The following is a 55180-nucleotide window of genomic DNA, read 5'->3' on the forward strand; positions in this document are numbered from 1 at the left end:
ACTCCTGGGGGTAGGGAGCGGGCATGGTACACATCCTTCCAGGCCGCCCTACGGGCAAGCCAGATCAGATGTCACCCATCCTTGCGGCAGTCCCGCTGTCCCGCTGGGGTGCCGCACCGGCTCGATGAGGCCGTGAGCGGGCAGGCTCTCGAGTCCCTGCAAGGAATCAGTTTTTCACCTGGGCCGATCCAACTGGCCTGTGGGAAAGTGCTCGCATGATGACAGAGGCCAGCGCTGCCGACCATCCGCTCGACCAGTGCCGTGAGCCCTTCCAGGCAGAGCTCGTCCGGAACCTGGCGGCCGAGGTGGCCGCCAATTTCGGGGGCGATCTCTCACGGATGCGGCGCGCGAATGGCTACTCGAACGCGACGTGGGTCGGCGACGGAATCGCCGTGCGGATCGCGCATACTCCTGTCGACATGAGTCGTGAGGCAGCTCTGGTGCGCAGGCTTCCCCAAGCTGTCGGTCACCCCGAAGTTCTGGGTGATGGCCGCTTGCGGGGGCATGGATGGATCGTCACCTCCGAGGTCCCGGGCGACAACCTGCAGGAGGTCTGGTCAGAGCTGACAGCAGACAAGCAGAAAGAGGCCATTGCAGGACTGTGGGATCGGGCCCGGGCTGTCCACCAGGCGACGCCGTCACTTCGGGAGCTCGTGGCGACCCACGGCGGGTTCATGCCGGCCTCGCTCGAAGCGGCTGGATCTTTGGCCGGGCGCGTGGCGCGGGAGGTGCCACTGTCTGGCATCGAAGAGGCGCGATTGAGGGACATCCTCGAAGAGTTCTTCCACGCGGCTCCCCAGGTTCCGCCGGTGGTCAACCACGGCGACCTCGCGTTGATGAATGCTCTCTGGGACGACGGAGTTGTGTCGCTTCTGGACTTCGAGTTCTCTGTACTGGGTCCGGTCGAGATCGACCTGTCTCGGCTCGTGTATGAAGCACGATGGTCGGAGCAGGACGGAATGAAGGACTCCGATGCGAGCGCGGCGGCGCTCGAGATAGCGCTGAGGGAGATGGACCCCACTCACGGGCGCTCGCTGATTCTCGGCGCTGCGGTTCTCGACCAGCTTCGCGATGTCGGAATCTGGCTGACCCGTGACTCGACCGACGACGCCGTCGAGGGGTGGCGACCGGACCGCCTGCTCACCGATCTGCTCTCGACAGAGGGCGGCTACCTCTCACCCGTTCTCTAAGACGAGCGCCGCACGCCCCCGCCCCCGAGGCTCTCGCGATGTGCCACGACGGGGAGGGATCATCACCCGTCTGATGCTGCGCTCCATCTGGGTCCACGGCCAGCGGCCTTTCGCAGAACGTGTCAGGCGTCCGCGTCGTCTCGAGGCCCGTCGTCCTGGGCGAGACGGTACGCCTGCGCGAGCACGCCGATCTGTGCGGGGTTGTAGAGGTCGGGCAGCGATTGGTAGAGCGCGTGCATCGCCTCGCGTTTGCGAGCAGTCGTCGGCCGAGGCGGATTCCGTGTGTCGGGGTAGCTTTCGTGGATCCTGCGCAGCACCGACGCCAGCCGTAGGGCGACGGCGCGGATGGCTTCGGCGCTGGCATCGGCCGGCAGGTCGTTGAAGGCGATATCGGTGTCCTGATGGTGTTCGGCGATCTCATGCAGGTCCCGCATGCCCTGTTCGTCGTAGAGCAGCGCGCTGATCGAGATCACCGCCCTGTCCGCCCCGGTGAGGCCGTCGGCGATGGATTCGAAGCCGACGGGGACGTCCGGTCCGGTGCGGTGGGCGAGCAGCTCGGCGAGGTCGGCTCGGATCTTCTGCTCACGCTCGATGGAGGCGGCGAGTCGAGCATCGAGCGCGCGCACGGTGTCGAAGAACATGTCCTCCGAGTCGCCTGCTGCTCGGATCTCCGCCGTCGACATCCCCAGGTCCCGGAGCTGTGTGATCTGCAGCAGGCGCACCAGGTGGGCTGTGCCGTACTGCTTGTATCCGTTGGCCGCGCGTACGGGCTCTTCGAGCACATCGGTCGCGTGGTAGTGCCGGATCGCTTTCACCGTGGTGCCGGCGAGGTCCGCGAGCTGGCGCGTGCTCCAGGTCATCGACGGACACCAGGGAGAGCAGACATGCCTCCATCCTCGTGGATGGGGAAGGGAATCGGAAGCACGGTCTTGACCGTGCCCCCAGGGCACGGTTTCCGATGATGGTGCACGTGCTCGACTTCGCCAGGAGCCCTCCCATGACCAGCACCGGACAGCAAGCACTCCGATCAGCACGGCGTCGAGGAGCGCTCCTGCGGCCCCGTGCTCGCGCGCGCCCCACTATCTGGCCCGGCCGTTGAATGCCGCCTACGGCGATGTCGTCAGGATCTGTGCCGGGTCCGAGGACGTGCCGGCCAGCGGAGGCCCCACCGGCTTCGGCTTGTTCGAGTGCCTGGAGGTCATGCCCACCGCGGGCTCGTGGCCCGCGATCGGAGGCGACGCCTGGATCTCCCTGATCCGGTGCGGCTCCCAGCATCGCACCGCGGCCGGTGCGCTGCTGCCATGGCCTGCCTACGAAACCGGTGCCCCCGAGCACCGCACCCAGGCACCGCACCTCGCCGAGGAGGCGCTCATCCCTCATGCGCCTCTGTGCTCTCCGCACGCACGCGCTCACCGTTCCGTGCCGCCACGCAGTCTCAGCACGACGGATGACTCTGCCGGACCGAGTCCGTTCGAGGCCCCGAACCAACGGGACGAGACGGGGAACCACGATGGATGACTCACTCCTCTACGAGGGTGCGATGCAGGTCGTCCCGCTCCTGCTCATCGCGCTCTTCCTCGACAACCGCGCGAGCACTCCCGAACCACGCAACCGACTCGGCAGGGCGCTGATGCGGTTCCAGGATCGGGCGATCGCCGTGCTGTGCCTCATCGCGTTCTTCGCCTCGATGTTCGTGCTCGTCGGCACGGTGCCCATCACCGCCCTCACCGACGCGATAGTCATCGCGGCTCTGAGCGGCTCGATCGGGCTGCTGTTCGGCACCATCTGGCGTCGCTTCGCCATCACCCCGGACGGCGGCTCCGTCTCGTCCAGCTCACACCACTCCCCGGAGGACCACCATGACCACGATGCCTGATCCGATCCTCAACGAACCCTCGAGCGCCTCCTCCGTCGGTGGAGAACGTCCTTTCGGCGCGCACCTGTCGATGCGATGGTGGGTCCCCTTGGTGCTGACGATCGTCGTCGTCGCAGCGATCTACGGCCTCCAGCTGATATTGGGAGGCATCGCCGCCCTCGTCGAGTTCGGCCTGCTGGGCAAAGATCCCGACGACGCCTCGCTGACCCCTCTGACCTTCCTGGCGATCAATCTCGCGACCATCCTCGTCGCCCCGCTGGCACTCCTCGTTCTCGCGAAGGCAGGGCGGGTGCCGTGGCGATCCGCGCTGAGCGCGGGACGGGCTTTCCAGTGGCGTCGGCTGGGGATGTACGTCGGCCTGTTCGCGGTGCTCATGGTCCTCGCCAATGCCGCGGTCCAGCTGATCAACCCGTCACCGCTGTCCTTGTTCTCCGTCTCCGGCACGACCATCGGGCTGCTGGTGGTGCTGGCGCTGACCACGCCGTTGCAGGCCGCGGCGGAGGAGGTCGCTTTCCGAGGTGTCCTCACCGCCTCCTACGCGTCCTGGATCCGTGCTTCGCGCCCCGCGCTGATCGTGGGCATCTTCGGATCCAGCGTGCTCTTCGCCGTCGTCCACACCAGCTTGGATCCGTGGATGATCCTGAACTACCTGGGCCTCGGGGCGAGCACCGCGGTCATGGCGCTGCTGAGCCGGGGTCTGGAAGCGTCGATCGCCTTCCACGTCATGAACAACGTCTTCGCCTACGGCATCGGTGCCCTGTTCGCCGAGGGCGGCGGCATCGGCCAGGACCGCAGCGCCGGTGCGGGAGGGCCCTACATGCTGGTCTTTCTCCTCGCGGAGGTCATCGCCATCGTCACCGTCTGGCAGGTCGAGAGGCGCCGGCGTCGGCATCAGCACTGAAGGCCCCACACGCCGCAGGTCTCCGCGGAACGACACAGCGGAACGGTCAGGCAATGGCGTGACATCGCGGCCTGATACGAGAACCGGTGGTCACCTATCGGGCGATAGTCTCAGCGCACCATCACCGCCTCCCTCTAGACCCCCACCCGCTCCAGGTCCGTGCCGCGCGCGGCGAAGTAGGCGTCGGCCCGCTCGCGGTCCCAGCCGTGGGACTGGCGCAGGCCCTCGGCGAGCATGTCGAGGTAGGCGGGGGCGGGCTGGGTCGCGGGCACGTCGCCGATCCCGTCGGGCGCGGTGAAGGTGAGCATGGGGATGCCCCCGCGCTCGCCGAGCACCACCAGGGTCTCGTAGCGTCCGGGGCCGACGGCCACGCGCGTGCCCGCGCTCGCCGTCCCGCCGGCGGCTGTGCCGCCGATGCCCAAGTCCTCGCGCACGAGGCGCTCGACGGGGTCGTCCTCCTGGACGGGGCGGTGCATCTCCTGGGCGGCGACGTCCGCGAACTGGGGGATCGTCAGCAGGAAGGCGCGGGCCGGCGTCGGCCCCTCGGCGTCGTGGTCGTAGAAGCCCATGCCGCCGCTCCACACGCGGGACTCGCCCGCGAAGTGCAGGCGGCCCGGGAGCATCACGCCCGCCGCCTCGCGCGGGGGAGTGCGGTCGCGGGCCCCGGTGTAGCCGATCAGCGCGCCTGGCGGCCTGCCGCCCTGGATGTAGCAGGCGAGGCGCTCGGCGTTCATGTTCGAGCCGTAGCTGACGTACCAGACGAGATCGCGATCCATGGTGCGTCCATCGTGCGCACGGGTCGCCCGCCGATGCCAGGGTGCCGCGCCGGTTCCGAGACGGCCTTCACGCGCCGACCCCTCGCCCGGGACCTGGGCGCCTCGATGCGGGACCTTCGCGCCTCAGCTGCTGCGACGCAGGCTCCGATTCCCCGTCGAGGGCGCCAGGAAGATCGCGACGGCGACCACCGCGGCGGGCAGCAGCAGGGCGCCGCGCAGCCCCACGTGCTCGCCCACGAAGCCCAGCACCGGCGGGCCGACGAGGAACGCCATGTATCCGACGATCGAGGCCAGCGCGACGCGCTGGGCGGGCTGCGGGCCGGAGTCGCCCGCCGCCGAGAGCGCGACCGGGAAGCCGAGGGAGGCTCCGAGGCCCCAGAGGATCACCGCGATGCCAGCCACGATCTGGTTGTCTACGAGGGAGACGAGGACCAGTCCCGCGGTCGCGCAGGCGGCGCTCGCCGCGAGCACGGGCGCGCGGCCCACGCGATCGATGATCGGTCCGCCCGCGAAGCGGCCGAGCGTCATCGACGCCGCGAAGACCGCGTAGACGGCGCTGCCGAGCGCCGCGTCGAAGCCGTGGCCGTCGACCATGACCAGCGGCAGCCAGTCGTTCGCGGTGCCCTCGGCCAGCGCCATCGCCAGCACGATCGCCCCGATCAGCAGCAGGCGGCCGTCCTTCCAGACCGGCGGGCCGGTGAGGTGCCCGCGGGCGGCGCGCTCCTCGGCGGTGACCTGGCCCGTGGCGGCGGGCAGCAGGCGGATCGCCCAGGCCAGCAGCACGGCGCCGATCACGCCGATCGCGAGCAGGTGGGGGACCACGGGGAGGTGCACGGCGTTCGCGAGGATGCCGGCGCCCGCCCCCACCACCGTGCCCAGGCTGAAGCAGCCGTGCAGGGTGGGCAGGAAGGTGCGGCCGGATTCGCGCTCGACCTCGGCGCCCTCGATGTTCATCGCGACCTCGCCGCCGCCGGTGCCGGCGCCGAACAGGGCGAGGCCCAGGGTGACCACGAGCGCCTGCTGCGTGGCCGCGCCCGCGGCGATCGTGGGCATCGCGAGCACCAGAAGCGCGGAGGCGACGAGCACGACCCGTCGGGCGCCCAGGCGCATCACCGCCGGCCCCGAGGTGAGGATCCCGAGCATCGAGCCGATGGACAGGCCGAACAGCACGAGGCCCATCTGGGCCGTCGAGGCGCCCAGCAGGTCGCGGATCGCGGGGGTGCGCGTCACCCAGGAGGAGATGCTGATCCCGGGCAGGAAGAACAGGGCGCAGAGCGCGAGGCGGCGCAGGGCGAGGGAAGCGGGTGCGCCGGGCACGGGCGTCTCCAGATCACGTAGGCGTACGGTCGTACACAAGTGTAGGGGCGGCGCAGGGGCAGGCGCACGCGTGATCCGCGCACCGGAACGCCCCCGCAGCCGGCGCAGCGCTGAGCGGTGCGCGGGCGGCGGGGGCGTTCCCGTCGGCCGACGGATCGGCGGTGGGGTGGGAGGTCAGTCGAGGCCCGCGATGTCGCGCGGCTCCTCGGCACCCTCCTCGTTCTCGCTGACGACCATGCGGATCGGCTCGAGCTTCGCCCAGAGGGCGAAGAGCAGGCCGACGACGACCATGACCAGGCCGGCCCACAGGTTGGCGTTGACGCCGCCGGTCTTGGCCGACTCGACGTCGCTGAAGTCGAACAGCCCCACCAGCACCAGGATCACGCCGAACAGTCCGACCAGCAGACCGATGAAGTTGCGGATGTCGAAGGCACCGGCGGTCTCGACCTTGGCGCCTGCGGAATCGGGGACTGCGACGGGGCCGCCCTCGAGGTTCTCGTTGTCGTTCATGACTTCTCTCCTCCGTCCCGGCTCACGCGAAGACGATGTTCAGGATGATGACCAGCGCCAGGCCGATCCCGGCCATCGGGACCGGACGACGGAAGAAGGGCAGGCCCTTCTCGTCGGGGTCCACGAGATCGGTCTTGGGGGTCTCGGAGTAGACGAGGCCCTTGAGTTCGTGCACGGGCTTGGGGCGCGTGAACTGGGTGACGACGACCGAGACGATGATGTCCACGACGAACGCGGTGGCGGCGCTCAGGAACGCGAGCCCCTGGCCCGGCAGGACGAACACCTCGCCGAAGGTCGACAGGCTCCACAGGATGACGGCGGCGACCGTGCCCGAGGCCAGGCCCGACCAGCCGGCGGCAGGCGTCATCCGCTTCCAGAACATGCCCAGGATGAACGTCGCGAACAGCGGCGCGTTGAAGAACCCGAACAGAGTCTGCAGGTAATCCATGAGGTTCGAGAACTGCCCGGCGATGAGCGCCGTGAAGATCGCGATCACGCAGGCCACGGCCGTGGCGATGCGGCCCACGAAGATGTAGTGCTTGTCCGGGGCGTCCTTCTTGACGTACTGCTGGTAGAGGTCGTAGCTGACCACCGTGTTGAAGGCCGAGATGTTCGCGGCCATGCCGGCCATGAACGCGGCCAGCAGGCCCGCGATCGCCACGCCCAGCAGGCCGTTGGGCATCACGTCGCGCATGAGCAGCAGCAGGGCGTCGTTGTAGGAGACGCCCGTGGCGGCCGCCCCTGCGGCATCGCCCCCGAAGTCCATCTTCTTGAACTCGGTCATGTCCGAGACCAGCACGCCGGCGATCATGCCGGGGATGATCACGATGAAGGGGATGAACATCTTGGGGAAGGCGCCGATGATCGGCGTCATCCGGGCGGCGGTGATGGACTTGCTGGCCATCGCGCGCTGCACCTCGACGAAGTTCGTCGTCCAGTAGCCGAAGGAGAGCACGAAGCCCAGGCCGAACACGATGCCGACCACCGAGAGGATCGGGCTGTTGAAGCCCGAGAGCTGCTCGCCCGGCCAGGAGTGGAGCTGCTCGGCGCCGAGCATGCCGTCGCCGGCGACCTTCTCCTTGAGGCCGCTCCAACCGCCCACGCGGTGCAGGCCGATGAGCGTCAGGGGCAGCAGCGCCGCGACGATCACGAAGAACTGCAGCACCTCGTTGTAGATGGCCGCGGAGAGCCCGCCCACCGAGATGTAGAACAGCACGAAGGCGGCGGCGACGATGAGGCCCACCCACTGGGGCCAGCCCAGCAGTCGGTTCACGATCGTGGCCAGCAGGTACAGGTTCACGCCCGCGATCAGCAGCTGCGCGGCGGCGAAGCTGATGGAGTTCACGAGGTGCGCGGCCGTGCCGAAGCGCATACGCATGAACTCGGGGACGCTGCGCACCTTCGAGCCGTAGTAGAAGGGCATCATCACGACGCCCAGGAACAGCATCGCGGGGATCGCGCCCACCCAGAAGTAGTGCATCGTGGGCATGCCGTACTGGGCGCCCGTGGCGGACATGCCCATGATCTCGACGGCGCCGAGGTTCGCGGAGATGAACGCGAGGCCGGTCACCCAGGCGGGCAGGGAGCGGCCGGAGAGGAAGAACTCGATGGAGTTGGAGACGCCGCGTTTGGCGAACCAGCCCACACCGAGCACGAAGACGAAGTAGAGCGCGATGATCGCGTAATCGATCCACTGCGCATCCAACCGGATGTCGACCATGACAGGGCCTCGGAGTCCAGGGGAAGGGGCGCCGTCGCGAGCACGCTCATGGCACTCGGAGGAGCAGCGGGGGATTGGCCGCCGGGCGGTCACGCTACCACCGCGCACGGGGCCCTCGGCGGCGACATCCTGCAATCGCCGGACGACCAGCGGGTCCGCGTGGTATGTGAGTCGCGCGCCACATCTCTCGGCGCATCTCCCGCCGCATCGTGGGCACGCGCTGCGGGGAGCGGCGACGGTGCGGCGGGGCCGGCGGCGGTAGCCTGTCGTCGGCCGTTCTCCCCGGCGGCCGGTCGACGACGACCCAGGAGGTCTTCCCCATGTCCCCCTCGTCCCCTGAACCCTCCTCGGGCACGGCCGCTGCGACGGCCGTTGCCCCTCCCGCAGCCCTTCCCGAGCAGACCGTGCGCGCCGAGCAGCGCTGGACTCCCGCGAAGATCGTGCTGTGGGTCGCCATCTCGCTCGTGGGCGCGCTCGGCTGGGTGATGCTCGCCCTCGCGCGCGGCGAGACCATCAACGCGATCTGGTTCGTGTTCGCCGCCGTCGCGACCTACCTCGTCGCCTACCGCTTCTACGCGAAGTTCATCCAGAACCGCCTGGTGAAGCCCGACGACACCCGCGCCACCCCGGCGGAGGCCGAGTACGACGGCAAGGACTACGTCCCCACCGACCGGCGCATCCTCTTCGGCCACCACTTCGCCGCGATCGCCGGCGCCGGCCCGCTCGTCGGCCCCGTCCTCGCCGCACAGATGGGCTACCTGCCCGGCACCATCTGGATCATCGTGGGCGTGGTGCTCGCGGGCGCCGTCCAGGACTTCCTGGTGCTCGTGATCTCGACCCGTCGCCACGGCCGCTCGCTCGGCCAGATGGCCCGCGACGAGCTCGGCGTCGTCGGCGGCGTGGCCGCGTTCATCGCGACCCTGACCATCATGCTGATCATCGTCGCGATCCTCGCGATGGTCGTCGTGAACTCCCTCGGGGAGAGCGCCTGGGGCGTCTACAGCGTGGGCCTGACCATCCCGATCGCGATCTTCATGGGCCTCTACCTGCGCTTCCTGCGCCCCGGCAAGGTCTTCGAGGTCTCCGTGATCGGCGTGGCCCTGCTGCTGTTCGCGATCATCTCCGGGCGCTGGGTCGCCGAGACCGGCTGGGGCGACGCCCTGTTCCATCTGGACCGTCCCGTCCTCGCGGGGCTGATCATCGCCTACGGCTTCATCGCCGCCGTGCTGCCCGTGTGGGTGCTGCTCGCCCCGCGCGACTACCTCTCGACCTTCATGAAGATCGGCACGATCGTCATGCTCGCCGCCGCGATCATCGTGGTGCGCCCCAGCATCTCGACCCCCGCGGTCTCCGAGTTCGCCTCCCGCACCGACGGGCCCGTGTTCACCGGCGGCCTGTTCCCGTTCCTCTTCGTCACCATCGCCTGCGGCGCCCTCTCCGGGTTCCACGCGATGATCTCCTCGGGCACCACTCCGAAGCTCGTGGAGAAGGAGCGCCAGATGCGCATGATCGGCTACGGCGGCATGCTCATGGAGTCCTTCGTGGCGATCATGGCGCTGGTCGCGGCCGTCTCCATCGACCGCGGCATCTACTTCGCGATGAACTCCTCGGCCGCTGCGACCGGCGGCACGATCGAGGGCGCCGCGCAGTTCGTGAACTCGCTCGGCCTCACCGGCGTGAACCTCGATCCCGCGACCCTCGCGCAGACCGCGAAGGACGTCGGCGAGGAGTCGATCGTCTCGCGCACCGGCGGCGCGCCCACGCTCGCCGTGGGACTCGCCGGGATCATGCACAAGCTCGTGGGCGGGCCCGCGATGATGGCGTTCTGGTACCACTTCGCCATCATGTTCGAGGCGCTGTTCATCCTCACCAGCGTCGACGCCGGCACCCGCGTCGCCCGCTTCATGCTGGCCGACGCCCTGGGCGGCTGGAAGCCCCGCTTCCGCGACCACTCGTGGCGCGTCGGCGCCTGGATCACCACCGCGGTGATGGTCGCCGGCTGGGGATCGATCCTCATGATGGGCGTGCTCGACCCGCTGGGCGGCATCAACACCCTGTTCCCGCTCTTCGGCATCGCGAACCAGCTGCTCGCCGCGGTCGCCCTCGCGATCTGCCTGGTGGTGTTCGCCCGCAAGGGCCGCACCTGGTCGCTGCTGATCATCTTCGTGCCGCTCGCCTTCACCGCGGTCGTCACCATCACCGGCTCGTTCCAGAAGATCTTCTCCTCCGACCCCGGGGTGGGCTACTGGGCGAACCACATCGCCTACCGCGACGCGCTCGCTGCGGGGAAGACGGAGCTGGGCCTCGCGAAGACCCCCGAGGACATGCACGCGGTCGTCTTCAACACCGCCGTGCAGGGATCCCTCTCGATCCTCTTCGTGGTCTGCACGATCATCGTCATCGTGGTCTCGCTCTGGCGCACCTGGCAGGCGCTCCACGGGAGGAACATCCTGGACACCGAGGCCCCGCGCGTGGAGTCCGCGTACTTCGCGCCCGCGGGCATGGTGCCGACGCCCGCCGAGAGGGAGCTCGAGGGTCGCTGGAAGGACCACCTGCGCGAGCACCCCGAGAAGGACCTCGCCGGGACGGTCGGGCACTGATGAGCACGCGCGTGGCTCCGGCGGGACGGCCGACGGGCGGAACCGGGCCGGTTCCCGGCCGTCTCGTCGGCGCCCTGCGCGGGGTGCGACGCTTCGCGCGCGGAGTGCTGGGATCCGACGCCTACGACCGCTACCTGCACCACCACCGGATCACCGGCTGCGCTCATGCGCCGCTGAGCGAGAAGGAGTTCTGGCGGCGGAAGTACGCCGAGCAGGGCGAGAACCCCTCCGCCGGCTGCTGCTGAGCGGGGCGGTCGGGTCGCGCGGTCCCGCCCGTCCCGGCCGACGATCCTCGGTGACCCATTTACCGGCGGCGCTCCGTGGTGCCATGCTCTCCCTACGTCTCGCGCCGCACGGCGCGAACCGAGGGCGGGAGGGTCCCCGTGACTGCGACACCTGGCACCCCGAACGAGACAGCGCGCACCGCAGCGGGCGCCCTGCCGGAGCCGCCGATCCCGCCCACGATGTCGGCCGTCCGGCTCGTCGGCCACGGCGGCCTCGAGCAGCTCGTCCACGCGGATGACGTGCCCACGCCGAGCCCCGCCGCGGGCGAGGTGCTGATCGACGTCCACGCCTGCGGGATGAACAACACCGACGTGTGGGTGCGCGAGGGCGCCTACGGCAGCGACACCGACCCCGGCGAGGTCTCCACGTGGCGGCGCGGGCGCTCCACCCTCGAGTTCCCGCGGATCCAGGGCGCGGACATCGTCGGCCGGATCGTGGCGGTCGGGGAGGGCGTCGAGCCGGGCCGCGTGGGCGAGCGGGTGATGGTGGACTTCAGCATCTACAACCGCGCGGAGGGCGACGACTCGCTCGCCGACATCGACTACATCGGCCACGGCCGTGACGGCGGCTACGCCGAGTACGTCGCCGTGCCCGCGGAGAACGCCTACGAGATCACCGCCGACATCCCCGACGCGGGCCTCGCGACCTTCTGCTGCGCCTACCTCACGGCCGAGCAGATGCTCGTGCGCGCCCGCCTCGGCGAGGGCGAGAGGGTGCTGGTCACCGGCGCATCCGGCGGGGTGGGGTCGGCGATCCTGCAGCTCGCGCGGGTGCGCGGGGCGATCCCCTACGCGGTCTCGAGTCCCGGCAAGGAGGACGCGCTGCGCACGATCGGCGCCGAGGACGTGATCCTGCGCGGCTCGGGAGACCTCGTCGAGGAGGTCGCGAGGGCGGCCGACGGGCCGATCGACGTGGTCGCCGACCTCGTCGCGGGGCCGATGTTCAACGACCTGCTGCGGATCCTGCGCCCGGAGGGCCGCTACACGACCGCGGGCGCGATCGGCGGGCCGGTCGTGGATCTGGACCTGCGCACCATGTACCTCAAGCAGCTCGAGCTGCACGGCTCCTCCCAGGGGACCCGTACCGCGTTCCGCCGGCTCGTCGAGTACATCCAGGACGGGCGGATCCGCCCGCTGCTGGACCGCACCTTCCGCCTCTCGGACTTCCACGAGGCGCAGCGGACCTTCATGGGCAAGACCTACATCGGCAAGCTCGTCGTGGTGCCCGACCGGCACTGGGACGAGGTCGGCGCGCCGTTCGCCGGAGCTGAGGCCAGTTCCGCGGCGTCCGGTGGGGCCGCTCCGCCCGACGCCACCGCCCCGCACGGCACCTCCGGGGCGGGCGATCCCGATGCGCCGTGAACGCAGCGTCGAACTGATCGACACCCAGTCCGGCGGGGACGTCAGCCGGATCGTCACCGCCGGCATCGAACCGATCCCGGGCACCACCGCCCTGGAGAAGGCGCGCTACCTGCAGCGCGAGGGGGACGGTCTGCGGCGCCTGCTGCTCTCGGAGCCCTACGGCGACCCGGCGATGTCCGTCGACCTGATCGTCGAGCCCGGTCACCCGGAGGCGCAGGCCGGCTACATCATCATGGAGGCGATGGGGTACCCGATGTACTCGGGCTCCAACACGATCTGCACCGCGACCGCGCTGCTGGAGAGCGGGATGATCCCGATGACCGGCGGCACCCAGCAGGTCGTCCTCGAGTCCCCGGCGGGCCTCGCCCGGGTCACGGCCGAGTGCGCGGACGGCCGGGTCGAGTCGATCACCACCAAGGGCGAGCCGGCCTTCGTCGCCGACCGCGACCTGCGGATCGACGTTCCCGAGTACGGACCGGTGCGCTTCGACCTGGTGTGGAGCGGCGCCTACTACGCGCTGGTCCGGGCCGACGAGCACGACTTCGCCATCACGGCCGAGGAGCAGATCGCCCTGACGGCCTTCGGTGATGCGTTCGTGCGCGCCGCTCGGCCGGGCCTGCGTCAGGAGCACCCCTCCCTCGGCGACGTCGGCCCGCTGCCGTTCGTGCACTTCGCGGGACCGATCCGCCGTGGGCTCGACGGGGTCGACGAGTCACCTTCGGCGACCTACGTCCACCCCGGCGTGATCTGCCGCAGCCCCACTGGCACCGGCACCTCGGCGCGGCTGGCGCTGATGGCCGAGGACGGCGAGCTCGCACCCGGTGACGCCCTGCGCACGATCTCCCCGCGCGGCAGCAGCTTCGTGGGCACCCTGCTGGGGCCGACGCAGGTGGAGGGGCTGTCCGCCTGGGACTCGACGACCACCGGGGCGGCGCGGCTGATGGCGCACTCGCGGATCACCGTGGACCTCGACGACCCGCTCGTGGACGCCTCGGACCTGGAGCCGCTGCTGCGGCAGTGACACGGGAGGCGGGGAGCGGCGTCAGGCGGTGTCGGCAGAGCGCCCCGTGCCGTCCCGGCGCGCGGCGCGGACGGCGAGGACGTTGTCCACCAGGCGCTCGGCGTCGGCCTCGCCCAGAGGGTGCTCCTCGGTGGCCGGGTCGCCGGAGAGCAGCGCCCTCAGATACAGAGGGGAGAGGACGAGCTCGAAGAGGTCCATCGGCGTGAGCTCCTCGGCGTCGTCCCCTTCGAGCAGGTCCGCGAACTGATCGAGCCGCGGGGCGACGAACTCCAGCACGCTCTGCATCCCGCCCGCCGTGGCCGCGGCCGCCATCGCTCGGAACAGGCCGAGCCTCTCGGGGGAGGTCAGGCTCCGGGCGAGACGGCGGGCGTAGACGGTCAGGTCGGCGCGCAGATCGCCCGTGACCGGGACCGGCTGCTCCGTGGCGAGCTGCTCGGCGGCGACGTCGAGCAGCAGCGCCTCGGGCGTGCGCCAGCGGCGGTAGAGCGTCGCCGGATGCACACCGGAGCGCTCGGCGACGGCCGGGAACGTCACGGCCGCGGTGCCGCCCTCGGCCAACAGCGTCCGCACGGCGTCATGGGCTCGGGTTCGGGTGCGCTCGGTGCGGCCACCCGGGCGCACCGTTCCGGAGGACTGTGTCATGCCGCCACCCTAATGCGAAGACTCTTGCATTCGCGAGACGGACGGCCTACGTTAACGCGAAAGCAATCGCATTAAGCGGAGCATCGAGGGAAGCAGGGGTCATGGCACGAGTGCTCGTCGTCGGAGCAGGGATCGCAGGGGACACGGTGGCACTCCTGCTCGACCGACAGGGGTGGGACGTCACGGTCGTCGAGATCGCGCCCGACCTGCGCAGCGGAGGGCAGACCGTGGACCTGCGCGCAGGGTCGCGCGAGGTGCTCGCCCGCATGGGACTGCTCGACGCGGTGCTGGCTGATCTCGTCGACCAGCGCGGGATCGCCTGGGTGGACGCGCACGGAGGAGAGTGCGCGGCGATGCCGGTGGAGGCCTTCGACGGCCGTGGATTCGTCTCCCGCGAGGAGGTGCTGCGCACGGACCTCGCCCGCACCCTGCACGAGGCCTGCAGCGACCGGATCGACCACCGCTTCTCCGAGACCGTGGAGGCGATCGACGAACGGGCCGACGCGGTGCGGGTGCGCTTCCGCTCGGGAAGGGTCGAGGAGTTCGACCTCGTCGTCGGCGCCGACGGCATGCACTCGCGGGTGCGGAGCCTGCTCTGGGGTCCGGAGGAGAGGTTCCGTCGTCCTCTCGGCCTGGCCCACGCGTGGTGCACGATCGAGGAGACCGTGGCGACGCCGACGCTGGACGGGTGGTTCCTCGTGCACAACGCCCCTGGTGGTCGCCTGGTGGAGGCGCGCCCCGGGCACCCGGGCACCCAGGAGGTGGGCTTCTCGTTCCGCACCACCGGTCCGCTGCCCTCCCGACGCGATCGCGGCGCGCAGATCGCCCTGCTGGAACGCACCTTCGGACACGTCGGGTGGCGGGCACAGGAGCTCCTCGCCCGCGCGGCCGACGCGCCGGACTTCGCCCTCGAGACGATCGAGCAGATCGGGGTGCCCCGCTGGCACACGGGCCGGGTGGTGCTGCTCGGCGACAGCGCCTGGTGCACCAGCCCGCTCTCGGGCCTGGGCACGGCGCTCGCCCTGCTCGGCGCGGAGGCGCTCGCGAACGAGCTCGGCGACGGGGCGGTGCCCCTCGCGACGGCCCTCGCCTCCTTCGAGGAGCGGATGCGCCCGCGCGCGCAGGCGGCGCGCAAGCTCCTCCCCGGCAGGGTCGCGTCCCATCTGCCCAGGACCCGGGTCGGCATCCGAGCCTCCGCTCTCGCCATGCGCGCGGTCCAGTGGCCGGTCGTCAGCCGGACGCTCGCCGCGGTGACGGGCGATCGGGGGCACGGCGAGGACGGCTGAGCGGGCGCCCGCTCACCGGGGCCCGCTCACCGGGCGCCGGCTCACTCCCCGCGCACGAACTCCCCGAGGTGCTCACCGAGGGCCACGCGGCTGGGCTCGTGGATGTACATCATGTGGCCGGCCTCGTAGTACTCGATGCGGATCCGCTCGCGGTAGTCGTCGGTGGGGATCGGCAGGTGCGCGAGCACGTGCTCGCTGGCGTGGAACGGGGTCGCCGCGTCGTGGTAGCCGTGGGCGACGAACACCCTGGTGGACGGCACCTTCCGCAAGACCCTTGCGAGGTCGGAGGCGACCTCCACGCTGCGGTTCTCGAACTCCTTATAGCTCCAGGGATGCACCTTGGGGGAGAAGATCTCGTAGACCACGTCGGAGGTGAAGCCGAGCTCGGCGGTCAGGTACTGGTTGATGGCCGCGGTGTACGAGGGGCCCAGCTGGTCCGTCGAGGGGTCGGTCTCCATGGTCGCGGCGTTGAGGTTGCCGGCGGGGGCGCTGAAGCGCCCGTCGATGCGGCCGACGATCCGACCCTCCTCCCGCAACACCTCCGCCAGATAGGCCATGTGCTCCACGCGCAGATCCGCCCGCTCCACCCAGTCGGGGCCGACGCCGATGAGCGCCGCGATCTGCTCGGCAGCCTCGCGCTTCTCCTCGGGGTCCAGACGGTGGCCCTGGGCGAGGAGCTGCGGATACTCGGTCTCGGCGAAGGCCTCCGCCTCGTCCACGACCTCGAGCAGCGAGCGCCCGGGGTGCTTGCCGTGCGCGTGTGCGATCGCCGCATAGGTGGGGAGGTAGTGCAGGTACGGGGCATCGTTCCCAGCGGGGAAGTCCTCGGCGAACACGATCGTGGAGAAGTCCAGGACCGGGGAGAGCAGCGCGATGCCCGCGGGGGCGACGTTGAAGCGGTCCACGAGGCGGCCCGCGACGGCGCTCGCCCGGGTGGTGCCGTAGGACTCGCCGACGAGGTGCACCGGGGAGAGCCAGCGCTCGTTGCGGGTCAGCCAGTCCATGATGAAGTCCGCCACGAGGTCGCGGTCGGCCGTGATCCCGTGGTGGCGGTCGGGCTTCGCACCGGGCGCGGGCCGCGAGTAGCCGGTCGACATCGCGTCGACGACCACCAGATCCGCGTCCTTCAGGATCGTCTCGTGGTTGTCGAGGAGGCCGAACGGGGGAGGGGTGAGGGCGCCGGCGTCACCGGAGTCGACGCGCCGCGGGCCCAGCAGGCCCAGGTGCAGCCACACGGTCGAGGATCCGGGGCCGCCGTTGAAGGCGAACACCACGGGGCGCCGGGAGCCGCGGTCGGTCGCGACGTAGCTGACGGCGAACAGCTCCGCGTAGGCGGTGCCGCGCGCATAGGCCTCGCCCTCGGGCTCCTCGGTGAGCACGTGCGTGCCGGCGGTCGCCGTGTAGGTGAGGGAGGAGCCGTCGGGCAGCTCGAGCAGATGGGCGGTGGTCTCCAGGCGGTCCTCGGGCTTCGGGCGCGTCTCCCCGCCCTCGCCGAGCGCGCCGGCCGCGGCCCCCGCGGCAGCGGCCTCGGTCGCGGTGGTGTTCGAGGGGCTGTGGGACTCGGTCATGGAGATCCTCCGCTGCGTCGTGGGTGGCCTCCTCCGATCGTACGGAGGGTCGCGGCCGCTGTGCACGGCCGGTTCCCGCGCTGAGTCACCCGGAGGTGGGCGGAGGGCTGCGGTGATGACCGGAGGCCGGGGCGCCGTCCGGGCTCGTCGTTCCGCGCGTTCAGCGTCCGTAGCGTCCGGCGAAGCGCTCGATCGCCTCTGTGGTGACGGGGCTGAAGACGCCCACGAGGTTCTGGTCGGGGTCGCGGAGGAAGAACACTCTGTTGCCCCACGGCATCAGTGCCGGCGCGGCGACGAACTCCGTGCCCAGTGCGGCCAGACGGGTGTACTCGGCGTCGACGTCGTCGACGAGGAACTCGAGGATCGTCGACCTGTTGGCGCCCGCCTCGGCAGATCCTGGTGCGAAGAGCGGCACCGTGGCGGTGCTGCCGAGCGCGAGAGCGGCGGTCGGGGTGAGGATCTCTGCGAAGGCCGGCGCGGGGCGCACGGCGGGCGTGCCGGTGAGCTGCTCGTAGAAGTCGACCATCGCGTCGAGGTCGTCCGTGATGATGCGGGTCGATACGAAGGCGGTGGCGTGGGAAGTCGTCATGGACGTGACCGTAGAACCGATGCAGGTCAGAACCTGTCCGTTGATCGTCGGTGCGTCAGCTCGTCCGGACCGACGGCTCGTCGTCGGATGGGTGGGGCCCGAGCGGGTCGCAGGAGCGGTGGGTTGGCGGGCCTGTCGCTCGACTCTCCGCTCAGAGCGCGCCGAGCGCGCGGGCCACGGGCACGGCGCTCGCCGCCGCCCACGCCTGCGGACGGCACGAGGCCGGATAGGGGAGGGGCGCGGAGACCTCGTCGGCGCTCTGCCCGCCGAACAGCTCGGGAAGCCGCTGGTCGAAGGCGTCCGCCGCCCGCAGCAGACCGCGCGCGAGCACGCGCGCCTCGTCCTCGAAACCGGCGCGGAGCATGCCGCGCAGGATGTACCCGGTGTCGTGCGTCCACACGCTGCCGCCGTGGTACCGCAGCGGCCCGAACCCGCCGTTGTCGGTCGAGAGGGTGCGGATGCCGAAGCCCGAGAACAGGGGCCGGTCCATGAGGCGGCCGACGACGATCCGCTCCTGGTCCGGATCCAGCAGGCCGGTCGCCAGCAGATGGCCCATGCTCGAGGCGACGCCGTCGACCGGGCGCTCGGCGCCGTCGAGGGCGAGCGCGGGGTAGGGGCCGCGTTCGTCCTCGCACCAGAAGCGCGCGTGGAAGGCCGCGCGCAGGCGGGAGGCGAAGTCGCGCAGACGGGTGGGGAGTTCATCGGCTGACGGGCGGGTGCTGCGTTCGAGCAGGTCGGCGGCGTGCAGAGCGGCGGCATAGGCGTAGCCCTGGACCTCGGCGAGGGCGATCGCGCCGGTGGCCAGCGACCCGTCGGCGCAGCGGATCGAGTCGCCGGAGTCCTTCCAGCCCTGGTTCGCCAGGCCGTGGCCGCTCTCGTCGATGTACTCGAGCAGACCGTCGCCGTCGGCGTCCGTATGCTCGAGGAGCCAGCGGGCGGCGGCCTCGAGCTGCGGATGCAGCTCGGTGAGCACGGCCGGGTCGAGGCCGGCCTCGAGCGCGTCGTGCAGGAGCTCGATCCACAGGGGCGTCGCGTCGATCGTGCCGAAGTAGACGGGCGGCAGATGGCCCTCGGCCATCTCCATGCCCTGGGCGCGGACCTCGTGGAGGATCTTGCCGGGCTGCTCGGCGGTGTCTGTCACGGTGCGGGTGCCCTGCATGCTCGCGAGCGTGCGCAGGGTGCCCTCCGCGAGCGCGACGTCCACGGGCAGGGCCAGCGAGGCGGCGATCAGCGAGTCGCGGCCGAACAGCGTGAAGAACCACGGGGCGCCGGCCGCGGCGAAGCTGCACGCCGGATCCCCCGGCACCTGCAGGCGCAGCGCGTCGAGGTCCGCGAGGGAGCGGACCAGCAGGTCGCGGACGGCCCGACGCTCGGGGTCCGCATCCGGCCCGACGGCGAGCGGGAGGCGCCGGGGCTCGGCGGCCTCGAACGGGACGTCCGGGTCGGTGAGCGCGAGCTCCCAGTCCGCCTCGGCCGTTCCGCGCGCCGGTGCTTCGAGGACGCAGCGCCAGGTGATGACGGGCCCGTCGGCCTCCGGGACAGTCGTGCCGGTGCCGGTGCCGGTGCCGGTGCCGATGCTCGCGCGGAGCACCGTTTCGCCCCGCTCACCGATCGGCCACCGTGCAGCGCCGTCCCGGATGCGGGCCGCGGGGCGGTCGGGGGCCTGCGCGAGCATCAGACGCGGGTCCTTGACCTGCGACATCGTCGCGCCGTCGGTGACGAGCCCGAGGCGCAGGGACAGGGTGCGCGGGCGGTCGTCGTCGTTGCGCAGGCGCAGCGTCTCGCGGATGCCGCAGCCGGACGCTGTGCGCGTGCGCTCGAGGACGACGAGCGGGTCGCCCGGCAGGTCGGGCGCGGTGACGACCCCGCGGAACACGGTCTCCCGAGCATTGCGCGTCTCGGCGCGAAGGGGCGAGAGAGCAGGGTGCTCCTCGTCCTCGTCCGCGGCCTCGGCAGCGTCCTCGACCTCGCAGACCAGGTCGGAGACGACACGGGTGTCGCCGAGATAGATGCCCTGCGCGCCGACGCCCGTGATCGTGCCGTCGGGCGCAGACCAGGCCTGCAGCGGAGCGCGCAGCACCACGGCGAGGTCGTGGAGGAACGGCTGGTGGCCCTCGACCTGCCGCGCCGCGGACTGCGGACGCGCGGTGGAACGGCGCGGCTCGGACGGGCTCGGGGAGGACGGAGGCGTGCTCACCGCCTCATGCTTGCACGCACGGTCCCCTTGCGCCCGGTGAATGCGCGCCCGCGATCAGTCCAGCGCCTGCTGCCAGAACGCCGCCTCCATGCGAGTAGCCGTGCGGAAGATCCTCTCGAGCCGCGCCCGGCGGCGGGCGGGAAGGTCGCCGCCGGCGAGGTCGTCGAGCCGCGCGGCGGCCACGGCGGCGCTCGCCTGGAACTCCTGCCCCGCGTACTCGGCGATCCACTCGCCGTAAGGATGCTCGACGCCGTCGGCGAGGCGCGGCGCGAGCGCGGTCCCGATCTCCGCATAGCCGATCGCGCAGGGCGCGAGGGCGACCTGCAGGTCCAGGGCGTCCCCGGCCATGCCGGTGTCCAGGACGAAGCGCGTGTAGGCGACGGTGCCGGGCTTCTCGTCGGCCGTCTCGAGGACTTCCTGGTCGATCCCCCAGGAGGCGGTGAGCCGCACGTGCAGAGCGGTCTCGGTGACGATCGCGGTCAGGGAGTCCGCGGCCGAGCGAATGCCCTGGAGGCTGTCGGCCTTGTACGCGGCCAGGGCGTTGGCCCGCGCGAACTGGAAGAGGAACAGGTAGTCCTGGACCAGGTAGTCCTGGAAGGCGGCCAGGGGGAGCGTGCCCTCGCCCAGCCGCGTGACGAAGGGATGGTGGACGTAGGCGTCCCAGTCCTCGGCGGCGGAGGCCTTGAGCCGGTCGAACAGGGAAGGTGCGCTCATGCCGACGCCCCCTCGGGGGCCGTCTCGTAGGCCGCGTCGAAGAAGTCGTTCTCGAGCCGGACGGTGCGCGTGAAGAAGCTGCGCACGCGCTCGGGGTCCTCGATCTCGGCGGCGTCGAGCTCTGCGCGCAGGAAGTCCACGAGATCGCGGAAGCCGGGACCGTCGTGCAGGGAGATCCACTCGGCGTGGACGAAGCTCTCGGGCAGGGGCGAGGTCGCCCGGCTCGCCCAGTCCAGGTAGAGCCATTCGGTGACCAGCAGGACCGCGAGGATCGCGGCGTGGTCGCGGGTCTCCGCGGCCTCGCGGAACACGTGGAGGAAGCCGTCGGTGGGTGCGGTGTTCGGGATCTGTGCGCGCTGCTCCTCGCTCACCCCGAGCGCGTCGAGGGCCCGCAAGAAGTACGTGTTCTCGTCGCCGGCGACCTCCCCGGCGAAGCGCGCGAAGCGCAGCCGGGCGGCGGGGGTGCGGGCGGTGGCCAGCGCGGCGCCGATCAGCTGCAGGAAGGCGTCGAGGAAGCGATGGTCCTGCACCAAGTAGCGCGCCATCACCTCGTCCGAGATGGAGCCCGCGTGCAGCTCGCGCACGAAACGGTGGCCGACGGCGCGCTCCCACGCCTGGGCGTGCTGGTGGCGCAGGGACGCCGTGAAGGCGGCGTCCTCGGTGAACGGACGTGGGGCAGGTGTCATGGCGGCAATCCCTCCGCGAGTACGAGCTCGATCAGGTTCAGCGGGTGTGTTCTCAGCCCTGGTCAGGGCACCCCGTGCACGTGCGAGGCTATCGCCGCCGCGCCCATCGGACACAGTCGTCCCGCGGCGTGAGAGGGAGCGGGACCCTCGGGAGGGCGCCGCGGTCTACGCTTCGCAGCATGCTCGGACTCCTGCGCAGGCGCTCCGGTGCGCTCGCGATCGGGGCGCTCGCCCTCGCCGCCGTGCTGTGCATCCTCAGCGGCGGGCTCCCTTCGCAGGATCTCGCAGCGCTGATGGCGCGGGTCGCGCCCGTGCTCGGATTCGTCCTCGCGATCGCAGTGCTCGCCGAGCTCGCCCGCGAGGCAGGACTCCTGGACGTGATCGCCCACGGCCTCACCGTCCTCGCACGCGGACGCACCGCGGTGCTGTGGTGCGCCGTGTGCGCGCTCGCCGTGGTGTGCACGGCCTTCTTCTCCCTGGACACGACGGCGCTGATCATGACTCCTGTGGTCGTGCTCACGGCCCGGCGCGTCGACGTGCCCGCGGTGCCCTTCGCCCTGGCCACGGTGTGGCTCGCGAACACGGCGTCCCTGCTGCTGCCGGTCTCGAACCTCACGAACCTGCTGGCCAGGGACGTCCTGGGCGGGGGCACGGCGGCCTTCCTGTCCCGCAGCGCGGCGCCGACCCTGGTCGCGATCGTGCTGCCGGTGGCCCTCCTGGCCGTCGTCCATCGCCGCGACCTGCAGGGTCGCTTCCGGGCGTCGCCCGCCCCGCAGATCCGCGACCGCGCGCTGCTGCGGATCAGCGGATGCGTGGTCGTCGTGCTGCTGCCCCTGCTCGTGGTGGTGCCCGCGGTGTGGATCCCGGCGGGCGCCGCCGCACTCATGCTGCTGCTCGCCTTCGCGCTGCGGCGCCGCGAGGCGATCGGAGCGCACCTGGTGCCCTGGCGTCCGCTCGCGATCGCCCTCGCCCTCTTCGTGCTGGTCGAGACCGCGCACGTGCAGGGCGCGACGTCGTTCGTGCTGCGCGCGGCCGACGGCGGCACGGGGCCGATGGGGCTGCTGCGCACGGCCGGCACCTCGGCGCTCGCGGCGAACGTGCTCGACAACCTCCCCGCCTTTCTCCTCCTCGAGCATCGCGCGGGGGACGATCCCGCCTCCACCATGGCCCTGCTCATCGGTGTGGACGTAGGTCCTCTGATCACCCCGTGGGCATCGTTGGCCACGCTCCTGTGGCATCAGCGGATGCAGGCGATGGGCGTGCGGATCCCCTGGGTGCGCTTCATGGCGCTGGGCGCGGTCGCGGTGGTGATCACGGTGCCCCTGGCGACTCTCGCGCTGGCCGTCCTGGAATGAGCGGGCGTGTCCTCAGGCGGACCCCAGCTCGGACAGCAGACGCTCGGGGATCCGGTCTCCACCGTCGACCTGGGCCACGAGATCGCGGTCGATCCGGCTGCCGCGCCGGACGATCGTGAGCGTGCCGCGGACCTCGAGGATCACCAGCTCCACCTCGTCGAGGGCGAGCACCCCGCTCACGCGCAGACGATCCAGCAGCATGCCGCGCGTCAGCCTGCTGCGACGCAGGCCGGCCGCGACCGGCTCCCCGTCGACCATGACGACGACGGGACGCGTGCGCCGCAGGAGCAGGGGGACGCGGCGGAACCTGCCCGTGACGTACTCGAGGACCACCAGGGTGCTCAGCACGACGATCGCGCCGAGCATCGTCGGGGATTCGCCGAGGGTCGCGCGGGCGGTGATGCCGCCGACGACGGCGAGGACCACGAAGCTGCCGGCGCTGGGCCGGGCCATCAGGCGCGGGCCGATCACCTGCATGAGCAGGGAGAAGAAGCCGTACAGCACGATGGTCGAGGCGACGACGCCGAGGACCGCGCTGCCGCTGATCCCGACGTAGTCGCGCCAGATGAGGTCCCAGTCGATCATGGGGCCATTGTCGTCCCTCGGGAACCACGCCTCACGACTCACGACTCACGCCTCGCGCGCGGCGAGCGGGATCCGTCCTCCCGCGAGCACCATCTCCACCTGGCGCGGCGAGAGCCGGTGGTGCACGGGGACCTCCCGGTCCCCGATCCGTGCGGTGAGGTCCGTGCCGGCCTCGAGCGCCGCGTGGACGCCGTCGATCTCGACGAGATCGCCCGCGGAGATCCGGTCGTGGTCCTCGGGGTCGTCGAACTCGAGGGCGAGGATCCCGAAGTTCGCGAGATTCTGCCAGTGGATGCGGGCGAAGGACACCGCGATGACCGCCTTCAGCCCCAGGTAGCGGGGAGCGATCACGGCGTGCTCGCGCGAGGAGCCCTGCCCGTAGTTCTTCCCGGCGACCACCACGTGGCCTCCCGAGTCCTTCGCCTTCCCGGCGTTCGCGGGATAGTCCGGGTCGATGCGGGTGAAGGTGAACTCGGAGATCTTCGGGATGTTCGAGCGGTAGGGGAGCACGCGCGAGCCGGCGGGCATGATCTCGTCGGTCGAGACGTCGTCGCCCATCACCAGGATCACGGGGGCCCGCAGATCGTCGTCGATCGGCGCGAACTCGGGGAGGGAGGAGATGTTCGGCCCCTTCACGAGCTCGACCTCGCGGGCCTCCTCGAGCGGCAGCGGCGGCTGCAGCATGTCCTCGATGCGCGCGAAGACCTCGGGGAGCTGCGGGTGCGGGGCCGGGATCCCGAGCGAGTCCGTGAGCGTGCGCGGATCGGTGATCCGTCCGGTCAGCGCCGCCGCGGCCGCGGTCTCGGGCGAGCACAGCCACACCGAGTCCTCCTCGGTGCCCGAGCGGCCCGGGAAGTTGCGGGGCATGGTCCGCAGCGAGTTGCGTCCGCTCGCGGGAGCCTGCCCCATCCCGATGCAGCCCAGGCATCCGGACTGGTGGATGCGCGCCCCGGAGGCCACCAGATCGGTGAGCCAGCCGCCGGCGATCAGGTCCGCGAGGACCTCCCGGGAGGTCGGGTTCACGTCGACCGAGACGGCCTCGTGGGCCTGGCGACCGCGCAGGGTCTCGGCGAACGCGGCGAAGTCCCGCAGTCCGGGGTTCGCCGAGGAGCCGACGACCACCTGGAACACGTCCTCGTCCTCGACCTCGGCGACGGGACGCACGTTGCCGGGGGAGGAGGGCGCGGCGATCAGCGGTTCGAGGGCGCTCAGGTCGATGTGCTCGGTGACGTCGTACTCCGCGCCCTCGTCGGCCTCGAGGCGCGTGAACTCGTCACCGCGGCCGACGGCCCGCAGGTAGTCGCGGACGGCGTCGTCGGCGGGGAAGACTGTCGCGGTCGCGCCGAGCTCGGCGCCCATGTTCGCGATCACGTGCCGGTCCATCGCGGTCAGCTGCGCGAGACCCTCGCCGTGGTACTCGATGATGCGGCCGACGCCGCCGCTGACGCCGTGGCGGCGCAGCATCTCCAGCACCACGTCCTTGGCGCTCACCCAGTCAGGCAGCTCGCCGGTGAGCTCGACGCCCCAGACCTCGGGCATGGCGACGTAGAGCGGCTGGCCGGCCATCGCCATCGCGATCTCCAGGCCGCCCACGCCGATCGCGAGCATGCCGAGTGCGCCCGCGGCGCAGGTGTGCGAGTCCGAGCCGATCAGCGTCGCCCCCGGGCGGCCGAAGTGAGCCTGGTGCACCGGATGGGAGACCCCGTTGCCCGCCTTGGAGAACCAGAGGCCGAAGCGCCGGGCGGCCGAGAGCAGGAAGAGGTGGTCGTCGGGGTTCTTCTCGTCCGTCTGCAGCAGGTTGTGGTCCACGTACTGCACGGAGAGCTCGGTGCGGATCCGGTCCAGGCCCATGGCCTCGAGCTCGAGCATGACCATCGTGCCGGTCGCGTCCTGGGTGAGCGTCTGGTCGACCCGCAGGCCGATCTCGCCGCCCGGCTCCATGTCGCCCTCGACAAGATGGGACGCGATGAGCTGGTGTGCGACGGTCTGGGCTCGGGTGATGTCCACGGTGCTGTCCACGATGCTGCCCTCCAGGGATCGTGGTCCGCCGTCGGTCCGACGGTGGACCTCTTCCGAGCGTAGGCCAGGTGGCGCGGGGGCAGGGTCGGGCGACGAGCACGAAGTGGCGATCGGGCGAACTCGGCGTGCACTTATGTGCGAGCTACGCGCACAACAGAGCGCCGTTGCTACGGTGACGACGGTCACTGCGAGACCGCTGATGCCGCGGCGCGCAGTCGTGCACGAACGATGGAGCTCCACGGAGAGGAACCACTCTGAGATGAGCCTCGAAGCCCCCGCCCTCCCCGCTGATCGCGCCCCAGGATCGGCGGCATCCGGGCTCGGCCCGCTCCCGCCGCAGCGACTGGCCGCCCGCCGCCGGCGCAGACGCCGCGGCTACGCGCTGTTCGCGCTGTTCGCCTTCCCGAACCTCGCGCTGATCGCGGTCTTCGCCTACTGGCCGATCATCGCGAACCTCTACCTCAGCCTCACCGACTGGGACTTCATCTCGCCCCAGCCGCTGTTCATCGGGCTGACGAACTACACGTCGATGCTCGCCTCGCCCTCGTTCCACAAGGTCCTGTGGGTCTCCGTGGTCTGGGTCCTCGTGGTCGTGGGGATCAGCCTGCTGCTCGGCGTGCTACTGGCCGCGCTGTTCTCCAAGAAGCTGCGCGGCACCCCGGTCGTCACCGGCGTGGTGTTCGCGCCGCACGTGGTCTCCGGCGCGGCGATCGCGGTGGTGTGGCTGTTCATCTTCGACCCCAACTACGGGCTCGCCCGGGTCGTCTTCGACCTCTTCGGCGCCCAGTCGCCCAGCTGGACCACCGATGCCCACTGGGCGCTGCCCGCCCTGCTGATCGTCTCGATCTGGAAGGGCGTCGGCTTCGTCTCGATCGTGTACCTGGCAGGGATCCAGGGGCTCCCCTCGGACGTGCTCGAGGCCGCGAAGCTCGACGGCGCGAGCGCGTTCCAGAGCTTCACGCGGGTGATCCTGCCGCTGCTCTCGCCCACGACGTTCTTCCTGGTCATCACGCAGACCATCGGGGCATTCCAGGCCTTCGACCTGATCGCGGTGATGACCAGCGGGGGGCCGGCGTCCTCGACCACCACCCTGAGCTGGTTCATCTACGAGCAGGCGTTCCAGCGCTCGAACGTCGGCCTCTCCGCGGCCGCGGGGACCGTCATGTTCGTGCTGCTGATGATCATCACGGCCTTCCAGTTCCGGTTCGTCGAGAGGAAGGTGCACTACTGATGGCGACCTCCGTGTCCTCCCGGACCGCCTCCGGGGACCTCGACCCGTCCACCGCGCAGGATCCGTCGGCCCCGGGCCCCGTCGGCCGGAAGGGGGCACCGCGCCGACGCCGCGGGTCCCTCCGGCGCAACTGGTGGGGCTACCTGCTGCTGATCGCCGTCGGTCTGGTCTTCCTGATCCCGCTGTACATGCTGCTGTCCACGTCCTTCAAGGCGAACAGCGACATCTACACCTGGCCCATGAAGTGGCTGCCCCGCAGCCTCACGTTCGAGAACCTGCGCGAGGCCTGGCGCATCGCGCCCTTCGGGGCCTTCATCAAGAACTCGCTGATCGTGACGGTGGTCGGGGCCGTGCTGAAAGTGGTGCTCGCGATCTTCGCGGCCTACGCCTTCGCCTTCCTCCCGTTCCCCGGCAAGAAGTGGCTGTTCGTGGTGATGCTCGGTGCCCTCATGGTCCCCGGGCACGTGACCCTGCTGGTCAACTACCTGACCATGGGCAACCTGCACCTGATCAACACCTACGCGGGTCTGATCCTTCCCGGGGTGGCCTCGGCATTCGGCACCTTCCTGCTGCGTCAGCACTTCATGTCGCTGCCGGACGAGGTGTTCGAAGCGGCGGAGGTCGACGGTTGCGGTCATCTGCGCCGGCTGGTCTCCTTCGTGCTCCCGATGTCCGTGCCCGCCGTCGCCACCGTCGCACTGGTCGCCGTGATCGACGAGTGGAACAACTTCGTGTGGCCGCTGATCATCACGAACTCGGTGAACATGCGCACCCTGCCGATCGGCCTGATGTACCTGAAGTCGAACGACGGCGTGACCAACTGGGGCGTGCTCATGTCCGGCACCCTCATCGTCGTCCTGCCGATGCTCCTGGTGTTCCTGTGCGCGCAGCGCTACATCGTCACCGGCCTCACCGGTGCCGCCGCCGGCAACGGGCGCTGAGCCGGAACCGATCGTCGAAGGAGAGACATGCCGATCCATCCTGCGGGCCGCGCCCCTCGCCGCGGCCTCCGCCGACCCGCCCCATCCCGTCGGACCCTGCTGGGCGCCGGCCTGCTGGGCGGGGCGATCCCGCTCCTCTCGGGCTGCTTCGGTCTCGGGGAGACCGACGGCCTCGTGCTCGAGCAGCCGGCGGGCGACGTCCCCGAGAAGTACCGCGACCGTCAGCGCGTCGTCATCTGGAGCGCCTACACGGCGCACAACGCCGAGGTGATCCAGGCGAACCTCGATGCCTTCCACGAGGCGCAGGACGACATCTTCGCGGAGGTCCAGATCTTCGACAGCTACGACGGCGTCGAGTCGAAGCTCGCTGCGAGCATGCAGGCGCGCCAGGTCCCCGACATCGCCGTGTTCAGCGACGTGGTCTGGAACCGCTTCTACCTGGCCGAGGCGCTCGAGCCCCTGGGCGGCTACTTCGATGCGGACTTCGGCACCGACAGCTTCGACGAGCGCTTCCTGAAGGAGGGGACGGTCAAGGACGAGATCTGGTGGCTGCCGTTCGGCCGCTCGACCCCGCTGTTCTACTACAACCGGGAGATCTTCGAGGCTGCCGGCCTGCCCGATCGCGCCCCCGAGACCTACAGCGAGTACCGCGACTGGGGGAAGGCGGTCGGCGAGGTCGAGTACAAGGGCAAGAAGGTGCCGATGCGCGCCTACGTCGGCGGGGACGACTGGTACTTCCAGGGGTCTATCTGGGCCTTCGGCGGCGCCTACTCCGACGGGCTCGACATGCGCCTGACCACCGACGCCTCGATCGCGGCGCTGGAGTACGACCGCGCCTTCATCCACGACGACGGCTCCGGGTACCTGGCGGCGGACGCGACGGGCGACTTCTCCTCCGGTGCCTGCGCCACCGCGATGCAGTCCACCGGATCCCTCTCCGGCATCAAGGAGGCGGCGACCTTCGACTTCGGGTGCGGATTCCTCCCCCGGGAGAAGGACGCGGGAGTGCCGACGGGCGGCGGAGGGATGTCGATCCTGCGCTACGCCTCGGCCGAGCGGAAGCAGGCCGCGTGGGAGGTCATCAAGTTCCTCAGCACCGGGCAGCGCACGATCGACTGGACCCTGGGCAGCGGCTACGTGCCCTGCACGAAGGATGCGATCGAGTCCGACGAGGTCGCGAAGCTCGCGGCGCAGGATCCGCGGTACAAGGTCGCCCTCGACCAGCTGGAGATCTCGCGCGAGCCCGACATCGTGCGCCGTTACGTGCCCGAGACCCTGGTCGAGGCCATGAACGCCATCCAGTCGGTCTACTCGGCCGGCGAGAGCGCCGAGAAGGTGCTGACGCGGATGGAGAAGGAGCTCGAGCCCGCGATCGACCGGGTTCGGGAGAAGTTCGAACGGAGAGTAGGGACGGATACATGACCGGCATGCTGATCGTGGGCCATCGCGGCGCGATGGCCCACGCCCCCGAGAACAGCCTGGAGTCCTACGCGCTCGCCGAGGAGGCGGGGGTCGACGAGATCGAGCTCGACGTCCGCCTGAGCGCGGACGAGCAGCTGTTCCTGCTGCACGACGCGACGCTCGACCGGACGGCGGGCGCGGACTCCGCGCGGGGGCTGGGGCCCGCTGGCGAGCTGACCATGGCGCAGCTGCAGGCGGCAGTGCTCGATTCGGGACGCGGGGTGGTCTCCCTCGCGGAGATGTACGACGCCACGAGCACTGGCATCCAGCTGGAGATCAAGGCGCCGGAGACCGTGCCCCACCTCGCTCGGTTCTTCGCCGAGCATCGGGCCGACGCCGAGCGGACAGTGCTCATGAGCTTCCAGGAGGATGCCCTGCGCGAGGCGGCGCGGCTGATGCCGCAGGTGCGCCGCGGGGTGATCCGCAAGGACCTCGCGACGGCCGAGGGCTTCCCCGGCGGCTGGCAGGGCCTGGTCGAGCACACCCGCGCCCAGCGGCTCGCCGTCGGCCTCGAGGGCCTCACGGCAGAGGCTGCCGCGCAGATCCGCGACCAGGGCCTGGAGCTGCACGTGTGGCCGATGCGCTCGCTGGAGAACATGCGTGACGCGGTGCGCCTGCAGGCCGACGGCACCACCTCGGACGATCCCGCGCTGGCGATGCAGTGGCTGCGTGAGGTGACGGACGAGCAGGCGTCGGCGGACCGGCAGGAGCCGGCGGGACGGGCACCGGGCGCGTGAGCGGTTCTCCGCCGGAGCGGCCGGCCGCGTCGGCCTCCACGATGCCGCTGGACCAGAAGATCCTGCACGTGTACGTCGCCCTGCAGAACCTCGCGCAGGGTCGGACGGTCAACGAGATCGCCGAGGAGATCGGGAAGTCCCGCTTCGTCACCGCCCGCATGGTCCGGCGCGCACGGGATCTGGGCCTGGTCGAGGTCCGTGCGGCGGTCGCCGACCCGATCGACGTCGCCCTCTCCGCGCGGCTCGCCCAGCGCTACGGACTCCGGTCCGCGCTGGTCGTCGCCACGCACTCGGACCGGGACCCCGAGGCGCGGGAGGCGATCGCCGCGGTCGGGGCGCGCTTCATCCGGGAGACGGTCCAGGAGGACGACGTGCTGGGGTTCACCCCCGGGCGCACGCTCGTGCAGGCCTCTCAGCAGGTGGAGGAGCTCCCCAGTGCCGACGTGGTCCAGCTGACGGGCGTCGGCTGGCCGCGGCTGGGGGACGGCGTCGAGGTGATCTCCAACATCGGCCGTGCGACCGGCGGAGCGACGTACCCGCTGTACGTCCCGATCCTCATCGAGCCCGAGGAGGTCGCGATCCTCCGGCATCCGATGATCCAGCAGGTGCAGCGCCGCTTCGCCCACGTGCAGAAGGCGTTCCTGACCATCGGCGGCTGGCCCGACTCCTCGCTGCTGGCGCGGATCCTGGAGGAGAAGGGGGAGCGCGAGCGGTTCGAGAAGCGCGGGGTCGTCGCCGAGATCGGCACCAGTTTGCTCGACATCGACGGGGCCAGCGTCGACGGCCTCGGGGAGCGGTTCACCGGCATCCCCGAGGACCAGCTGCGCCGGGTGCCTCTGCGCGTCGCCATCGGCGGGGGAGAGGGCAAGCATCGTGCAGTGCTCGCGACCCTCCGATCAGGGCTCGCCCATGTCGTCATCACCGACGTGCGCGCCGCGGAGCTCGCCCTGGAGGCCGCGGAGAGGTGAGAGCGGTTCCGGCGGCCCGGCCCCTCGCCGCCCGCTCCCTCCGCATCTCCACCCGGTTCTCCACCCGCGGGCGGTTCGCCCAGGACGGCGCGTGGCGAAGGATCGAGTCATCGGCCCGCGGAGGCCGGCCACCCGATCCTCGGAGGAGATCATGAACGCCTCGTCAATCCCCTGGAACGCCCTGCTCGAGGGCCTGATCGTGCTCGCCGCGCTGGGCCTCATCCTGTACCGGCAGCTGCAATGGCGAGAGGTCGCCAGGATGCAGCGGCTCGGCGGGATCCTCAGCGTCGTGGGCGCGGTGATGGTTCTCCAGCAGCTGCGGCAGTCCCAGATCGACCCGGTCACGCTCGGATACCTCGTGCTGACGGCCGTCTTCGCCGTCGGTGCCGGGCTGGTGATGGGCCTGGTCAGCACCGTGCGGACCGGTGCAGACGGCTCGCTCGAGATGCGCGGCGGCTGGTGGGGTCTCGCCCTCTGGATCGCCTACATCGCGGTGCGCGTGGGGATGTCTCTCGCCGTCGTCGCGCTCTCGGGATCGCAGAGCTCCCGGACCACCGGGCTGATCCTGCTGTCTGTCGGGCTCGCCCGCCTGGTCAGCTCGGCCGTGGCGACGCACCGTCCCCGCAGCGCCGAGAACCTCACCATCGTGCACGCGGCGACCAGGTCATAGGATCGCGCGGGTGATCTCGACACCGCGAGGACCCCGGCCGACGAGCGCTGCTGCGCCGTCGGCCGGTCCTGCGCGGTCCGTCGGCCCCGTTCCGACGGGCCGGGAGCGCCGTGTCGATGGGCTGACTATGGTGCTCGCCCTCGCGCTCGCCGTCTTCTTCATGCTCACCGCGTGGGAGGTCCAGACCCCGGCGCTGCGGGCGGCGGCCTTCGGCGTGGTCGTGCTGTGGGCAGCGGAGATGGTGCTGGGATCCCTCACCGACCAGTACCGACATGCGGGGCCGCGCGCGATCCGCGTCGGCACCGTCGCCCTCTCCGTCTCGCAGATCGCGGCGTGCGCGCTCACCTTCACGACCGGCAGCGCTCTGATGCCCGTCGCGATCGCCGGCATCGTGCGCCTGGTGCGCAGGCCCGAGCGGCGCACGGACGTGATGGCCGTCGTCCTCGCAGCCGATGCGCTCGCCCTCGTCGGCTCGGCGCTCGCCACCGGGGCCAAGGTCGAGCTGCTGATCATCTTCCTGCTGGTGTGCGCAGGAGCGGCGCTGATCGGCCGCTTCCGCGCCCAGCGCGTCCGCTCGGCGGACAGGGAGCGAGTGCTGCTGCAGGAGCAGATCGCCGCCCAGCGCGAACGCGCGGAGAACGCGGCTCTCGTGGAGCGGGCGCGCATCGCACGCGACCTGCACGACGTCCTCGCGCACTCCCTCGGCGCCCTCACCCTCCAGCTCGACGCCGCCGTGGCGCTCGCCGAGGCCGGCCGCTTCGAGGAGCTCGAGACGCGTCTGCGCAGGGCGCGCGGGCTCGCGGCCGACGGCCTCGCCGAGTCGCGTGACGCGGTCTCGGCCCTCCGCGAGACCCCGCGCGAGGTGATCGCCGGGATCGAGGACGCCGCGGCCGCGCATCGCGAGAGCGGGGGAGAGGCGCAGCTGGGCGGGCTGCTCGCGCCCGGGCCCGCCGACGCCGGAACGGCCGTCGGCACGGGCCTCGATGCCCTGCGCTCCCTCGATCCGTCCCGCGCCGATGCGCTCGTGCGGGCCGCGCAAGAGATGCTCACGAACGCGCGGCGCCACGCCCCCGGTCGCTCGGCCGCCCTCGATCTCTCGACCGAGGGCGACGAAGCGGTGCTGCGCTGCAGGGCGCAGGCAGCAGACGGAGACGTCGGCGACGGAGCGGGTTCGGCCGACCTGATCGGCCGGGGGCCGCGGCCGGGCAGCCCGGGCGGCGGCTATGGGCTGGTGGGCATGCGCGAGCGCTGCGAGGCCGTGGGCGGTGCGGCGAGCGCCCGTCTGCGGGCCGGCGGCGTCTTCGAGACCGTTGCGAGCATCCCGCTCGCCGCGGTGGTGGCGGACGACGAGGAGAAGAGCCCATGAGCATCAGCATCCTGGTGGCCGACGACCAGGCCCTCGTGCGCGACGGCATCGTCACCGTCCTCTCGCTCGCGGACGACATCGACGTGGTCGGCGAGGCGGAGGACGGCGAGCGTGCGGTCGCGCTCGCCGAGGAGCTCGCGCCCGACGTGGTCCTCATGGACCTGCGCATGCCCGGGATGGGAGGCGCGGAGGCCACCGCCGCGCTCGCGCGGACCGCCCCCGGCGTGCGCGTCCTGGTCCTCACCACCTTCGCGGACGACGCGAGCATCGACACCGCGCTGCGCGCCGGAGCCGCCGGCTATCTGACCAAGGACGCCGGCCGCGAGGAGATGGTCGCCGCGATCCGTGCGGCAGCCGGAGGGGGCACCCCGCTGGACGCCCGGATCGCCGGCCGCGTGGTCGCGGGGCTCCCCGAGGCGCGGCCGTCGAGCGTGCGCGAGCGCTTCCCCGATCTCACCGCACGCGAGGCGGAGGTGCTCGAGCTGATGGCCGACGGAGCCACGAACCCCGAGATCGCCGAAAGCCTGTTCCTCGGCGTCTCGACCGTGAAGTCCCACGTCAACGCGATCTTCGCGAAGCTCGGGGTGTCCGAGAGGCGGGAGGCCGTGGCGGTGGCGAAGGGGAGGGGCTGAAGCCCTCACATCGACGATGCGAGGCGGCGCAGCGTCGCCTCGTCGACCGCCGCGCCCGCGCTCTCGAGCGCGAGGATTGCGGATCCGCGCAGCGGATCCAGCCGTGCCGGGACGAGTGCTGGAACCTGCGGCCCGGGCAGCCGGGTCAGGGAGCATCGCAGGAGCTCGAGGAACGAGGGGTCCGTTGCCAGCGAGCCCGCGCAGGTGACCGGGACCGTGTCCCCATCGATGCTCGGCATCAGCAGGCCGACGCCGAGCGCGGTGCGGTCGCACAGCCGGGCTGCGGCGCTGCGCGCGAAGGGCGAGGAGCCGATCATCCCGCTGATGACGGGGGCGAGGTCCCCGAAGCGCCGCTTCGCCTCGTTGGGTGCGGTAGAGCTGAGATCGAGCACCGTTTCCCTGAGCTCGGAGCGATCGGCGACGCCGAAGTGCTCGTGGACGCGGGCCGGGAGCGGGTCGGCGTCGTCGGCGTCCCCGAGGAGGATTCTCTGGACGACGTCATGGACCAGATGGCGGGCGGCGCCCGCGTAGTGCTGGAACTGCCCGCTCTCCGTCTCCGTGCCGTCGCGCGCGATGGCGAGGATCATGGATCCGGTGCCTGCGACCACGATGATGCCGGCCTCTCCGGCGAGGGCTCCGCGGTGGGCGGATATCGCATCGTTTACGACGCGGGTCGGTCCCGAGATGCCGCCGATGTCCACGAGGGAGCCCGCGTCGGCGCGATGGTCCTGGCCCTGGTTCGAGGACTCCCTGTTGATGCCCGCGATGCCGGCGACGAGCGCTCGGGCCGCTCGGGGGTCCCTGCGGGCGTCAGCCGCCGCGGCGTGGATCGTGGCGTGGATGTTCTCCTGTGCGTCGTCGTTGTGGTGGGGTCCTCCGCCGCGCCCCACGGCCAGTCCCAGCAGATCCCCGGAAACGTCGAACAGCCCCACGCGCGTGTGGGTCCCGCCGGCGTCGATGCCGATCACGAACGGTGTCTCCCGGGGGTGCATCCTCGGGAACGTAGCACGATGCCGCTCCGGGATCGACGGAGAGCACCTGGTGCGGCGGCGGAGGACCTGCCGGGCCCCGGGTGAGGCCCGCGGCCCTCTGCGAACGGGCAGCCTGCGCGGAGGTGCCGGTGGCGATCACGCAGGGTGCGCGTCGGCGGGACGGGTTGCCCTGGCGATGGCTTCGGCCGCTGCGACCAGGTTCGCGGAGCCGCGCCCGAAGCTGCACAGCCGTGCCCGCGGGTCGGGGAGACCGGTGGAGACGAGCGTCAGATCGGGCCTCCGACGGCGGATCTCCTCGGCGAGGGGCTGCTGCCAGGGGTTGACGAGGGGGTCTTGGACGGCGAGCACGAGGCTGCGGCCCGCGGCGAGCTCGAGAGCGCTTCCGATGTCCAGATCCTCGCTCGTGGTGCTGAGGCCGTCGGCCCCGTCGCAGCGCTCGCGCACCAGGGTCGCGAGGTCCCAGCCGTCCCACTCGAGCGCCGGCTTCGGACGCCGGTAGAGGTCGATGACCACGGGCCGGGTGAGAGCCGGCAGCGCGTCGGTCGCGTCCACCGCTCGGCGCGCAGCATCCGCTCCTGCGTCCTTCCACCTCTCATCGGCCGGCAGGGGAGAGGTGTCGTCGCGGCGCTCCCGCACCTGCCGTGCCGCCCCGTGCATCCCCCGGATGCGGGCCGACGACGCCTCGAGCCTGCGGACATCCAGTTCGCCGTCGGCGATGGCCCGCTCGAGCCGATCGAGCACCTGCTCGTGGAGACCGGGATCGGGTTCTGCGATGCACAGCTGATCCACGCCCGCGGCGAGGGCCAGTGCCGCGCCGTCGACCACCCCGACCCGCTTCGCGATCGCCGCCATCTCCAGGGCGTCGCTGATGATCACTCCCGCGAAGCCGAGCTCGGTGCGGGCGATGTCGGTGACCAGGCGCCGGCTGAGCGTGGTCGGCGTGTCATCGAAGGCGGGGAACCGGACATGGCTGGTCATGATCTGGGCGACGCCCGCGTCGACCGCGGCGCGGAACGGCGCGAGATCCACCCGCTCGATCCGCGCCCAGTCCCGCCGGTCGACGGCATCACCGAGGTGGGAGTCGACCGCGGTCGCGCCGTGGCCCGGAAAGTGCTTCGCGCAGGCCGCGACGCCGAGGGACTGGGTCCCCTCGATCCAGGCGACGGCGTGGCGGGAGACCAGCGCCGGGTCCTCCCCGAAGGACCGCGTGCGGATGATGGGATTGTCCGGATCGCTCTGGACGTCGACCACCGGCGAGTAGCTGGCGTCGATGCCGAGTCCCGCCAGGTGCGCGGCGAGTTCCTGGGCGCATGCCCGCGTGACGTCCACGTCGTCCACGACCCCGAGCGCCGCGGCCCCCGGGGACTCCGGGCAGTCGGCACGGGTGAGATGGCTGATGCGCCCTCCCTCCTGGTCCACGCCGACCACGAGATCGCCCTGGTGCTCGCGCAGCGTGGCCAGGGTGCGGCGGAGCTGCGCCGCCGCGCGCACGTTGCGACTGTGGAGGATGACGCCTCCCAGCCCCTGGTCGAGCAGCCGCTCGAGCTCGGGAGTGGGTTCGGGGGAGTCCCATCCGATGACGAGCAGAGAGGCGAGGAGCGCGCGGAGGGAAGGATCGCGGGTCATCCGGTGAAGTCTCCCTCGCGCTCGTTGAGCCGCGCATAGTGCGCGAGCTTGTCCTCGTCGACGTCCACTCCCAGACCGGGACCGTCGGGCACGCGCAGGCACCCGCCCTCGAAGGGCAGCGGGTCGATGATGTCGTCGTCGTGCAGGTAGTACATCGAGTCGATCGCGCCCGAGAGCACCGGTGTGCTCGCGGCGATCGCGAGGTGGGCGGCTGTCGCGATGCCCATCTCCCCGCCGCTGTGCAGGTTCATGCCCAGGCCGAAGGCCTCGCAGTGGGCGGCGAGATGCTTGGTGTTCGCCATGCCACCCCACTTGAAGACGTCCCCGTGGATCACCTGCACCGCATCCAGCCGGACGGCCGGGGCGAGATCCTCCCACCGCACCACGCACATGTTCGTGCACAGAGGGATCCGGACGGCCCGCGCCACCTGGGCCATCTGCTCGAGCCCCTGGCAGGGGTCCTCGAGGTACTCCAGTCCCAGAGGCTCCAGCGCGTGACCGGCTCTCACGGACTCGGGGACGCTCCAGGCGGCGTTCGGATCCACGCGCAGCTCGACCTCGGGCAGGCGCTCGCGCAGCGCCTCCATGATCGCCACGTCGGCTCGGGCGTCGGTGCTGCCCTTGACCTTCACCGCCGTGAAGCTGTTCTCCGCGACGATCCGCTCGGTCGCGTCGGCCAGTGAGCCGGGATAGTCGCGGGAGTCGCCGTCGGATCGGGTGATCAGGGCGGTGAGCGGAATCCGCTCGCGCACCCGGCCGCCCAGCAGGTCCACCACGCCCATCCCGGCAGCCTTGCCGATGGCGTCCCAGCAGGCGACATCCACCGCGGCCAGGGCCGCGTAGCCGAGGTACCCGTGGAAGAACGGCAGCATGCGGTGGCGTGCGTGGAAGGCCTCGAGCTCACGGGGGTCGGTGCCGATCACGTCGTCGGCCAACTGGCGCACGAGGCGCGCCACCGGTGCGCCCCACATGGTCTCCCCCCAGCCGACGACGCCCTCGTCGGTGCGCAGACGCACGATGGTGCGGGTCTCGCCGCGCTTGGTCTCGAACGAGGAGGTGAATCCCTGCTTCATCGGGAGGTTCACCACGTGGACCTCGAGGTCGACGATCTTCATCGGGCTGCTCCTTCAGGGTTCTCGGGGGTCGGGTCGTCGGAGGGGAGGTCCAGGTCGAGGAGGGCCTCCACGCACTGCCCGAGGCGCGCTGCCGCTTCCGCGAGCGCAGCCGCCCCCGCGGCGGCATCGCCGTCGCCGGGGTCGTCCGTGACGCCCCCGGAGCGCGGCCATTCACCGTGCCTCTCCACGTGGAGGCCGCGGACCAGTCGGCGGTCGAAGAGCGGGAGCTCTCCTGGCCCGTCCATGGGCGGGCGCACGAGCGCGGGATGTGCGGAGGCCATGAGGGAGGTCTCGAAAGAGCCCGCGTGTCCTGGAGCTCCGGGGCGGGGCTCGAGCAGCTCCCAGTAGCTGCAGCAGGCCGCGAGGATCGCGTGGTCCAGAGCGGCGAGCTTGACGGCCTGGCTCATCATCTCGATGTTCCCGCCGTGGCCGTTGACCACGAGGACCCGCCGGAACCCGGCGGCGACCAGGGAGTCCAGGAGTGCACCGAGCACGTCCAGCAGGGTCTTCGGCGGCAGGCTGAGCGCGACAGCGAACTGGTGGTGGCCGCTGAATCCGAAGGGGAGCGTGGGGCTCACCGCCACGTCCCCGCGATCGTCCAGGGCCCTCTCGATGACCTCCTCGAGGAGCAGCGAGTCGGTGCCCAGCGGGAGGTGGTCCCCGTGCTGTTCGAGGGAGCCGATGGGAAGCACCGCGACGCCGTGCGCAGCGAGATCGGCGACCTGCTCCCGTGTCATCTCGGCGAGTCGGGGCATGGGGTCTCCTCCTGCATCGTGGTGGTCTCTCTCGTGGGGATGGGTGCCGCCGCTCGTGCGCGCGTCCCCGAGGCGATCGCCCTCGCTACTGTGACGGGATGACCGCTCGTGTGCTGCCCTTCGAACCCCCTGCTTCTCGCGAGGGCTCGTTCCTGGCGCTCGAGCTGCTGCCCGGACGCGTGCAGGGCGCGCTCATCGATGCGAGCGGCAGGTTCCGCACTCGTCGGGAGGTCGCCTTCGACCCCTCGGCCGGGCGCGAGCAGATCCTCGCGCACGTGGACCGGGTGGCGCTGGGGCTCGCCCGCGGCAGCGCGCTGAGCGGCTGCGTCATCTCGGCCGGGGGAGTCCTGGACACGGTGGGCGGGCGGATGCTGCAGGTCGTGGACATGCCGTCCCTCGAGGGATGCGAGATCGGTTCGCGGCTGCGGGAGCTCATCGGAGCGCCCACGCTGCTCGAGCATCGCGCGCGCCTCCAGGTGCACGGCGATCACTACTTCGGCGCCGGTCAGGGGGAGGAGACCTTCGCCTCCGTCGCCACCGGCTCCACCCTGGGCGTCGGCATCCTCTATCGAGGCACGATCCTCGCGCCCGACGGCGGACGCAGCGGGGCCCACATGACCGTCGCCCGCGGGCAGCTGACCTGCAGCTGCGGGAAGCAGGGCTGCTGGCGCACCATCGCCACGACGGCCTGGCTCGAAACGCGCGGCCAGGAGCTGTCCATCCCGGCGACCGGTCTCGCCGACTGGGAGCGGTGCGCGGCGGAGGACCCGCGCGCGGCGGCGGTCGTCGGCGAGTACGCGGACAACATCGCGGTGGGCCTCGCCAACATCCAGCAGCTGTGCACGCCGGGCCTGTTCGTGCTCCACGGCGAGGCGGCGCAGGCGTCCGAGGGATTCCGCGCCCGCATCCTCGCGACGCTGCGCGATCTCTCCCGCACGGGCGGGGAGACGCAGCCCCGCCTGCGGACGAACGCGACCCCGGAGGACGATGCGACTCTGCTGGGCGGCGTCGCGTACCTGCTGCACCGCGGGATCGTGCCCGCGCCCTGACCGGGGCGGATCGGTGCGCGCGCACGTCATGCCGAGTCCCCGTCCGCGGCCCCGTCCCCGTCCCCGGGCCCGGGCGCGGGCGCTGCTGCGCGGCGGGCACCGTCCGCCGGACCCGACGCCGCGCCCGAGCGGGCGAGGAGCTTCGGGTTCGCCCGACGCGGGTCCGGGTGCGCGACCGAGTCCAGGAGCCGCCGGGTGACCTCGGACGAGGGCGAGGCGAGCACCTCGCGGCAGGGGCCGACCTCCTCCAGGCGTCCTGCCGCCATCACGGCGATCCGGTCGGCGATCCCGGAGACCACCGCCAGGTCATGGGTGACGAAGAGCAGGGCCACGCCGGTGCGCTCCTGCAGCTCGGCCAGCAGATCCAGGATCTTCGCCTGCACGGAGACGTCGAGGGCGCTCGTCGGCTCGTCCAGCACCAGCAGGCGCGGCTCGAGGGCGAGGGCGCGGGCGATCGCGATCCGCTGCCGCTGGCCGCCGGAGCACTCGTGCGGGTACCTCTCGCCGATCGCCGGCTCGAGGTCCACGCTCTCCAGGAGCTCGCCGACCCGGCGTCGGATCCCTGCCGCCCCGAGCGAGGCGCGCCGATGCGTGTGCAGCGGCTCGGCGATCACGTCACGGATGCGCAGGCGCGGGTTCATGCTCGCGTACGGGTCCTGGAACACCATCTGCACCAGCAGCGCGCGCTCGGCGGATGCCTGCCGGCGATGCCGGGTCAGGTCCCTGCCGTCGGTGAGTATGCGTCCGGCGTCGGGATCGGTGAGGCCCACGACGATGCGGGACAGCGTGGTCTTGCCCGAGCCGGACTCCCCGACCAGGGCGAGCGTCTCGCCCGGGAGGATGTCGAGGTCCACGTCCCGCAGCACGATGTTCTCCCGGCGCCGCTGCCGGTAGGTCTTCGAGATGCCGCGCATGCTCACGACGGGCGCGTCCTCGGGCGCGCGGGCGGTGCTCTGCCGGTTCATGCGGACGCTCCTCTCTGCAGGCGGGGTGTGGCCTCGAGCAGGGAGCGCGTGTAGTCGTCGCGGGGCTGCTCGAAGACCTGCAGGGCGTCGCCCTCCTCGACCAGCCGTCCCTCGTGCATCACCGCGACCCGGTCGGCGATGGAGGCGACGACGCCCAGGTCGTGCGTGATCAGCAGGATCCCCATCCCGGTCTCCTCCTGGACGGTGCGGAACAGCGACAGGATCTCCGCCTGGGTGGTGACGTCCAGCGCGGTCGTGGGCTCATCGGCGATGAGGAGCCGCGGACGGCTCATCAGCGCCATCGCGAGCATCGCGCGCTGCCGCAGGCCGCCGGAGAGCTGGTGGGGGAACTGCCGTGCGCGCAGCTCCGGGTCCGGCACCCGTGCCTGCTCGAGGGCCTCGAGCGCGCGATGTCGGCGCTGCGAGCGGGATCCCGTGCGGTGGATCGCCATGACCTCCATGAGCTGACTGCCGATCGTGCGCATCGGGTTGAGGGTGGTCATCGGGTCCTGGAAGACCATCGAGATGTCGCGCCCGCGTACAGCCCGCAGCTGGCGCGGCGTGAGACGCAGCAGGTCGCGGTCGTCGAGCAGGATGCGGCCGTGAGGGTAGACGGCCGGCGGCTCGGGGTTCAGGCGCAGCACGGACAGTGCGGTGCTGGACTTCCCGGATCCCGATTCGCCGACGAGCGCGAGCGTGCGCCCCTCGTGGACGGTCAGGTCGATGCCCCGCACGGCAGCGACACTGCCGCGGCGAGAGGCGAAGGAGATGTGGAGGTCCTCGATGGTGAGCAGTGCGTTCATGAGGTGTATGTCCTCGGATCCCACCGGTCGCGGACGGCGTCCCCGGCGACGTTGATCGACAGCACGGTCAGCAGCAGGGCGGAGCCGGGCAGGACGGCGAGCCACCAGGCGGTGCCCATGTAGAGCTGGCCGTCCGAGAGCATCGAGCCCCACGTCGCGATGCTGGAGGGGACGCCGAGCCCCAGGAAGCTCAGGGCGGCCTCGGCGAGGATCACCGTCCCCACCTGCAGCGTCAGGATGGTCACCAGGGGGCCGGTGACGTTGGGCAGCATGTGGCGCACCATGATCCGGTGCCCCGGCACGCCCATCACCCGTGCGGCCTCGACGAACTCCCGGGTGCGCAGCGAGATCACCTCGGAGCGCAGCACCCGGGCGTAGGAGACCCAGCCGGTGATGCCGAGCACCAGGATCACGTTCCACAGGCCCGGGCCCACGAAGCCGATCACCGCGAGAGCGAGCAGCAGGGTGGGGAATGCCAGCTGGACGTCCGTCAGGCGCATGAGCACGCGATCCGTCCACCCGCCCGTGTATCCGGCGACGATCCCGATCACCGAACCGATCACGCTCGACAGCAGCGCTGCCGTGATCCCGACGAGGACGGAGACCCGGCTGCCGACGACGAGCCGGGCGAGGACGTCCCGTCCGAGCTGGTCGGTGCCCAGCAGGTGCCCCGCCGCTCCGGGCGGGGCCAGGCGCTGCAGCAGGTTCTGCTCGTCGGGGTCGCCCACCAGGAGCGGGCCGATGAGCGCGAGGAGGACGACGAGGGCGAGGAACCCGGTGGACAGCACCAGGGTGATGTCCGCGCGCCCGCGCCGGGCGGCACCTTTCGCGCCGGAGGCGGGCCCGGTGGGCCCCGCGGGGTCCGTCGCGGTCAGGGGGATCTGCGTGGAGCTCATGCGTCACTCCGGACTCGGGGGTCGATGATGGCGTAGGACAGGTCGACCAGCAGGTTCACGAGGATGAAGGTCGCGGCGAACAGCACGACGGTGCCCTGGACGAGAGGGAAGTCCCGGGCGCTGATGGCGTCGATCGTGAGCCGGCCGATGCCGGGCCAGTTGAAGATCTGCTCGGTGAGGATCGCCCCGCCCAGCAGGGAGCCGAGCTCGAGGCCGAGCACGGTGATGACCGGCATGGAGGCATTGCGCAGGGCGTGGCCCATGAGCACCCGGGACTCGCTCGCGCCCTTCGCGCGCGCGGTCCGCACATGGTCCTGGCCCAGCACTTCGATCAGCGAGGAGCGCAGGAGCCGCGAGACCACGGCGACCGAGAAGATCGCGAGCGTGGTGGCGGGGAGGATGAGATGCGCGGGCGTCCCATAGCCGGCGGCGGGCAGCACCCGCAGCGTGACGCCGAAGAGCAGGACCAGCAGGATGCCCACCCAGAACGCAGGGGTGGACTGTCCCACCAGCACCCCGCCCATGACGGCGCGATCCAGCGCGGTGCCGCGGCGCATGGCGCTGATGCTGCCCGCGAGGAAGGAGACCACGACGGTGATCAGCAGAGCGGCGGCGGCCAGCAGCGCGGTCGCGGGGATCCGCTCGAGGATCAGCGAGGTGACGGGCTCCTTGTAGACGAGCGAGGTGCCGAGGTCGAGGTGGAGGATCCCGCTCAGGAAGTCCAGGTACTGCAGGGGGAGCGGACGGTCGAGCCCGAGGGTCTGCTTCATCTGGGCGACCTGATCGGCGCTCGCGTCATCGGGCAGGAGCAGCGCCACGGGATCCCCCGAGGCGCGGGAGAGCACGAAGACCACGGTCACGGCTGCCCAGAGCACGAGGAGTGAGGAGATCAGGCGCGTCGCGGCGGCGCGCAGCAGGCGGCTGCGGCCCGGGCTCATCGGGCGGTCTCCATCGCGAGCGTCCCGTTCACGTTCGGCGTCCACTCGACGCGCGTGTTCGAGGCGAAGTTCTGGTCCGCCTGGTACAGGAAGAGGAAGGGCGCCTCGTCGTGCAGCCACTCCTGCATGCGGCGGAACGTCTTCAGGCGCGCGTCGGGGTCGATGGTCTGCTCGAGCGCGTCGATCATCTCGTCGGCCTCCGACGATCGGATCCTGCTGCGCTTGCGATCCGAGCGGATGTAGGACTGCATGGTGGCCTCTCCGTCGAGCGTCCAGCCGGTGCTCCCGGTGAGATACATGGAGCCGAGCGACGAGGGGTCGTCCGAGGCGAGCCGCTCGGCGAAGGTGCCGGGCTCGAGGATCTCGAGCTCGAGGATCACGCCGACGTCCTCGAGCATCCCGGCGAGCGCCTGGGAAACGAGCTGGTCCTTGTTCGAGGCCGTGAAGGACAGCGTGAGTCCGTCGGCGTGGCCGGCCTCGGCGAGAAGCCTGCGCGCCTCGTCGGGGTCCCGCTCCGGGGGCTTCACATCGGGGTCGTAGCCGAACGCCTCGCGGGGCACGATCGTGGCGGCCTCGCGCCCGGAGTCGTTGAGCACGGCGCTGATCAGCAGCGGCACGTCCACGGCATGGTTCAGGGCGCGCCGCACGCGGGCGTCCTTCAGGACCTCGTGCTCGGTGTCGAGCACCACGAAGTACATGCGGATGCCCGGGTGCGTGGTGAGGGAGACGTCCTTGTAGCCCTCGAGCTGCAGTGCCGCCTCGGGGTCGAGGGCGGAGACCAGGTCGACGGCGTCGCTCTGGATGCCCGCGAGGGCCGACGCCGGGTTCGGCATTGCGGTGAAGTGCACTTCGTCGAAGGCGGGCCTGCCGTTCCAGTGGTCCGCGTAGGCGGCGAGACGCAGCAGCTGGGCCTTGCGCCAGGAGACGAAGCGGAACGGGCCCGTGCCGATCGGGTGCGCGGCGAAGCCCTCCGCGCCGACGTCGGCGAAGTGGGCGGCGGGCAGCATGACGCCGCCGAAGAGCGAGACCTTCTCGGGGATGACCGGGTCGGGCTCGGCCATCACGATGTCGACGGTGTGGTCGTCGATGATCTCGACGTGGTCCACGGAGCGCAGCTCGACGATCGTGGATCCGGTGTCCGGGTCGATCAGCCGCTCGATCGAGAACTTCACGCTGCGGGCATCGAAGGGCTCGCCGTTGTGGAAGGTGACGTCCGTGCGCAGGCGGAAGCGCCAGTGGTGCTCGTCCGTGGCCTCCCAGTGGGTGGCCAGGCGGGGGACCAGCTCGTTCTCCGTGTCGCGCATGGTGAGCGTGTCGAAGATGTTGATCAGCACGTTCATCCCGTCCAGGCCGCTCTCCAGGTGCGGGTCCAGCCCCGTGGGCTCGCTGGGCTGGGCGATCCTCAGGGCCCGGGCCCCGTCCGGATCCGCGGCGGAGCCGCAGCCGGCCGTGAGGCCGACGGCGCCCAGCAGCGAACCGGCCGCCCCGAGGCGCAGCGCCGTGCGCCGGGTGGGCATGGGTGGTGCGGTCGGGCTCATGGCTCGCAGATCCCTCCTCGATGAGGAATGCCATTCAATGGAACGGGTGTGCCACTCAGTGGCACGAATGTCGATTACCATAGTTGCCATGGGTGAAGAGGTCAACGAGGCGGCGCGGTCCGTCGCGGACAAGGTGACGGCGCTCCTGCATGCGGTGGGGAGCAGCGGCGAGCCGCTGAGCCTTGCTGCGCTGACCGCCGCGAGCGGTACGAGCAAGTCGACGTGCCGGCGGCTGCTCCTGGACCTGAGCGTCCAGGGGTACGTGCGCTCGCCGCGGCGCGGCATGTACACGACGGGGCCGCGGCTGCAGGGCCTCGCGGCCTCCGTCGTGCGCGGGGACCGGATGGGCGGAGTGATCCGGGAATCGCTCGGCGCCCTCGCCCGCGCCACCGGTCACGTGGCTCTGCGCGTCGGCGTGCTCGACGAGCGGGCGGTGGTCCTGGACCTCGAGAACCCCCAGGGCATCCCGCTCGACGTCCAGGTGGGGGAGGAGCTCCCGGCGCATCCGGTCTGGGGCGAGGACGGCGATCGCCGCGATCCGGGCGAACCGGTCGACGAGTACCCGTCCCGGGCCCTGTGGACGCTCAGCGCTGCCATCGACGACGACGGCCGGGAACGGCTCGCGCTCGTGGGCCTCGCCTTCATGCGCCCGCAGAGCGCGAGCGCCGCCGACCTCCTGGCCTCGCACGCGAGGACGCTGCGGGACGTCGGGACCCGGGCTTGCGATGCCGGCTGACACCGCCTCCGAGCTGACGGGCCTTCTCGAGACCGCTCGCGCCGCGGGGCAGTTCAGCGCCGCGTCGTGGGCGGTCGGATCCTCGTCCGGGACGCTCGGCAGCGGCGTGCTCGGAACGCCGAGCGAGGACGACGCGACCCCGATCGGCCCGCGCACCCGGTTCGACCTCGCCTCGGTGACCAAACCGATCGTGGGGCTCACGCTGCTGCGGCTGGCGGACCGCGGACTCGTCGCACTGGACGCGAGGGTGGGCGACGTGCTCGCGGACTGGCCGGACGGGCCCATGGCGCGCGCCGACCTCCGCTCGCTGCTCACGCACACCTCAGGAGCCCCGGGGCCCACCCCGCTGTTCCGCGAGCACGAGGACCGGGACTCCCTGCTGCATGCCCTCGCGCGATTGGAGTTCACGACTCCCGGCCGGTGGTGCTACTCCTCGATGGGCTTCATCGCCCTGGGTCTGGTGACCGAGGAGGCGGGCGGCGGTGGGCTCGACGCCCTGGTGCATCGCGAGATCACGGGTCCGCTGGAGATGGACGACACCCGCTACGGCCCCGTCGATCCCGGCGGCGCCGTCGCCACGGAGCGCTGCCCCTGGCGCGACCGGCTCGTGCGCGGCACCGTGCACGACGAGAACGCGGAGGTGCTGGGCGGGGTCGCCGGTCATGCGGGCCTGTTCGGCACGGCCGAGGACCTCGGCAAGCTCGGCGCCGCACTGCTACGGGGGAGCCTGCTCGAGCCCGACCTGCAGGACGCGATGACCGGCCGGAGCAACGGCCGTCCACTCGGCTGGTGGCCGCGCGAGCGCTGCGGCTTCCTCGACGGCACCTTCGGCGGGAGCGCCTACGGGCACACCGGCTTCACGGGCACCAGCCTCGTCATCGACCCGGATCGGGACCGCTGGTTCTGCCTGCTCACCAATCGCGTGCATCCGACGCGCGACCCCCGGGGCTTCGAGCACGTGCGCGCGGACTTCCACGCGGCGGCCTCGCGCGGGACCTGGTGAGCCGATCGGCGACATCGGGACGACCTCATCGGGACTCGCCCGTGACGTGAGCACGGGAGAGGACGACCGCGGCCGTCGGTGAGATCCTCCCCCCCCCCTGGTTCTAGGTGTGCCGCCTGAGATGACCAGCGTGCGCCGGAGGCCGGAGAGTGGCACGGGCCCGATGCGGCCGACAGGATGGCGTCGGCCGAGGGCATCGACGACGGAGCGGAGCGCAGCATGACCCACCAGACCGACCACCCCTGCCGCATCATCCTGGACTGCGACCCCGGGCACGACGACGCCGTCGCGATCATGCTCGCGCTCGGCTCCCCGGCGATCGAACTGCTGGGCATCACGACCGTCGGCGGGAACCAGACCGTCGACAAGATCACCCGCAACGCCCAGAGCGTCCTCGAGATGTGCCGCCGACAGGACGTGCCCGTACACCGGGGGAGCGCCCGTCCGCTGCTGCGTGACGTGCAGGTCGCGGGCGACATCCACGGCGAGAGCGGCCTGGACGGGGTCGCGCTGCCCGCGCCCACGGCTCCCGTCGCGGGCCAGCGCGCCGTCGAGTTCATCGTCGAGACCGTGATGGCGGCAGAGCCCGGGGAGATCACCCTCGTCGGGACCGGGCCGCTCACCAATCTCGCGCTCGCCGCGCGGCTCGAGCCCGCGATCATCGAGCGCGTGCGCGAGGTCGTGATCATGGGCGGCGGGTACCACGAGGGCAACGTGACGCCCATGGCCGAGTTCAACATCTGGGCCGATCCCGAGGCCGCCGCGATCGTCGTCGACGCCGGCTGGGAGCTCACCATGGTGGGCCTGGACCTGACCCACCAGGCCCTCGCCACCGCCGAGGTCGAGCAGCAGATCAAGGACCTCGGCACCGACCTCGCCGAGTTCTTCCTGGGGCTGATGGGGTTCTTCCGCCGCGCCTACCAGGAGAACCAGGGCTTCGACGACCCGCCCGTGCACGACCCCTGCACGATCGCCTACCTCATCGACCCCTCCTTGGTGCAGACGCGCCGCGCACCGCTGCACGTCGAGACCCGCGGGGACCTCACCCGCGGCATGACCGTCGCAGACCTGCGGCCCGGCAACGACCTCGAGGGCTGCCGCACGCAGGTCGCGACCGCGCTGGATGCACCGGGGTTCTGGCGGCTCGTCGTCGACGCCGTCCGCGCCCTGGGGTGAGCGGGTGAGCACCCGCCCGTCGGCCGGCCCTCGGGGCGCGAGCTCGCGAGCGGGCGGGTCGCGGGACCCGGTCTCGGAGGCACAGGCGATGCACAGCGGGGCCATGCGGGAGGGCTAAGCGGCGTCCGTAGCGTCCCGGGCATGTCTTCACACCGCACCAGCACCTCGACCACGACCCCCGCCTCGTCCCTCGGCTCGCCCACCCGGCGGGGCCTGCTCGCCGCCGGAGGGGTCGGCGGCATCGCGCTGCTCGCCGCGGGCTGCAAGGGGTCGTCCTCCTCGTCGGACGCGGCGACGCTCGACGGCGAGACCGTCAGCGGCGTGGTCGACGGCGATTTCTGGGACCAGAAGAGCATCCACACCCTGTCCGTCGTCTTCGACGAGGACGACTACGACGAGATGATCGAGGCCTACGTCTCCAGCCAGGACAAGAACTGGATCGAGGCCGACGTCGAGATCGACGGCAAGGTCTTCAAGAAGGCCGGCATGAAGCTCAAGGGCAACTCCAGCCTGCGCAGTCTCGCCGGCGGACAGGGCGGAGGGCCCGGCGGTGCCGCCGCATCCGACGGGGGCGGCGACGCCGCGGCGTCCGAGGGCGGGGGCGACACCGCGTCGGACGGAGGCACCGCCTCGGACGGCGGTGGGGACGCTGCCGCCTCCGGCACCTCCGCTGCTGCCTCGGACGGCGGCGGGGCCTCGGATGCGGGCGGTGCCTCGGATGCCGGCGGCGGCGCGGGCGGAGGGGCCCCCGGCGGCGGGAACGACGAGGGCGACGGCGCCGTCTCCGAGGACGACCCCACGGGCCTGCCCTGGATGATCCGCCTGGACAAGTACACCGACGATCAGAGCTTCAGCGGCCGCAGCCGCTTCGTGGTGCGCGGGAACAACACGGAGACCTCGATGAACGAGGCGGTCGCGCTCGACGTGCTCGCGCTCGCCGAGGTCCCCGCCGAGCAGTACGCCTATACCCGCTTCAGCGTGAACGGGGCCGACGCGCAGCTGCGCCTCGTGCTCGACGTGCCCGACGACGACCAGTGGAACGACGACGCCTTCGACGGCACGGGCGCGACCCTCAAAGCCGATTCGAACGGCGACTACTCCTACCGCGGGGACACGGCCGACGACTACGCGGATGCCTTCGATGCGAAGTTCGTGGCCGACGACCTCAAGGAGGACGACGTCTTCGCCGCACTCGGCAGCTTCCTGAAGTTCGTCAACGACTCCGAGGACGATGACTTCGCCTCCGGCCTGGACGACAGGTTCGACGTGGACGGCTTCGCGACCTACCTCGCCGTGCAGGAGCTCGTCCAGAACACCGACGACATCGACGGCCCGGGCAACAACTCCTACCTCCACTACGACCCCTCCTCGAAGAAGTGGTCCGTGGTCGCCTGGGACCAGAACCTCTCGTTCGGCGGCATGGGCGGCGGGGGAGGAGCTCCCGGCGGCGGCGCGCAGGACGGCGACGATGCGTCGGCGAGCGACGTCGGGGACGATGCGGCGAGCGACGGTCGGGGCGACGCGGCGAGCGACGGCGGTGACTCCACCGGCGGCGCCGGCGGCCAGATGCCCGGCGGAGGCCAGATGCCCGACCAGGGAGAGGCGCCCCAGGGCGGCGATGGCGGTGGCAAGGGCGGCGGCGGAGGCATGGGCGGGAACATCCTCGCCGAGCGCTTCATGGACGACGACACGCTCTCGGCCCTCTACGACTCGGCGCTCGCCTCGGTGCGCAAGGCGGTCTATACCTCCGGGAAGGCGACCGAGCGGGTGAAGACGCTGTCGGCCCTGCTGAAGAGCGACGCGAGCGACCTGGTCAGCACCGACGACATCACGTCGGACGCGAAGACGATCACCGACGTGATCGACGGCTGAGAGGTCGCTACGCTCGAGGCTCCACCCACGGAAGGACGCGACGATGCTCACCGGAATCGACCCCCTGCTCAGCGGCGACCTGCTGCGCCTGCTCGACCACATGGGACATGACGACACCCTGCTGGTCGCCGACGCGCACTACCCCTCATACCGCTCGGGCGCCCCGGTGATCGACCTGCCCGTGACCTCGCCCGAGGCCGTGCGCGCGATCCGCACCGTGCTGCCGCTGGACCTGTACGCGGGACCGTCGGCCACGCTGATGAACCCCGAGCCCGGGACCGGCGAGGAGGTCCAGCAGCAGCTCAAGGAGGCGATCGCCGCCCCCGGCGAGGACCGCTTCGAGTGGATCGACCGCTTCGCGTTCTACGAGCGCGCGGCCTCGATGTTCGCCGTGATCCGCACCGCCGAGGTCCGCAAGTACGGCTGCATCATGATCCGCAAGGGCGTGGTCGGCGACGAGGAGTCGCGCGGGGCGTGACCTGCCGGCTGCGCCCGCGCCCCGTCCGTGACCGCTGCGGAGCCCGAGCTTCGATGTCGCTGGGTGAGGTCTCAACGCATATACGGGCGTGAGACCTCACCCAGCGACATCGGCCTGGATCATCATGGCGGAGACATCGGTAGACGTCTCGGCGACGATTCGTCGCAATCGCGTCCGGGCCGAACAGACGGCTGCAGGCCTGCCGTGCTCACCGCTGATCAGGCAGGCAGCGCGTCCTCGGGCCAGGGGTAGGAAGGCTGTGCCCCGGCCGAGGTGACGGCGAAGGCTCCCACCCTCACGGCGAACCCGCTCGCCGTGACAAGGTCCTCGCCGCGCGCGATGCCGACGCCGAGCGCCCCCACGAACGCATCCCCCGCACCGGTCGTGTCCACGGCGGGCACAGACGGCGATCCGACCTCCCGCAGTGGGACCTCCTCATTCGGTGCGACGTCGATGGGCGTGGCTTGCCCGGCGTCGAGAGCCGTTCTCTCGACGCTCACGATCGCGCCCTTCGATCCTCGCGTCATGATCACCGAGCGAACGCCTGCGCGCCGCAGCTCCGTCACGGTGAGCGCATCGTCCGACGGTGCAGGAGCACCAGTCATCGCCTCGAGCGCCAGCCGTCCCTCGTGCTCGTTCACGACCAGGGGGTCGGCCGCGCGCAGGGTCTCAGCGGTGACGTGGATGACCGGCGCGAGGTTCAGCAGGAACCGGGTGCCGGTCTGGACGCAGAGCCGCGCGAGCTCGTCGACCGCGACGGCGGGGGTCTCGCCCTGGGCGATGACGAGGTCGCTCGAGGCGATGTCGTCGGCCAGGAGTGCGGCGCCTTCGGCATCCCAGCTGCCGTTGGCACCCGGGGCGAGCACGATGCTGTTCTCGCCGGCGCTGTCGAGCGTCACCACGGCGAGCCCGGTCTCGACATCGTCCACCGCGGCGACTCCGGTGAGATCGGCACCGGCCTCGCGCAGCAGCAGGAGGGCCTGCGCGGCGTCGGCCCCGGTCCCGGTGCGGCCGACGAAGCGGACGTCTCCGCCCAGGCGCGCCGCGGCGCATGCCTGGTTGGCACCCTTTCCGCCGGGTGACCGGCGCGACCGTGAGCTCGTCAGGGTCTCGCCCGGTGCCGGATGTCGTGCGACCTCGAGGACGAGGTCCACGTTCACCGATCCGACCACGAGGATTCGCCCTTGGACCGGGCTGCTGAGCGAGTCAGGCGCTGTCGGTGCGGACTCCGCGCTCACGCCCTCCCTCCTGCCAGGTACCGCTGCGGATTGTCCGTGATCAGGCGACGAGCCGTCGATCGCTCGACGCCCCGGTCCACCAGCAGGTCCAGGAATACCGTGGGCACGAGGACGAATCCGTTGCCGCCCAGGCTGCTCCACATCTGCTTGAGGAACAGGTCGTGGCTGAGCAGGACCCGGTTCGCGTAGCCGAGGTCGATCAGCCGAGCCACCGCGTCGGCGGTCTCGGAGATCGAAGGAGAGGCTCCCTCGCCGGGGAAGGTGATGTCCAACCCGATCATGTCGAACTCGAGCCACACGCCGCGATCGAGGAGGCGTCGCTGGTAGTCCAGGTCCTCCCCGGAGGGATCGGTGTGGGCGAGGGAGATGCGCGCGGGATCCGCGCCCATCTCCCCGACGGCGATGTCCAGCACCTCATCGCCGCGATGCTGCCAGCCGGGCATGTGGATGTTCATCGCCGTGGCCGGGCTCTCCTGCTGGGCGAGCGATGCGGCGCGGAGGCTCGCGCGCTCGCCCGAGGTGAAGTCCGGCGAGACGCCGACCTCTCCGATCATCCCGGCGCGGATTCGCTGTTCGCCGACGAGGACGCCGGTGCGCAGCTCGTCGAGAATCTCCCCCGCGAGTACGTCGACGTCTCGCTCGGTGATCCGGGTGCCCTCGAACTTCTCGAGGTAGGGCCCGGTCGACATGACGACGTGCAATCCGGTGTCCTGGGACAGATGGACCAGGTCGCGGGGGCTGCGGCCGATCGCGGCAGAGCCGGTGGCGTCCACGATCGTGCCGCCCCCGGAAGCTTGGAAGGCGGAGACCTCGGCGCGCACACCGGCGGGATCCTTCGACGCGACGTTGTCGCGACTGCAGTAGGGATCCTGCCGCAGCGCCCACTGCAGCCCGGGCTCCACCGCACGTTCTGGGAGGATCCCGCTGAACTCGTAGGTGGGCGCGACCAGGCACTGGCTGAGGTCGTTGAAGAGGTGCTCGTGGGGGAGCGTCACACCCAGATCGCGGGCGGGAACCGGGCCCGCCACCGTCTGCACGAGCGCATCCGTCTCCGTCACGATCGCACCTCCTCAGCCTCGGGATCCGGGTCGATGCCGTCGTGCTGGCCGATCTGGCGCGGTGTCGTCTGGCCACGGACTTGTCGGGAAGGGATCATCGCGACTCCGGAGGCGCACAGGGCCACCAGGGCGCCGAGCACGGTCACGACGTGCACCACGCCCATGCCGGGGATGAGCGAGTCGATGAGTATCGAGCCCACCAGCTGCCCTGCGGTCGACGCGAGGGCTAGCAGCAGCAGTCCGAGCCGACGCACCAGCAGGGCCATCAGGGCGATCGAGGCGAGGCCCAGCGGGCCGCCCAGGTACATCCACCAGGTGTCGGGGAGGGAGAACGTGGCATGACCGGCTGCGGCACGACCCACGAAGGCCAGACCGAGGATCACGAAGCCGACCAGGAAGTTCCAGGTGATCGAGACCAGCATCGATCCCGCGAGCTTCCCGATGTTCGAGTTGCCGGCCGGCTGCCATCCCGCGAGCAGACCGCCGACGAACGGCAGGATGACGAGTGCGAGCGCATGCGGGGTCTCGAAGTTCGGGGAGACCACGAGCACCGTGGCGACCACGGCGAGCGCCGCACCGATGATGCGGAAGACGCTGAGCGCCTGCTTGAAGGGGACCCCGATGCCGAGACGGTCGCAGACCACGCCGGAGATGACCATGCCGGAGATCAGGGCGGTCTGGAAGGTGGCGACGCCGAGCGCGCCCACGGAGATCCCTTCCGACAGCACGATCATCGCGCCGCACAGGCCGGCGAAGAAGTTCGGCCACGGAATCGTGCCGCGGCGCAGTTGCCTCGGCAGCGACAGGAACGCGCGGCGGGTCGAGGGCCGCGGCAGGATGATCAGGAGCATCAGCACCAGGCCTGCTCCGAAGCTGACGATCGAGGCGAGGTGCCCGTCGCCGAGATCCGCCCCCAGCCTGCCGTTGACTGCGGACTGCATGGGGCTGAGCATTCCGGCGAGCACGGTGAAGAGGGCGAAGATCCCGACCGAGGCCGTCCTGGCGACGGGCGGGCGGTCATGGACGACGCTGTCCGCGGTGTTGGCCATGGTCAGTCCTCCGATCCCTTCTCGCCTGCCAGCCAGGTCATGGCCTGCGAGAACAGCTTCCCGTAGCCGTCCCAGTCCATGAACTCGGTGGGCGCCCAGTGCGGGGAGACGTCCGATGCGAAGGCGAGGGTGCGACCCTCGCCCACGGTGCGCACCGCCAGCAGCGGCTCGCCCTCGACCTTCGCGAGGACGGCGGCGTCGTCCTTCGCGACCAGCTGCTGGTAGCCCAGCAGGATCGGCCAGGTCTGGTCGAGGCCTGCGACGACGGGATGCTCGATGTCGGTCAGAGCGCCCTCGACGCCCTGCGGCGACTCCACGCGGTCGTCCCAGCGCTGGATGTCGACGGGGAGGATCTCCTCGATCGCCGTGCCCGCGTAATTGGCCATGCCCTGGAATCCCTGGAAGGAGAGGTAGCCACCGGCCATCATCAGGCCACCGCCGTCGCGGACCCAGTCGCGCAGCAGGTGCAGGCGGTGGGGGGCGGGGCGGCCCTGCTCGAACACCTTCGGGGGCAGCAGCAGCGTGTTGGCGCCGACGTCCGAGAGCAGGACCACGTCGTAGAGGTCGAGCTCCTCTCGGGTGAGGGGGAACTGCTCGGCCACGTCGTGGGAGCGCAGATGGGTGACCTCGTGCCCGCTCTCGCGCAGCACGTCGAGCAGGTGCGCGCAGCCGATGTGCACCTGTGTGTGGGGGAAGGCGTCATACCCCTTGTGGTCGATCGTGGCGCTGACCCACGACTCGCCTGCCAGCAGGACCTTGGCCATCCGTGCTCCTCCTCGAACTCGTGAAAGCGTTGCGCAACGATTGCGCAACGTTGTGTTGACGACTGTAGGCTCTCGGTGCGCGAAGAGCAAGAGGCGGCCGCGCAGAACGGCGGCTGCACCGGCGGAAGGGGAACCATGTCGATCTCAGGTGTCGCCCGGGAAGCGGGCGTCTCGCCGTCGACGGTCTCGCGCTTTCTGCGCGGCCAGCTTCGACTGAGCGGGGCGACCGAGGATCGGATACGCGCTGCCATGCAGGCCACGGGGTACTCGGCGCCGCGTCGAGAGATCCTCCACCTGGGCCTCGTGATCCCGGAGCTGTCCAACCCGTACTTCGCGCAGCTGACGCAGGCGCTCACCGACGCCGCCCATCATCGCGACCTCGAGGTCTCGGTCTTCGTCTCGGACGGGCGCGAGGATCGCGAACGCAGGATCGTCGCGCATTGCGCACAGGATGGCGACGCAGGACTCGACGCGCTGGTGTTCGTGTCCATGACCGGCAGCAGTGCCGTGCTCGAGGAGGTGCCGCGCTCGCTTCCGTTCGTGGTGCTCGACGAGAGGCTCGACGGGGAGGTCGCGCGCGGGATGTCGTTCGTGGGTGCGGAGAGCTTCGAGGGCGGCTATCAGGCGACGACCTTCCTGCTCAGTCGCGGTCACCGGCGGATCGCGCACGTGGCCGGGCCCGGCAGGCTGGGGTCTGCACGCGAGCGGCTGCGCGGGTACCTGCGCGCGCTGCGGGATGCCGGGGTCGAGCCGGACCCGCGCCTGGTGCTCGAAGGGCCCTACTCTGAGTCGTTCGGCGCGAGCGCGCTCTCCCAGATCCTCCGTCTCGAGGACTCGCCGACCGCGGTGTTCGCCGCCAGCGACGTCGTCGCCGTGGGGATGGCCGCGGCCGCACCGATGCACGGGGTGCGCATCCCCGACGATCTCTCGGTGATCGGTTTCGACGGCATTGAGCAGGCGTCCTGGGTGACTCCGCGCCTGAGCACTGTCGTCCAGCCCTTCGGGGAGCTCGCGCGGTCCGCGTTGGACGAGATCGAGGCGCTCAGCGGGGGCGCAGAGCCGAGGGCGCGCGTGCTGCCGATGGAGCTTCGGATCGCGGAGTCCGTCGCTGGGCCGAGAGCCGCAGAATCGGACGAGGCGCGGCACCGCTGACGGGCGGACCTCAAGACGGCGGTGCTGAGCCCGCACCCCACGGCCGACTCACTCCGCGTCGGGGACCAGCGCCTGCTCGAACGCGCGGGCCGCGTCGTGGAGCTGCGCGATCTCCAGGTGCTCGTCGGCCGAGTGCATCTGCGTGGGATCGCCGGGCCCCCAGACGACGACCGGGACGCCTGGCGCGAGTGCCTGCAGAACGGAGCCGTCGGTGAAATACGAGACTGGGGCGGGGTCCAGGTCGGCGGGCAGTTCTCGAACGAACGTCGCGTCCGGGTCTGTGCGCAGGGCGGAGAGGTCCAGGATCGTCCGGACCTCGTCGATCCCCTCGACGCCCTGCCAGTGCCGGCGCAGGGCGGCGGAGTCCCCGATGGTCCGCTGGTCCAGCGTCGCGACCGCCTGTGCGGGCACGATGTTCGTGGCCTCGCCGCCGTGGAAAGTGCCCACGGATGCCGTCTCCGCTCCGAGCAGCTGGTCGTTGCGCAGTGGGGCCGTCTCGAGCGCCGGGCCGATCGCGGCGGCGAGTCGCGTCACGGCGTTCACTCCACGCTCGGGAGCCGAACCGTGTGCGGAGGTTCCGTGGGAGATCAGGCGCAACCAGCATGCGCCGCGGTGGCTGCAGCGGACGCTGAGCGAGGTCGCCTCGGGGATGATGATTCCGCTGAGGTCGAGATCGGAGATCGCATCATCGGCGCGCTGGGCCCCGAGCGAACCGATCTCCTCGTCGGCGGTGAGCAGGAGATGACCACCAGCTCCCCGGCGAGCTGCTGCGA

The 55180-nt window shown here is 71.3% G+C and carries 51 protein-coding genes and 1 riboswitch (1 of these 52 cut by a window edge); of the genes, 24 read left to right on the plus strand and 27 right to left on the minus strand.

From position 1 onward, the window contains the following. Window positions 1–215: 215 nt before the first annotated feature. Window positions 216–1190, plus strand: coding sequence for a phosphotransferase family protein (locus tag ACFQ53_RS05035; protein WP_377856216.1), 975 nt, complete (start codon window positions 216–218; stop codon window positions 1188–1190). Between the two features lie 122 nt (window positions 1191–1312). Here ACFQ53_RS05035 and ACFQ53_RS05040 read toward each other — a convergent pair whose 3' ends face one another. After that, window positions 1313–2050, minus strand: a complete 738-nt coding sequence (locus tag ACFQ53_RS05040) for a MerR family transcriptional regulator (RefSeq protein WP_377856219.1) — start codon at window positions 2048–2050, stop codon at window positions 1313–1315. A gap of 650 nt (window positions 2051–2700) precedes the next feature. On the opposite strand from ACFQ53_RS05040, the gene ACFQ53_RS05045 reads away from it, so the two are divergent. Further along, complete coding sequence (locus ACFQ53_RS05045; protein ID WP_377856222.1) at window positions 2701–3066, plus strand: hypothetical protein; 366 nt, start codon at window positions 2701–2703, stop codon at window positions 3064–3066. After that, window positions 3050–3967, plus strand: a complete 918-nt coding sequence (locus ACFQ53_RS05050; RefSeq protein ID WP_377856225.1) for a CPBP family intramembrane glutamic endopeptidase — start codon at window positions 3050–3052, stop codon at window positions 3965–3967. The genes ACFQ53_RS05045 and ACFQ53_RS05050 overlap by 17 nt, the downstream gene beginning before the upstream one ends. 134 nt (window positions 3968–4101) lie before the next feature. On the opposite strand, the gene ACFQ53_RS05055 is transcribed toward ACFQ53_RS05050, so the two are convergent. The 4 genes from ACFQ53_RS05055 to ACFQ53_RS05070 form a co-directional block, all read right to left on the minus strand. Then, window positions 4102–4743 (minus strand): histone deacetylase, encoded by a 642-nt coding sequence (locus ACFQ53_RS05055; RefSeq protein ID WP_377856228.1) that lies wholly within the window; start codon window positions 4741–4743, stop codon window positions 4102–4104. Between the two features lie 123 nt (window positions 4744–4866). Continuing rightward, a complete protein-coding gene (locus ACFQ53_RS05060; protein WP_377856231.1) occupies window positions 4867–6060 on the minus strand; it encodes an MFS transporter in 1194 nt (397 codons plus the stop codon). Between the two features lie 174 nt (window positions 6061–6234). Continuing rightward, window positions 6235–6570 carry a hypothetical protein gene (locus tag ACFQ53_RS05065; protein ID WP_377856235.1) on the minus strand — a complete coding sequence of 112 codons (336 nt, stop codon included), beginning with the start codon at window positions 6568–6570 and terminating at the stop codon, window positions 6235–6237. Window positions 6571–6592: 22 nt separating this feature from the next. After that, window positions 6593–8290: a sodium:solute symporter family protein gene (locus ACFQ53_RS05070; protein WP_377856238.1), complete on the minus strand. Its 1698-nt coding sequence runs from the start codon at window positions 8288–8290 to the stop codon at window positions 6593–6595. Window positions 8291–8610: 320 nt separating this feature from the next. Between ACFQ53_RS05070 and ACFQ53_RS05075 the strand changes: the two genes are divergently transcribed. From ACFQ53_RS05075 to ACFQ53_RS05090, 4 genes are all read left to right on the plus strand, one after another. Further along, window positions 8611–10890 (plus strand): carbon starvation CstA family protein, encoded by a 2280-nt coding sequence (locus ACFQ53_RS05075; RefSeq protein WP_377856241.1) that lies wholly within the window; start codon window positions 8611–8613, stop codon window positions 10888–10890. Continuing rightward, the gene (locus ACFQ53_RS05080; protein ID WP_377856243.1) at window positions 10890–11135 is read left to right on the plus strand and encodes a YbdD/YjiX family protein; all 246 of its coding nucleotides are present in this window, start codon (window positions 10890–10892) and stop codon (window positions 11133–11135) included. The genes ACFQ53_RS05075 and ACFQ53_RS05080 overlap by 1 nt, the downstream gene beginning before the upstream one ends. 138 nt (window positions 11136–11273) lie before the next feature. After that, a complete protein-coding gene (locus tag ACFQ53_RS05085) occupies window positions 11274–12536 on the plus strand; it encodes an alcohol dehydrogenase family protein (RefSeq protein WP_377856246.1) in 1263 nt (420 codons plus the stop codon). Then, window positions 12526–13557 (plus strand): proline racemase family protein, encoded by a 1032-nt coding sequence (locus ACFQ53_RS05090; protein WP_377856249.1) that lies wholly within the window; start codon window positions 12526–12528, stop codon window positions 13555–13557. The genes ACFQ53_RS05085 and ACFQ53_RS05090 overlap by 11 nt, the downstream gene beginning before the upstream one ends. A 21-nt stretch (window positions 13558–13578) precedes the next feature. Here the strand turns inward: ACFQ53_RS05090 and ACFQ53_RS05095 are convergent, their stop codons facing one another. After that, window positions 13579–14199, minus strand: coding sequence for a TetR/AcrR family transcriptional regulator (locus ACFQ53_RS05095; protein WP_377856252.1), 621 nt, complete (start codon window positions 14197–14199; stop codon window positions 13579–13581). Between the two features lie 101 nt (window positions 14200–14300). Here ACFQ53_RS05095 and ACFQ53_RS05100 point away from each other — a divergent pair, with 101 nt between their 5' ends. Then, the gene (locus ACFQ53_RS05100) at window positions 14301–15485 is read left to right on the plus strand and encodes an FAD-dependent monooxygenase (RefSeq protein ID WP_377856255.1); all 1185 of its coding nucleotides are present in this window, start codon (window positions 14301–14303) and stop codon (window positions 15483–15485) included. A gap of 41 nt (window positions 15486–15526) precedes the next feature. Here the strand turns inward: ACFQ53_RS05100 and ACFQ53_RS05105 are convergent, their stop codons facing one another. From ACFQ53_RS05105 to ACFQ53_RS05125, 5 genes are all read right to left on the minus strand, one after another. Next, on the minus strand, window positions 15527–17053 hold the full coding sequence (locus tag ACFQ53_RS05105; protein ID WP_377856258.1) for a S10 family peptidase: 1527 nt from the start codon (window positions 17051–17053) through the stop codon (window positions 15527–15529). Between the two features lie 160 nt (window positions 17054–17213). Then, window positions 17214–17642, minus strand: a complete 429-nt coding sequence (locus ACFQ53_RS05110; protein WP_377856261.1) for a VOC family protein — start codon at window positions 17640–17642, stop codon at window positions 17214–17216. Window positions 17643–17793: 151 nt separating this feature from the next. Then, window positions 17794–19839: a glycogen debranching N-terminal domain-containing protein gene (locus ACFQ53_RS05115; protein ID WP_377856263.1), complete on the minus strand. Its 2046-nt coding sequence runs from the start codon at window positions 19837–19839 to the stop codon at window positions 17794–17796. Window positions 19840–19893: 54 nt separating this feature from the next. Next, window positions 19894–20553, minus strand: a complete 660-nt coding sequence (locus ACFQ53_RS05120) for a TenA family protein (RefSeq protein ID WP_377856266.1) — start codon at window positions 20551–20553, stop codon at window positions 19894–19896. Continuing rightward, window positions 20550–21239 carry a TenA family protein gene (locus ACFQ53_RS05125; protein WP_377856269.1) on the minus strand — a complete coding sequence of 230 codons (690 nt, stop codon included), beginning with the start codon at window positions 21237–21239 and terminating at the stop codon, window positions 20550–20552. Before ACFQ53_RS05125 ends, ACFQ53_RS05120 begins: the two co-directional genes overlap by 4 nt. Further along, window positions 21230–21324, minus strand: a riboswitch (TPP riboswitch). Its footprint overlaps the gene before it by 10 nt. A gap of 94 nt (window positions 21325–21418) precedes the next feature. Between ACFQ53_RS05125 and ACFQ53_RS05130 the strand changes: the two genes are divergently transcribed. Continuing rightward, complete coding sequence (locus ACFQ53_RS05130) at window positions 21419–22594, plus strand: SLC13 family permease (protein WP_377856272.1); 1176 nt, start codon at window positions 21419–21421, stop codon at window positions 22592–22594. Between the two features lie 12 nt (window positions 22595–22606). On the opposite strand, the gene ACFQ53_RS05135 is transcribed toward ACFQ53_RS05130, so the two are convergent. Both ACFQ53_RS05135 and ACFQ53_RS05140 read right to left on the minus strand, forming a co-directional pair. After that, window positions 22607–23179 carry a DUF421 domain-containing protein gene (locus ACFQ53_RS05135; RefSeq protein WP_377856275.1) on the minus strand — a complete coding sequence of 191 codons (573 nt, stop codon included), beginning with the start codon at window positions 23177–23179 and terminating at the stop codon, window positions 22607–22609. A 45-nt stretch (window positions 23180–23224) separates the two neighbouring features. Continuing rightward, on the minus strand, window positions 23225–25186 hold the full coding sequence (locus ACFQ53_RS05140; RefSeq protein ID WP_377856278.1) for an aconitate hydratase: 1962 nt from the start codon (window positions 25184–25186) through the stop codon (window positions 23225–23227). Window positions 25187–25457: 271 nt separating this feature from the next. Here ACFQ53_RS05140 and ACFQ53_RS05145 point away from each other — a divergent pair, with 271 nt between their 5' ends. From ACFQ53_RS05145 to ACFQ53_RS05180, 8 genes are all read left to right on the plus strand, one after another. Continuing rightward, window positions 25458–26429 carry a carbohydrate ABC transporter permease gene (locus ACFQ53_RS05145; protein WP_377856281.1) on the plus strand — a complete coding sequence of 324 codons (972 nt, stop codon included), beginning with the start codon at window positions 25458–25460 and terminating at the stop codon, window positions 26427–26429. Then, the gene (locus ACFQ53_RS05150; protein WP_377856284.1) at window positions 26429–27370 is read left to right on the plus strand and encodes a carbohydrate ABC transporter permease; all 942 of its coding nucleotides are present in this window, start codon (window positions 26429–26431) and stop codon (window positions 27368–27370) included. The genes ACFQ53_RS05145 and ACFQ53_RS05150 overlap by 1 nt, the downstream gene beginning before the upstream one ends. Window positions 27371–27397: 27 nt before the next feature. Next, window positions 27398–28792 (plus strand): ABC transporter substrate-binding protein, encoded by a 1395-nt coding sequence (locus ACFQ53_RS05155; protein ID WP_377856288.1) that lies wholly within the window; start codon window positions 27398–27400, stop codon window positions 28790–28792. Then, window positions 28789–29568: a glycerophosphodiester phosphodiesterase gene (locus tag ACFQ53_RS05160; RefSeq protein ID WP_377856291.1), complete on the plus strand. Its 780-nt coding sequence runs from the start codon at window positions 28789–28791 to the stop codon at window positions 29566–29568. Before ACFQ53_RS05155 ends, ACFQ53_RS05160 begins: the two co-directional genes overlap by 4 nt. Continuing rightward, window positions 29565–30536, plus strand: a complete 972-nt coding sequence (locus tag ACFQ53_RS05165) for a sugar-binding transcriptional regulator (protein WP_377856294.1) — start codon at window positions 29565–29567, stop codon at window positions 30534–30536. Before ACFQ53_RS05160 ends, ACFQ53_RS05165 begins: the two co-directional genes overlap by 4 nt. Before the next feature lie 151 nt (window positions 30537–30687). Further along, window positions 30688–31206: a hypothetical protein gene (locus ACFQ53_RS05170; protein ID WP_377856297.1), complete on the plus strand. Its 519-nt coding sequence runs from the start codon at window positions 30688–30690 to the stop codon at window positions 31204–31206. A gap of 127 nt (window positions 31207–31333) precedes the next feature. Then, window positions 31334–32572 carry a sensor histidine kinase gene (locus ACFQ53_RS05175; RefSeq protein ID WP_377856300.1) on the plus strand — a complete coding sequence of 413 codons (1239 nt, stop codon included), beginning with the start codon at window positions 31334–31336 and terminating at the stop codon, window positions 32570–32572. Then, window positions 32569–33204, plus strand: a complete 636-nt coding sequence (locus ACFQ53_RS05180; RefSeq protein ID WP_377856303.1) for a response regulator — start codon at window positions 32569–32571, stop codon at window positions 33202–33204. The genes ACFQ53_RS05175 and ACFQ53_RS05180 overlap by 4 nt, the downstream gene beginning before the upstream one ends. A gap of 5 nt (window positions 33205–33209) precedes the next feature. On the opposite strand, the gene ACFQ53_RS05185 is transcribed toward ACFQ53_RS05180, so the two are convergent. The 4 genes from ACFQ53_RS05185 to ACFQ53_RS05200 form a co-directional block, all read right to left on the minus strand. After that, complete coding sequence (locus tag ACFQ53_RS05185; RefSeq protein WP_377856306.1) at window positions 33210–34196, minus strand: BadF/BadG/BcrA/BcrD ATPase family protein; 987 nt, start codon at window positions 34194–34196, stop codon at window positions 33210–33212. A gap of 135 nt (window positions 34197–34331) precedes the next feature. Next, window positions 34332–35822, minus strand: coding sequence for a beta-N-acetylhexosaminidase (gene nagZ, locus ACFQ53_RS05190; RefSeq protein WP_377856309.1), 1491 nt, complete (start codon window positions 35820–35822; stop codon window positions 34332–34334). After that, window positions 35819–36937 (minus strand): mandelate racemase/muconate lactonizing enzyme family protein, encoded by a 1119-nt coding sequence (locus ACFQ53_RS05195; RefSeq protein ID WP_377856312.1) that lies wholly within the window; start codon window positions 36935–36937, stop codon window positions 35819–35821. The genes nagZ and ACFQ53_RS05195 overlap by 4 nt, the downstream gene beginning before the upstream one ends. Next, a complete protein-coding gene (locus ACFQ53_RS05200) occupies window positions 36934–37692 on the minus strand; it encodes a creatininase family protein (protein ID WP_377856315.1) in 759 nt (252 codons plus the stop codon). Before ACFQ53_RS05200 ends, ACFQ53_RS05195 begins: the two co-directional genes overlap by 4 nt. Before the next feature lie 98 nt (window positions 37693–37790). Here ACFQ53_RS05200 and ACFQ53_RS05205 point away from each other — a divergent pair, with 98 nt between their 5' ends. Beyond that, the gene (locus ACFQ53_RS05205) at window positions 37791–38741 is read left to right on the plus strand and encodes an ROK family protein (protein WP_377856318.1); all 951 of its coding nucleotides are present in this window, start codon (window positions 37791–37793) and stop codon (window positions 38739–38741) included. A gap of 26 nt (window positions 38742–38767) precedes the next feature. Here ACFQ53_RS05205 and ACFQ53_RS05210 read toward each other — a convergent pair whose 3' ends face one another. The 5 genes from ACFQ53_RS05210 to ACFQ53_RS05230 are packed head-to-tail and all read right to left on the minus strand — an operon-like array spanning window position 38768 to window position 43881. Continuing rightward, entirely contained in the window at window positions 38768–39706 is a 939-nt protein-coding gene (locus ACFQ53_RS05210; RefSeq protein WP_377856321.1) for an ABC transporter ATP-binding protein, read from the minus strand. Continuing rightward, window positions 39703–40509: an ATP-binding cassette domain-containing protein gene (locus tag ACFQ53_RS05215; protein ID WP_377856324.1), complete on the minus strand. Its 807-nt coding sequence runs from the start codon at window positions 40507–40509 to the stop codon at window positions 39703–39705. The genes ACFQ53_RS05210 and ACFQ53_RS05215 overlap by 4 nt, the downstream gene beginning before the upstream one ends. Further along, window positions 40506–41405, minus strand: a complete 900-nt coding sequence (locus ACFQ53_RS05220) for an ABC transporter permease (protein WP_377856327.1) — start codon at window positions 41403–41405, stop codon at window positions 40506–40508. The genes ACFQ53_RS05215 and ACFQ53_RS05220 overlap by 4 nt, the downstream gene beginning before the upstream one ends. Beyond that, entirely contained in the window at window positions 41402–42343 is a 942-nt protein-coding gene (locus ACFQ53_RS05225; protein ID WP_377856330.1) for an ABC transporter permease, read from the minus strand. Before ACFQ53_RS05225 ends, ACFQ53_RS05220 begins: the two co-directional genes overlap by 4 nt. Continuing rightward, window positions 42340–43881 carry an ABC transporter substrate-binding protein gene (locus tag ACFQ53_RS05230; protein WP_377856333.1) on the minus strand — a complete coding sequence of 514 codons (1542 nt, stop codon included), beginning with the start codon at window positions 43879–43881 and terminating at the stop codon, window positions 42340–42342. Before ACFQ53_RS05230 ends, ACFQ53_RS05225 begins: the two co-directional genes overlap by 4 nt. A gap of 88 nt (window positions 43882–43969) precedes the next feature. Here ACFQ53_RS05230 and ACFQ53_RS05235 point away from each other — a divergent pair, with 88 nt between their 5' ends. The 5 genes from ACFQ53_RS05235 to ACFQ53_RS05255 all read left to right on the plus strand — a co-directional run bounded on the left by ACFQ53_RS05235 (window position 43970) and on the right by ACFQ53_RS05255 (window position 49146). Beyond that, on the plus strand, window positions 43970–44617 hold the full coding sequence (locus tag ACFQ53_RS05235; protein ID WP_377856336.1) for a helix-turn-helix domain-containing protein: 648 nt from the start codon (window positions 43970–43972) through the stop codon (window positions 44615–44617). Beyond that, window positions 44607–45620 (plus strand): serine hydrolase domain-containing protein, encoded by a 1014-nt coding sequence (locus tag ACFQ53_RS05240; protein ID WP_377856338.1) that lies wholly within the window; start codon window positions 44607–44609, stop codon window positions 45618–45620. The genes ACFQ53_RS05235 and ACFQ53_RS05240 overlap by 11 nt, the downstream gene beginning before the upstream one ends. Before the next feature lie 219 nt (window positions 45621–45839). Next, window positions 45840–46796 carry a nucleoside hydrolase gene (locus ACFQ53_RS05245; protein ID WP_377856341.1) on the plus strand — a complete coding sequence of 319 codons (957 nt, stop codon included), beginning with the start codon at window positions 45840–45842 and terminating at the stop codon, window positions 46794–46796. Between the two features lie 141 nt (window positions 46797–46937). Beyond that, window positions 46938–48668: a CotH kinase family protein gene (locus ACFQ53_RS05250; protein ID WP_377856344.1), complete on the plus strand. Its 1731-nt coding sequence runs from the start codon at window positions 46938–46940 to the stop codon at window positions 48666–48668. Window positions 48669–48711: 43 nt separating this feature from the next. Further along, the gene (locus ACFQ53_RS05255) at window positions 48712–49146 is read left to right on the plus strand and encodes an RbsD/FucU family protein (RefSeq protein WP_377856347.1); all 435 of its coding nucleotides are present in this window, start codon (window positions 48712–48714) and stop codon (window positions 49144–49146) included. Between the two features lie 218 nt (window positions 49147–49364). Here ACFQ53_RS05255 and ACFQ53_RS05260 read toward each other — a convergent pair whose 3' ends face one another. Genes ACFQ53_RS05260 through ACFQ53_RS05275 form a run of 4 tightly spaced genes read right to left on the minus strand, consistent with a single transcriptional unit; the run spans window position 49365 to window position 53255 of the window. Then, window positions 49365–50384, minus strand: a complete 1020-nt coding sequence (locus tag ACFQ53_RS05260; protein WP_377856350.1) for a ribokinase — start codon at window positions 50382–50384, stop codon at window positions 49365–49367. Next, window positions 50381–51442 carry a phosphotriesterase gene (locus ACFQ53_RS05265; protein ID WP_377856353.1) on the minus strand — a complete coding sequence of 354 codons (1062 nt, stop codon included), beginning with the start codon at window positions 51440–51442 and terminating at the stop codon, window positions 50381–50383. Before ACFQ53_RS05265 ends, ACFQ53_RS05260 begins: the two co-directional genes overlap by 4 nt. Further along, entirely contained in the window at window positions 51439–52491 is a 1053-nt protein-coding gene (locus ACFQ53_RS05270; protein ID WP_377856356.1) for a DMT family transporter, read from the minus strand. The genes ACFQ53_RS05265 and ACFQ53_RS05270 overlap by 4 nt, the downstream gene beginning before the upstream one ends. A gap of 2 nt (window positions 52492–52493) precedes the next feature. Next, window positions 52494–53255, minus strand: coding sequence for a glutamine amidotransferase (locus ACFQ53_RS05275; RefSeq protein ID WP_377856359.1), 762 nt, complete (start codon window positions 53253–53255; stop codon window positions 52494–52496). Between the two features lie 135 nt (window positions 53256–53390). Here ACFQ53_RS05275 and ACFQ53_RS05280 point away from each other — a divergent pair, with 135 nt between their 5' ends. Further along, entirely contained in the window at window positions 53391–54407 is a 1017-nt protein-coding gene (locus ACFQ53_RS05280; RefSeq protein ID WP_377856362.1) for a LacI family DNA-binding transcriptional regulator, read from the plus strand. A gap of 48 nt (window positions 54408–54455) precedes the next feature. Here the strand turns inward: ACFQ53_RS05280 and ACFQ53_RS05285 are convergent, their stop codons facing one another. Next, on the minus strand, window positions 54456–55180 hold the 3' portion of the coding sequence (locus ACFQ53_RS05285; protein WP_377856365.1) for a M20 family metallopeptidase. It continues 349 nt past the right edge of the window; 725 of the gene's 1074 nt are visible here — the last part of the coding sequence; its start codon lies beyond the right edge, outside the window — the gene reads right to left on this strand; it ends in the stop codon at window positions 54456–54458.

It is taken from the genome of Brachybacterium sp. NPDC056505 (assembly GCF_042794925.1).
Taxonomy (GTDB): domain Bacteria; phylum Actinomycetota; class Actinomycetes; order Actinomycetales; family Dermabacteraceae; genus Brachybacterium; species Brachybacterium kimchii.

What these genes read in the sequence shown, in the direction of transcription:
- ACFQ53_RS05035 (WP_377856216.1), top strand. Translation starts at nt 216, where the DNA reads ATGATGACAGAGGCCAGCGCTGCCGACCATCCGCTCGACCAGTGCCGT.
- ACFQ53_RS05040 (WP_377856219.1), bottom strand. Translation starts at nt 2,050, where the DNA reads ATGACCTGGAGCACGCGCCAGCTCGCGGACCTCGCCGGCACCACGGTG.
- ACFQ53_RS05045 (WP_377856222.1), top strand. Translation starts at nt 2,701, where the DNA reads ATGGATGACTCACTCCTCTACGAGGGTGCGATGCAGGTCGTCCCGCTC.
- ACFQ53_RS05050 (WP_377856225.1), top strand. Translation starts at nt 3,050, where the DNA reads ATGACCACGATGCCTGATCCGATCCTCAACGAACCCTCGAGCGCCTCC.
- ACFQ53_RS05055 (WP_377856228.1), bottom strand. Translation starts at nt 4,743, where the DNA reads ATGGATCGCGATCTCGTCTGGTACGTCAGCTACGGCTCGAACATGAAC.
- ACFQ53_RS05065 (WP_377856235.1), bottom strand. Translation starts at nt 6,570, where the DNA reads ATGAACGACAACGAGAACCTCGAGGGCGGCCCCGTCGCAGTCCCCGAT.
- ACFQ53_RS05070 (WP_377856238.1), bottom strand. Translation starts at nt 8,290, where the DNA reads ATGGTCGACATCCGGTTGGATGCGCAGTGGATCGATTACGCGATCATC.
- ACFQ53_RS05075 (WP_377856241.1), top strand. Translation starts at nt 8,611, where the DNA reads ATGTCCCCCTCGTCCCCTGAACCCTCCTCGGGCACGGCCGCTGCGACG.
- ACFQ53_RS05080 (WP_377856243.1), top strand. Translation starts at nt 10,890, where the DNA reads ATGAGCACGCGCGTGGCTCCGGCGGGACGGCCGACGGGCGGAACCGGG.
- ACFQ53_RS05090 (WP_377856249.1), top strand. Translation starts at nt 12,526, where the DNA reads ATGCGCCGTGAACGCAGCGTCGAACTGATCGACACCCAGTCCGGCGGG.
- ACFQ53_RS05095 (WP_377856252.1), bottom strand. Translation starts at nt 14,199, where the DNA reads ATGACACAGTCCTCCGGAACGGTGCGCCCGGGTGGCCGCACCGAGCGC.
- ACFQ53_RS05100 (WP_377856255.1), top strand. Translation starts at nt 14,301, where the DNA reads ATGGCACGAGTGCTCGTCGTCGGAGCAGGGATCGCAGGGGACACGGTG.
- ACFQ53_RS05105 (WP_377856258.1), bottom strand. Translation starts at nt 17,053, where the DNA reads ATGACCGAGTCCCACAGCCCCTCGAACACCACCGCGACCGAGGCCGCT.
- ACFQ53_RS05110 (WP_377856261.1), bottom strand. Translation starts at nt 17,642, where the DNA reads ATGACGACTTCCCACGCCACCGCCTTCGTATCGACCCGCATCATCACG.
- ACFQ53_RS05120 (WP_377856266.1), bottom strand. Translation starts at nt 20,553, where the DNA reads ATGAGCGCACCTTCCCTGTTCGACCGGCTCAAGGCCTCCGCCGCCGAG.
- ACFQ53_RS05125 (WP_377856269.1), bottom strand. Translation starts at nt 21,239, where the DNA reads ATGACACCTGCCCCACGTCCGTTCACCGAGGACGCCGCCTTCACGGCG.
- ACFQ53_RS05130 (WP_377856272.1), top strand. Translation starts at nt 21,419, where the DNA reads ATGCTCGGACTCCTGCGCAGGCGCTCCGGTGCGCTCGCGATCGGGGCG.
- ACFQ53_RS05135 (WP_377856275.1), bottom strand. Translation starts at nt 23,179, where the DNA reads ATGATCGACTGGGACCTCATCTGGCGCGACTACGTCGGGATCAGCGGC.
- ACFQ53_RS05145 (WP_377856281.1), top strand. Translation starts at nt 25,458, where the DNA reads ATGAGCCTCGAAGCCCCCGCCCTCCCCGCTGATCGCGCCCCAGGATCG.
- ACFQ53_RS05150 (WP_377856284.1), top strand. Translation starts at nt 26,429, where the DNA reads ATGGCGACCTCCGTGTCCTCCCGGACCGCCTCCGGGGACCTCGACCCG.
- ACFQ53_RS05155 (WP_377856288.1), top strand. Translation starts at nt 27,398, where the DNA reads ATGCCGATCCATCCTGCGGGCCGCGCCCCTCGCCGCGGCCTCCGCCGA.
- ACFQ53_RS05160 (WP_377856291.1), top strand. Translation starts at nt 28,789, where the DNA reads ATGACCGGCATGCTGATCGTGGGCCATCGCGGCGCGATGGCCCACGCC.
- ACFQ53_RS05170 (WP_377856297.1), top strand. Translation starts at nt 30,688, where the DNA reads ATGAACGCCTCGTCAATCCCCTGGAACGCCCTGCTCGAGGGCCTGATC.
- ACFQ53_RS05175 (WP_377856300.1), top strand. Translation starts at nt 31,334, where the DNA reads ATGGTGCTCGCCCTCGCGCTCGCCGTCTTCTTCATGCTCACCGCGTGG.
- ACFQ53_RS05180 (WP_377856303.1), top strand. Translation starts at nt 32,569, where the DNA reads ATGAGCATCAGCATCCTGGTGGCCGACGACCAGGCCCTCGTGCGCGAC.
- ACFQ53_RS05185 (WP_377856306.1), bottom strand. Translation starts at nt 34,196, where the DNA reads ATGCACCCCCGGGAGACACCGTTCGTGATCGGCATCGACGCCGGCGGG.
- nagZ (WP_377856309.1), bottom strand. Translation starts at nt 35,822, where the DNA reads ATGACCCGCGATCCTTCCCTCCGCGCGCTCCTCGCCTCTCTGCTCGTC.
- ACFQ53_RS05195 (WP_377856312.1), bottom strand. Translation starts at nt 36,937, where the DNA reads ATGAAGATCGTCGACCTCGAGGTCCACGTGGTGAACCTCCCGATGAAG.
- ACFQ53_RS05200 (WP_377856315.1), bottom strand. Translation starts at nt 37,692, where the DNA reads ATGCCCCGACTCGCCGAGATGACACGGGAGCAGGTCGCCGATCTCGCT.
- ACFQ53_RS05205 (WP_377856318.1), top strand. Translation starts at nt 37,791, where the DNA reads ATGACCGCTCGTGTGCTGCCCTTCGAACCCCCTGCTTCTCGCGAGGGC.
- ACFQ53_RS05210 (WP_377856321.1), bottom strand. Translation starts at nt 39,706, where the DNA reads ATGAACCGGCAGAGCACCGCCCGCGCGCCCGAGGACGCGCCCGTCGTG.
- ACFQ53_RS05215 (WP_377856324.1), bottom strand. Translation starts at nt 40,509, where the DNA reads ATGAACGCACTGCTCACCATCGAGGACCTCCACATCTCCTTCGCCTCT.
- ACFQ53_RS05220 (WP_377856327.1), bottom strand. Translation starts at nt 41,405, where the DNA reads ATGAGCTCCACGCAGATCCCCCTGACCGCGACGGACCCCGCGGGGCCC.
- ACFQ53_RS05225 (WP_377856330.1), bottom strand. Translation starts at nt 42,343, where the DNA reads ATGAGCCCGGGCCGCAGCCGCCTGCTGCGCGCCGCCGCGACGCGCCTG.
- ACFQ53_RS05230 (WP_377856333.1), bottom strand. Translation starts at nt 43,881, where the DNA reads ATGAGCCCGACCGCACCACCCATGCCCACCCGGCGCACGGCGCTGCGC.
- ACFQ53_RS05235 (WP_377856336.1), top strand. Translation starts at nt 43,970, where the DNA reads ATGGGTGAAGAGGTCAACGAGGCGGCGCGGTCCGTCGCGGACAAGGTG.
- ACFQ53_RS05240 (WP_377856338.1), top strand. Translation starts at nt 44,607, where the DNA reads ATGCCGGCTGACACCGCCTCCGAGCTGACGGGCCTTCTCGAGACCGCT.
- ACFQ53_RS05245 (WP_377856341.1), top strand. Translation starts at nt 45,840, where the DNA reads ATGACCCACCAGACCGACCACCCCTGCCGCATCATCCTGGACTGCGAC.
- ACFQ53_RS05250 (WP_377856344.1), top strand. Translation starts at nt 46,938, where the DNA reads ATGTCTTCACACCGCACCAGCACCTCGACCACGACCCCCGCCTCGTCC.
- ACFQ53_RS05255 (WP_377856347.1), top strand. Translation starts at nt 48,712, where the DNA reads ATGCTCACCGGAATCGACCCCCTGCTCAGCGGCGACCTGCTGCGCCTG.
- ACFQ53_RS05270 (WP_377856356.1), bottom strand. Translation starts at nt 52,491, where the DNA reads ATGGCCAACACCGCGGACAGCGTCGTCCATGACCGCCCGCCCGTCGCC.
- ACFQ53_RS05275 (WP_377856359.1), bottom strand. Translation starts at nt 53,255, where the DNA reads ATGGCCAAGGTCCTGCTGGCAGGCGAGTCGTGGGTCAGCGCCACGATC.
- ACFQ53_RS05280 (WP_377856362.1), top strand. Translation starts at nt 53,391, where the DNA reads ATGTCGATCTCAGGTGTCGCCCGGGAAGCGGGCGTCTCGCCGTCGACG.